General features: G+C 37.5%; 51 protein-coding genes (2 of these 51 cut by a window edge). 24 read left to right on the forward strand and 27 right to left on the reverse strand.

Annotated features, from left to right (window positions below; genetic code table 11):
- The 3 genes from JEM65_RS01625 to JEM65_RS01635 all read left to right on the forward strand — a co-directional run.
- On the forward strand, positions 1–849 hold the 3' portion of the coding sequence (locus tag JEM65_RS01625; RefSeq protein ID WP_199596798.1) for a CCA tRNA nucleotidyltransferase. 573 nt of this gene lie to the left of the window's left edge; 849 of the gene's 1,422 nt are visible here — the last part of the coding sequence; its start codon lies beyond the left edge, outside the window; the stop codon is at positions 847–849.
- Positions 850–938: 89 nt separating this feature from the next.
- Positions 939–1,958: a COX15/CtaA family protein gene (locus JEM65_RS01630; protein WP_199596799.1), complete on the forward strand. Its 1,020-nt coding sequence runs from the start codon at positions 939–941 to the stop codon at positions 1,956–1,958.
- Positions 1,959–1,995: 37 nt separating this feature from the next.
- The gene (locus JEM65_RS01635) at positions 1,996–2,514 is read left to right on the forward strand and encodes an IS1096 element passenger TnpR family protein (protein WP_199596800.1); all 519 of its coding nucleotides are present in this window, start codon (positions 1,996–1,998) and stop codon (positions 2,512–2,514) included.
- Between the two features lie 1,442 nt (positions 2,515–3,956).
- Here the strand turns inward: JEM65_RS01635 and JEM65_RS01640 are convergent.
- On the reverse strand, positions 3,957–5,015 hold the full coding sequence (locus JEM65_RS01640; protein ID WP_199596801.1) for a hypothetical protein: 1,059 nt from the start codon (positions 5,013–5,015) through the stop codon (positions 3,957–3,959).
- Between the two features lie 97 nt (positions 5,016–5,112).
- On the opposite strand from JEM65_RS01640, the gene JEM65_RS01645 reads away from it, so the two are divergent.
- The 4 genes from JEM65_RS01645 to JEM65_RS01660 all read left to right on the forward strand — a co-directional run bounded on the left by JEM65_RS01645 (position 5,113) and on the right by JEM65_RS01660 (position 13,905).
- On the forward strand, positions 5,113–6,009 hold the full coding sequence (locus tag JEM65_RS01645; protein ID WP_199596802.1) for an ABC transporter ATP-binding protein: 897 nt from the start codon (positions 5,113–5,115) through the stop codon (positions 6,007–6,009).
- Between the two features lie 18 nt (positions 6,010–6,027).
- Positions 6,028–6,852: an ABC transporter permease gene (locus JEM65_RS01650; protein ID WP_199596803.1), complete on the forward strand. Its 825-nt coding sequence runs from the start codon at positions 6,028–6,030 to the stop codon at positions 6,850–6,852.
- Between the two features lie 38 nt (positions 6,853–6,890).
- Complete coding sequence (locus tag JEM65_RS01655; protein WP_199596804.1) at positions 6,891–9,323, forward strand: T9SS type B sorting domain-containing protein; 2,433 nt, start codon at positions 6,891–6,893, stop codon at positions 9,321–9,323.
- A gap of 331 nt (positions 9,324–9,654) precedes the next feature.
- On the forward strand, positions 9,655–13,905 hold the full coding sequence (locus JEM65_RS01660; RefSeq protein WP_199596805.1) for a T9SS type B sorting domain-containing protein: 4,251 nt from the start codon (positions 9,655–9,657) through the stop codon (positions 13,903–13,905).
- A gap of 224 nt (positions 13,906–14,129) precedes the next feature.
- Here JEM65_RS01660 and JEM65_RS01665 read toward each other — a convergent pair whose 3' ends face one another.
- Entirely contained in the window at positions 14,130–14,660 is a 531-nt protein-coding gene (locus tag JEM65_RS01665) for a YSC84-related protein (protein ID WP_199596806.1), read from the reverse strand.
- Between the two features lie 222 nt (positions 14,661–14,882).
- Between JEM65_RS01665 and uvrB the strand changes: the two genes are divergently transcribed.
- On the forward strand, positions 14,883–16,886 hold the full coding sequence (uvrB, locus tag JEM65_RS01670; RefSeq protein WP_199596807.1) for an excinuclease ABC subunit UvrB: 2,004 nt from the start codon (positions 14,883–14,885) through the stop codon (positions 16,884–16,886).
- 397 nt (positions 16,887–17,283) lie between these two features.
- Here the strand turns inward: uvrB and JEM65_RS01675 are convergent, their stop codons facing one another.
- Positions 17,284–17,685: a TerB family tellurite resistance protein gene (locus tag JEM65_RS01675; protein WP_199596808.1), complete on the reverse strand. Its 402-nt coding sequence runs from the start codon at positions 17,683–17,685 to the stop codon at positions 17,284–17,286.
- 266 nt (positions 17,686–17,951) lie between these two features.
- On the opposite strand from JEM65_RS01675, the gene JEM65_RS01680 reads away from it, so the two are divergent.
- Positions 17,952–18,764, forward strand: coding sequence for an alpha/beta hydrolase (locus JEM65_RS01680; RefSeq protein WP_199596809.1), 813 nt, complete (start codon positions 17,952–17,954; stop codon positions 18,762–18,764).
- Positions 18,765–18,835: 71 nt separating this feature from the next.
- Positions 18,836–19,093 carry a DUF1456 family protein gene (locus JEM65_RS01685; protein ID WP_199596810.1) on the forward strand — a complete coding sequence of 86 codons (258 nt, stop codon included), beginning with the start codon at positions 18,836–18,838 and terminating at the stop codon, positions 19,091–19,093.
- Positions 19,094–19,249: 156 nt separating this feature from the next.
- Here the strand turns inward: JEM65_RS01685 and sucC are convergent, their stop codons facing one another.
- On the reverse strand, positions 19,250–20,440 hold the full coding sequence (sucC, locus tag JEM65_RS01690; RefSeq protein ID WP_199596811.1) for an ADP-forming succinate--CoA ligase subunit beta: 1,191 nt from the start codon (positions 20,438–20,440) through the stop codon (positions 19,250–19,252).
- 237 nt (positions 20,441–20,677) lie between these two features.
- Here sucC and lysA point away from each other — a divergent pair, with 237 nt between their 5' ends.
- Together lysA and JEM65_RS01700 are read left to right on the forward strand one after the other, a co-directional pair.
- Positions 20,678–21,889, forward strand: a complete 1,212-nt coding sequence (gene lysA / locus JEM65_RS01695; protein WP_199596812.1) for a diaminopimelate decarboxylase — start codon at positions 20,678–20,680, stop codon at positions 21,887–21,889.
- 102 nt (positions 21,890–21,991) lie between these two features.
- Complete coding sequence (locus tag JEM65_RS01700; protein ID WP_199596813.1) at positions 21,992–23,029, forward strand: AI-2E family transporter; 1,038 nt, start codon at positions 21,992–21,994, stop codon at positions 23,027–23,029.
- Positions 23,030–23,118: 89 nt separating this feature from the next.
- Here JEM65_RS01700 and JEM65_RS01705 read toward each other — a convergent pair whose 3' ends face one another.
- Entirely contained in the window at positions 23,119–24,234 is a 1,116-nt protein-coding gene (locus JEM65_RS01705) for a M23 family metallopeptidase (RefSeq protein WP_199596814.1), read from the reverse strand.
- Positions 24,235–24,809: 575 nt separating this feature from the next.
- On the opposite strand from JEM65_RS01705, the gene JEM65_RS01710 reads away from it, so the two are divergent.
- Positions 24,810–25,583 carry a DUF1206 domain-containing protein gene (locus tag JEM65_RS01710; protein WP_199596815.1) on the forward strand — a complete coding sequence of 258 codons (774 nt, stop codon included), beginning with the start codon at positions 24,810–24,812 and terminating at the stop codon, positions 25,581–25,583.
- Between the two features lie 88 nt (positions 25,584–25,671).
- On the opposite strand, the gene JEM65_RS01715 is transcribed toward JEM65_RS01710, so the two are convergent.
- From JEM65_RS01715 to JEM65_RS01760, 10 genes are all read right to left on the reverse strand, one after another.
- Positions 25,672–27,075 carry a M20/M25/M40 family metallo-hydrolase gene (locus tag JEM65_RS01715; RefSeq protein ID WP_199596816.1) on the reverse strand — a complete coding sequence of 468 codons (1,404 nt, stop codon included), beginning with the start codon at positions 27,073–27,075 and terminating at the stop codon, positions 25,672–25,674.
- 105 nt (positions 27,076–27,180) lie between these two features.
- Positions 27,181–28,059 carry a PPK2 family polyphosphate kinase gene (locus tag JEM65_RS01720; protein ID WP_199596817.1) on the reverse strand — a complete coding sequence of 293 codons (879 nt, stop codon included), beginning with the start codon at positions 28,057–28,059 and terminating at the stop codon, positions 27,181–27,183.
- A 42-nt stretch (positions 28,060–28,101) separates the two neighbouring features.
- The gene (locus tag JEM65_RS01725; protein ID WP_199596818.1) at positions 28,102–28,653 is read right to left on the reverse strand and encodes a hypothetical protein; all 552 of its coding nucleotides are present in this window, start codon (positions 28,651–28,653) and stop codon (positions 28,102–28,104) included.
- Positions 28,654–28,659: 6 nt separating this feature from the next.
- Complete coding sequence (locus JEM65_RS01730; RefSeq protein WP_199596819.1) at positions 28,660–29,823, reverse strand: sigma-54-dependent transcriptional regulator; 1,164 nt, start codon at positions 29,821–29,823, stop codon at positions 28,660–28,662.
- A 2-nt stretch (positions 29,824–29,825) separates the two neighbouring features.
- On the reverse strand, positions 29,826–30,626 hold the full coding sequence (locus tag JEM65_RS01735) for a hypothetical protein (protein WP_233530484.1): 801 nt from the start codon (positions 30,624–30,626) through the stop codon (positions 29,826–29,828).
- Between the two features lie 89 nt (positions 30,627–30,715).
- Positions 30,716–31,558 carry a mechanosensitive ion channel family protein gene (locus JEM65_RS01740; RefSeq protein ID WP_199596820.1) on the reverse strand — a complete coding sequence of 281 codons (843 nt, stop codon included), beginning with the start codon at positions 31,556–31,558 and terminating at the stop codon, positions 30,716–30,718.
- Positions 31,559–31,564: 6 nt separating this feature from the next.
- Positions 31,565–32,878: an ABC transporter permease gene (locus JEM65_RS01745; protein ID WP_199596821.1), complete on the reverse strand. Its 1,314-nt coding sequence runs from the start codon at positions 32,876–32,878 to the stop codon at positions 31,565–31,567.
- A 2-nt stretch (positions 32,879–32,880) separates the two neighbouring features.
- Complete coding sequence (locus JEM65_RS01750) at positions 32,881–33,807, reverse strand: ABC transporter ATP-binding protein (RefSeq protein ID WP_199596822.1); 927 nt, start codon at positions 33,805–33,807, stop codon at positions 32,881–32,883.
- Positions 33,808–34,062: 255 nt separating this feature from the next.
- Positions 34,063–35,190 carry a molecular chaperone DnaJ gene (gene dnaJ, locus JEM65_RS01755; RefSeq protein WP_199596823.1) on the reverse strand — a complete coding sequence of 376 codons (1,128 nt, stop codon included), beginning with the start codon at positions 35,188–35,190 and terminating at the stop codon, positions 34,063–34,065.
- Positions 35,191–35,234: 44 nt separating this feature from the next.
- A complete protein-coding gene (locus JEM65_RS01760) occupies positions 35,235–35,765 on the reverse strand; it encodes a nucleotide exchange factor GrpE (RefSeq protein ID WP_199596824.1) in 531 nt (176 codons plus the stop codon).
- Between the two features lie 349 nt (positions 35,766–36,114).
- On the opposite strand from JEM65_RS01760, the gene JEM65_RS01765 reads away from it, so the two are divergent.
- A complete protein-coding gene (locus JEM65_RS01765; RefSeq protein WP_199596825.1) occupies positions 36,115–36,705 on the forward strand; it encodes a hypothetical protein in 591 nt (196 codons plus the stop codon).
- A 92-nt stretch (positions 36,706–36,797) separates the two neighbouring features.
- On the opposite strand, the gene JEM65_RS01770 is transcribed toward JEM65_RS01765, so the two are convergent.
- From JEM65_RS01770 to JEM65_RS01780, 3 genes are all read right to left on the reverse strand, one after another.
- Complete coding sequence (locus JEM65_RS01770) at positions 36,798–37,712, reverse strand: TIGR01777 family oxidoreductase (protein ID WP_199596826.1); 915 nt, start codon at positions 37,710–37,712, stop codon at positions 36,798–36,800.
- A 168-nt stretch (positions 37,713–37,880) separates the two neighbouring features.
- Positions 37,881–38,615: a tRNA (5-methylaminomethyl-2-thiouridine)(34)-methyltransferase MnmD gene (mnmD, locus tag JEM65_RS01775; RefSeq protein WP_199596827.1), complete on the reverse strand. Its 735-nt coding sequence runs from the start codon at positions 38,613–38,615 to the stop codon at positions 37,881–37,883.
- A 3-nt stretch (positions 38,616–38,618) separates the two neighbouring features.
- Entirely contained in the window at positions 38,619–39,125 is a 507-nt protein-coding gene (locus JEM65_RS01780; protein ID WP_199596828.1) for a DUF4920 domain-containing protein, read from the reverse strand.
- A gap of 113 nt (positions 39,126–39,238) precedes the next feature.
- Between JEM65_RS01780 and JEM65_RS01785 the strand changes: the two genes are divergently transcribed.
- Positions 39,239–40,312 carry a branched-chain amino acid aminotransferase gene (locus JEM65_RS01785; protein WP_199596829.1) on the forward strand — a complete coding sequence of 358 codons (1,074 nt, stop codon included), beginning with the start codon at positions 39,239–39,241 and terminating at the stop codon, positions 40,310–40,312.
- A 65-nt stretch (positions 40,313–40,377) separates the two neighbouring features.
- Here JEM65_RS01785 and JEM65_RS01790 read toward each other — a convergent pair whose 3' ends face one another.
- Entirely contained in the window at positions 40,378–40,764 is a 387-nt protein-coding gene (locus JEM65_RS01790; RefSeq protein ID WP_199596830.1) for a nucleoside triphosphate pyrophosphohydrolase family protein, read from the reverse strand.
- 377 nt (positions 40,765–41,141) lie between these two features.
- Here JEM65_RS01790 and JEM65_RS01795 point away from each other — a divergent pair, with 377 nt between their 5' ends.
- The gene (locus JEM65_RS01795) at positions 41,142–41,327 is read left to right on the forward strand and encodes a hypothetical protein (RefSeq protein ID WP_199596831.1); all 186 of its coding nucleotides are present in this window, start codon (positions 41,142–41,144) and stop codon (positions 41,325–41,327) included.
- A 128-nt stretch (positions 41,328–41,455) separates the two neighbouring features.
- On the opposite strand, the gene JEM65_RS01800 is transcribed toward JEM65_RS01795, so the two are convergent.
- Complete coding sequence (locus tag JEM65_RS01800; RefSeq protein ID WP_199596832.1) at positions 41,456–43,507, reverse strand: dipeptidyl-peptidase 3 family protein; 2,052 nt, start codon at positions 43,505–43,507, stop codon at positions 41,456–41,458.
- A gap of 92 nt (positions 43,508–43,599) precedes the next feature.
- Between JEM65_RS01800 and JEM65_RS01805 the strand changes: the two genes are divergently transcribed.
- The gene (locus JEM65_RS01805; RefSeq protein ID WP_199596833.1) at positions 43,600–44,556 is read left to right on the forward strand and encodes a GyrI-like domain-containing protein; all 957 of its coding nucleotides are present in this window, start codon (positions 43,600–43,602) and stop codon (positions 44,554–44,556) included.
- Positions 44,553–44,921, forward strand: a complete 369-nt coding sequence (gene crcB, locus JEM65_RS01810) for a fluoride efflux transporter CrcB (protein WP_199596834.1) — start codon at positions 44,553–44,555, stop codon at positions 44,919–44,921. Before JEM65_RS01805 ends, crcB begins: the two co-directional genes overlap by 4 nt.
- A 106-nt stretch (positions 44,922–45,027) precedes the next feature.
- Here crcB and JEM65_RS01815 read toward each other — a convergent pair whose 3' ends face one another.
- Positions 45,028–45,639 (reverse strand): DUF1684 domain-containing protein, encoded by a 612-nt coding sequence (locus JEM65_RS01815; protein WP_199596835.1) that lies wholly within the window; start codon positions 45,637–45,639, stop codon positions 45,028–45,030.
- A 428-nt stretch (positions 45,640–46,067) separates the two neighbouring features.
- On the opposite strand from JEM65_RS01815, the gene JEM65_RS01820 reads away from it, so the two are divergent.
- Together JEM65_RS01820 and JEM65_RS01825 are read left to right on the forward strand one after the other, a co-directional pair.
- Complete coding sequence (locus JEM65_RS01820; protein WP_199596836.1) at positions 46,068–47,300, forward strand: MFS transporter; 1,233 nt, start codon at positions 46,068–46,070, stop codon at positions 47,298–47,300.
- Position 47,301: 1 nt separating this feature from the next.
- Complete coding sequence (locus JEM65_RS01825; protein ID WP_199596837.1) at positions 47,302–48,273, forward strand: YpdA family putative bacillithiol disulfide reductase; 972 nt, start codon at positions 47,302–47,304, stop codon at positions 48,271–48,273.
- A gap of 19 nt (positions 48,274–48,292) precedes the next feature.
- On the opposite strand, the gene JEM65_RS01830 is transcribed toward JEM65_RS01825, so the two are convergent.
- Positions 48,293–48,736, reverse strand: a complete 444-nt coding sequence (locus JEM65_RS01830; RefSeq protein WP_199596838.1) for an Lrp/AsnC family transcriptional regulator — start codon at positions 48,734–48,736, stop codon at positions 48,293–48,295.
- Positions 48,737–48,855: 119 nt separating this feature from the next.
- Here JEM65_RS01830 and JEM65_RS01835 point away from each other — a divergent pair, with 119 nt between their 5' ends.
- On the forward strand, positions 48,856–49,251 hold the full coding sequence (locus JEM65_RS01835; RefSeq protein ID WP_199596839.1) for a hypothetical protein: 396 nt from the start codon (positions 48,856–48,858) through the stop codon (positions 49,249–49,251).
- Between the two features lie 48 nt (positions 49,252–49,299).
- Here JEM65_RS01835 and JEM65_RS01840 read toward each other — a convergent pair whose 3' ends face one another.
- Both JEM65_RS01840 and JEM65_RS01845 read right to left on the reverse strand, forming a co-directional pair.
- Positions 49,300–49,839 (reverse strand): sigma-70 family RNA polymerase sigma factor, encoded by a 540-nt coding sequence (locus JEM65_RS01840; protein WP_199596840.1) that lies wholly within the window; start codon positions 49,837–49,839, stop codon positions 49,300–49,302.
- A 541-nt stretch (positions 49,840–50,380) separates the two neighbouring features.
- On the reverse strand, positions 50,381–53,803 hold the full coding sequence (locus JEM65_RS01845; protein ID WP_199596841.1) for a methylmalonyl-CoA mutase family protein: 3,423 nt from the start codon (positions 53,801–53,803) through the stop codon (positions 50,381–50,383).
- Positions 53,804–54,069: 266 nt separating this feature from the next.
- Between JEM65_RS01845 and JEM65_RS01850 the strand changes: the two genes are divergently transcribed.
- The 3 genes from JEM65_RS01850 (at position 54,070) to JEM65_RS01860 (ending at position 55,513) form a co-directional block, all read left to right on the forward strand.
- A complete protein-coding gene (locus tag JEM65_RS01850) occupies positions 54,070–54,774 on the forward strand; it encodes a DUF4197 domain-containing protein (RefSeq protein ID WP_199596842.1) in 705 nt (234 codons plus the stop codon).
- Between the two features lie 229 nt (positions 54,775–55,003).
- Positions 55,004–55,204: a Lacal_2735 family protein gene (locus JEM65_RS01855; protein WP_199596843.1), complete on the forward strand. Its 201-nt coding sequence runs from the start codon at positions 55,004–55,006 to the stop codon at positions 55,202–55,204.
- Positions 55,205–55,285: 81 nt separating this feature from the next.
- On the forward strand, positions 55,286–55,513 hold the full coding sequence (locus JEM65_RS01860; protein ID WP_199596844.1) for a hypothetical protein: 228 nt from the start codon (positions 55,286–55,288) through the stop codon (positions 55,511–55,513).
- Here JEM65_RS01860 and JEM65_RS01865 read toward each other — a convergent pair.
- The 3 genes in view from JEM65_RS01865 to prfA are tightly spaced (at most 36 nt apart) and all read right to left on the reverse strand, a layout consistent with a single transcriptional unit that may run on beyond the window.
- On the reverse strand, positions 55,482–56,258 hold the full coding sequence (locus JEM65_RS01865) for an ABC transporter substrate-binding protein (RefSeq protein WP_199596845.1): 777 nt from the start codon (positions 56,256–56,258) through the stop codon (positions 55,482–55,484). The two genes, JEM65_RS01860 and JEM65_RS01865, sit on opposite strands and share 32 nt — an antisense overlap.
- A 36-nt stretch (positions 56,259–56,294) precedes the next feature.
- A complete protein-coding gene (pyrF, locus tag JEM65_RS01870) occupies positions 56,295–57,110 on the reverse strand; it encodes an orotidine-5'-phosphate decarboxylase (RefSeq protein ID WP_199596846.1) in 816 nt (271 codons plus the stop codon).
- Positions 57,111–57,143: 33 nt separating this feature from the next.
- Positions 57,144–57,671: the end of a peptide chain release factor 1 gene (gene prfA, locus JEM65_RS01875; RefSeq protein WP_199596847.1), read on the reverse strand. The gene runs 549 nt beyond the window's last position; the window shows 528 of its 1,077 coding nt (coding positions 550–1,077); the start codon falls outside the window, past its right edge — the gene reads right to left on this strand; the stop codon is at positions 57,144–57,146.

A 57,671-nucleotide genomic window follows, 5' to 3' on the forward strand; every position in this document is an offset into this window, starting at 1 on the left:
GCGATTTTAAAAAATAAAGAACGGATCAACATCATTACCAAAGAACGGATTGTTGTAGAACTTCATAAAATTCTTGAAAGCGACGTCCCTTCCGTGGGGTTTATATTGTTAGAACAAACTGGTTTGTTAGAGTATATTCTTCCAGAATTGACAGCCTTGAAAGGCATTGATGAAAAAGAAGGACAACGCCACAAAGATAATTTCTATCACACCTTGGAAGTGGTTGACAATATAGCACAAAACACTAACGATTTATGGTTGCGTTGGGCTGCCCTATTGCACGATATAGGAAAAGCGCCAACCAAGAAATTCAGCAAAAAAGTAGGTTGGACCTTCCACGCCCATGAGCTGGAAGGCTCAAAAATGGTCTATCGGTTATTTAAGCGTTTAAAAATGCCTTTAAATGACAAGATGAAGTTTGTGCAAAAAATGGTGTTTATGAGTTCCAGACCTATAGCTTTGGCACAAGATGTGACCGATTCTGCCGTAAGACGTTTGGTATTTGATGCCGGCGAATATGTGGATGATTTGATGGTGCTGTGTGAAGCAGACATTACGACCAAAAATCCTAAGAAATTTAAAAAATACCATAACAATTTTAAGCTTGTTAGGGATAAGATTGTTGAAGTGGAAGAGCGTGATCAAATTCGCAATTTTCAACCACCGGTTTCTGGCGAGGAAATCATGGAAGCTTTTGGTTTAAAACCGTCCCGAGAAATTGGAACCATCAAAGAGACCATTAAAGAAGCCATCTTGGAAGGGAAAATACCCAATGAGCACCAAGCTGCCTACGACTTGATGTTAGAAGAGGGGAAGCGATTGGGATTGACGGCAATAGGTAGTAGGTAGTAGGTAGTAGGTAGTAGGGATGAGTTAAAAAATAATTTGAAATTGAACTTGAAGTTGAATTTCAACTTCAATTTCAAATACATGTTTCAATGGCAAAACAAAAAGATAATAAGACCGTCATTTATTGGCTGCTAACAGGTTGTGTACTCCTCTTTATTATGGTCTTGGTTGGCGGTATTACGCGGCTAACAGATTCTGGACTATCCATGTCTGAATACAAATTGATTACAGGTACCATCCCCCCGTTAAATGAAGCAGAATGGCTGGAAGCCTTTGCCGTTTACCAACAGTATCCGGAATTTCAAAAACTACATTCGCATTTCACTTTATCCGATTTTAAATCGATTTATTTCTGGGAGTGGTTGCATCGCGTTATTGGTAGAGTGATTGGATTGGTTTTCGTCCTTCCGTTTATCTATTTTATTGCCACAAAACAACTCACTGCCAAAACCATAAAAAAATCATTGGTATTACTTTTTCTGGGTGGATTTCAAGGCTTTTTAGGTTGGTATATGGTAAAAAGCGGTTTGGTGGATATGCCAGACGTAAGCCATTACCGATTAGCGGCACATCTAACCACAGCCTTTTTAACGTTTGCCGCTACACTTTGGGTGGCCTTAGATTTAATTTATCCGAAAGAGAAACCCATCGACAAAACTTTTAGAAACCTGATTGGTGCGGGCTACGTGATCCTCATCTTACAAATTATTTACGGCGGATTCGTAGCGGGGTTGAAAGCTGGGTTATTACACAACCATTGGCCATTTATGAATGAGGGTAAATTTATCCATGAATCTGCCTATGTCATTGAACCGTTCTATTTAAACCTCATTGAAAACCCGAGTGGTATTCAATTTGTCCACCGCACCTTTGCTTACGTGGTGGTAATTTTCGTTGCGATTATCTGGTATCGCGCTAAACAAATGACATTGACTAACATACAATCTAATGGGGTCAACAGCCTTTTGATATTGGTTGGGGTTCAATTCTTGCTTGGCGTTTTGACCATCATTTACGGCGTACCATTGTGGCTTGGCGTAGCACATCAAATAGGGGCATTTTTCTTACTCTCAGCAATGACATTTACCCTGCATCGTTTTAGCAAATAATAGAAAAAGCTTTATCTTTGCCAATTAAATTTTACTCATGGTTTACAGATTCAGAATTATTCTTGACAACGACACCGACGATGATGTTTTTAGAGATATAGAAATCCGAGAAACAGACACTCTTGAAGACCTGCACAACAGTATTACGCAAGCTTTTGGGTTTGATGGTATTGAAATGGCCTCTTTTTATGTCAGTGACGACGACTGGAATCAAGGTGAGGAAATTTCAATGTTTGACACTAGTGAAGGTTATGATGAAATTAGACTTATGGCAGACACCACGATCAATGCCGTGGTTGATGAAATGCAAACCAAATTGATTTATGTGTATGATTTTTTTAGCATGTGGACCTTTCTTGTAGAGTTGGCAGAAATAGTTGAAGAAGCTGAAGGTACTGATTATCCAAATTTAATGTTCGTGCATGGTCAAATCCCTACCGAAGCACCACAAAAAACCTTTGAAGCTGACAATGAATTTGATGACTATAATGAGTTTGATGATGATTTGGATGTGGATGACTATGAGGACTTAGATTTTGATGAAAACTGGAATTAACCACCCTTATTTCTCTATTCTCTATTCTCTTTTCTTTATTCTCTATTCAACATTCGTTATCCAATAACAATCAAGATAAAAACCACCTCGTCTTCAGCTTCTCTTCGGAAGCAGAATCCACTCCTCCTTTACCAGGAGGAGAATTTAAGATTGTTATAAAATATTAAAATATAACAAACAAAATAATGGCCAATGTGACCCTGCTCCACTATTCAACCTTTGGTATTGGTGAATCAGGATTCAGGACTTGTTGTTGGATATTCGAGATTTTTCTCTACTCTCTACTCTCTTTTCTTTTTTCTTTTTTCTTTTTTCTCCATTCAACATTCGTTATCCAATAATAATCAAGATAAAAACCACCTCGTCTTCAGCTTCTCTTCGGAAGCAGAATCCACTCCTCCTTTACCAGGAGGAGAATTTAAGATTGTGATATAATATTAAAATATAGCAAACAAAATAATGGCCAATGTGACCCTGCTGCACTATTCAACCTTTGGTATTGGTGAATCAGGATTCGGGATTTGTTGTTGGACGTACAAGTTTCTCTACTCTCTACTCTCTTTTCTCTTTTCTCTACTCTCTATTCTCCATTCAACATTCGTTATCCAATAATAATCAGATAAAAACCACCTCGTCTTCAGCTTCTCTTCGGAAGCAGAATCCACTCCTCCTTTACGAGGAGGAGAATTTAAGATTGTGATAAACTATTAAAATATAGCAAACAAAATAATGGCCAATGTGACCCTGCTCCACTATTCAACCTTTGGTATTGGTGAATCAGGATTCGGGATTTGTTGTTGGACGTACAAGTTTCTCTACTCTCTACTCTCTTTTCTTTTTTCTCTACTCTCTATTCTCCATTCAACATTCATTACCCAATAATAATCAGATAAAAACCACCTCGTCTTCTACTTCTCTTCGGAAGCAGAATCCACTCCTCCTTTACCAGGAGGAGAATTTAAGATTGTGATATAATATTAAAATATAGCAAACAAAATAATGGCCAATGTGACCCTGCTCCACTATTCAACCTTTGGTATTGGTGAATCAGGATTCAGGATTTGTTGTTGGATATTCGAGATTTTTCTCTACTCTCTACTCTCTATTCTCTTTTCTTTTTTCTTTATTCAACATTCGTTACCCAATAATAATCAGATAAAAACCACCTCGTCTTCAGCTTCTCTTCGGAAGCAGAATCCACTCCTCCTTTACCAGGAGGAGAATTTAAGATTGTGATATAATATTAAAATATAGCAAACAAAATAATGGCCAATGTGACCCTGCTGCACTATTCAACCTTTGGTATTGGTGAATCAGGATTCGGGATTTGTTGTTGGACGTACAAGTTTCTCTACTCTCTACTCTCTTTTCTCTTTTCTCTACTCTCTACTCTCTACTCTCTATTCTCTTTTCTCCAGTCTAGTTTCTCTAGTCTCAAACACTCACAACATTCTAGTATTCACATTCTCGTAATTGCGCTGCACAAAATCTAGCGCGTTTTTGACGATCTCTCCCATATTCTTGCTGCGTTTAAATTTCAAATCTTGTGTATAATCAAAGATTTTCATCTTTAGGAGCTTAATGTGCTCTGGCGTGGACAGGGTATCATTAATCATACAGTCCAGAAGTTCCTTAATTCGTTCATGATAACTGATTAAACGTTTAGCAACAATAGAGCGCTCTTCCAATTTATATTGGTCAATGGATTCCTGCTGAAATTTTTCCTGAACCAATTCTACCATCGCTAAATTCTCCTTAAAAAATTGTGGTCGGTACACATTAAACTTGCCTTCATAACTTTGCTGATCAAAATCTATGGGTCTAATTTTATAAACTACATGATCAAAGTCGTGCGTAGGCACAATGACATAATTATAGGAACGCATATCTCCCAAAAGACGGATCATACAACGCTCATTAAACTTTACGAACTCTTTGGCAATCTGCGATCTTTCTGAAGGAGTACATTTTGGCAACATGTTTTTGATAAATTCATCTCCAGGTACACCAGCAATATGCTCTTCTATCAACGTATTCTCAAACACCAAAAAATTAAGATTATATGGCGAAAGCATGTGCTCCAATTCCAAGCCATAAATCCGCGAAGCATCGGCTTTTTTTATATAAAAATAGGTGTAATTATCATTCAGGATATTTCTGACTTTGATTCGGAATGGTTTTGAATTACCAAAAGTGCAGTAATCAATAGCATCCACATTTAAAAATGGAATAGTGCGTTCATTACCATCAGAATGCAATATGGTATAGACTTTTTTTAAACTCAAATCTATTTCCTGCCGTTCAAATTCGTTAAAATACACGCGAACCCAAAGCGTATCTACATCATCTTTATCATACAAAACTACAGCCCCTTGAAAGCGTAGCAAATCGTCATAAAAAATTGGCAACCTAATATTTCTGTTGTATTCAGAAAGATAGTTATGCAACCTTTCAGTAATGGGGTATGAAGGTTTACGTAATGATATTTTAAGATCTTGCATTGCTATTAAGTTATCTCAAATGTAAGTTTTTATATTTACAGATGTAACAAATGTAACCATCACTCGTCATACGTGTAACTAATCAATCAGAAATATTTTGGAAACCATTCTCACCATCACCAATCTCACCAAAAAATTTGGCTATCTCACTGCCGTTAAAGATTTATCATTTACGATCCATAAAGGGAATGTGTATGGCATTTTGGGTCCCAACGGTAGTGGTAAATCGACCACTCTAGGCATAGTTCTCAACGTGGTCAACAAAACTTCAGGAGATTTTAGCTGGTTTGAAGGACAAACAACCACCCATGACGCTCTTAAAAAAGTAGGTGCCATTATAGAAAACCCGAATTTCTATCCGTATATGACGGCTTATGAAAATTTAAAGTTGGTCTGTAAAATTAAAGGTGTAGACTATAGTAAGATTGATGAGAAATTAGAAATTGTCGGACTTTTAGATAGAAAGAACAGCAAGTTCAACAACTTTTCTTTGGGAATGAAACAGCGTCTGGCTATTGCCTCTGCTCTTTTAAATGATCCCGAAATATTGATTCTAGATGAACCTACCAACGGCTTGGACCCGCAAGGCATTCATCAGATCAGAAGCTTGATCAAACAGATTGCCAGCGAAGGCACCACTATTTTATTGGCGTCCCATCTTTTAGACGAAGTCGAAAAAGTATGTTCCCATGTTGTGGTGCTTCGTAAAGGGGAAAAACTTTACTCAGGACGTGTAGATGAAATGATTTCCAGTCACGGATTTTTTGAGTTGAAATCTATACAGCACGACACTTTGTTGTCTTACCTCCAAAACAACCCTGATTTTTTAAGTGTTAAAGTAGAAGGCGAACTCATCACCGCTTTTCTAAACCAGCCCATGGATGCTTCTACATTCAACACCTTAATGTTCGAAAAAGATATTACGCTCTCCCATCTAGTGAAACGCAAGGAAAGTTTAGAAGAACAATTCCTGAAATTAACTGACAACAACTAAGCAATCAAAACCAACATTATGTTACGACTAGTCAATTTAGAATTACAAAAATTATTGCTAAATAGAACGAGTAAAATATTGATATTTATCTCCTTTATTCTGCCTTTTACGGTTTTGATTCTCTCTTCCATAAAAATAAATTTCTTCGGATTTTTCACCTTAGAATTGGGTGAACTTGGTATTTTCAATTTCCCGATCATTTGGCATATCACTACATTTTTCGCTTCCTATTTTAAACTCTTTTTCGCTATTGTAGTGGTCAGCATGATCGGTAACGAATATAGCAACAAGACCATTAAACAAAATTTAATTGATGGACTGAGCAAGAAAGAATTTATACTCTCTAAGTTTTATACCATTGTTCTCTTCTCATTATTTGCAACGGTTTTAATAGGGGTGGCGTCCTTTTTAATTGGTCTGTATTACTCGAGTTATACGGAAGCCTCCATCATTTTCAGGGAAACAGAATTTTTGCTGGCGTATTTTGTAAAACTTGTTGGCTTTTTTAGTTTGTGTTTGTTCTTCGGGATGTTGGTAAAGCGTTCGGCATTTGCGCTCGCCTTCCTGTTTTTACTGTATATATTTGAATGGATTGTTTTTGGAGTTGCTACTAAAACGTTCAATTTGGAAACGGCATGGAAAATTAAAAACTTTCTACCCTTAGAGTCTATGTACAATTTGATCAACCAACCTTTTCAACGTGTTGTGATGACCAAATATCCTGAAAATATTGATATAGCCTATGATTACGGAGTGTATTGGTATGAACTACTAATTGTTTTAGGTTGGACGGCCATCTTTATCTTTTTATCGTATAGATTATTAAAACAGCGCGATTTATAATATATTTGAGAGCATCTGCCATCTCAAAATAACATCTGTTGAAAAGACTTCTTGAAATCCATCTGGTCAGCTTCCTGCTGTTCATCACCTCAAGTGTCTATGCTCAATACCCAACGGACTGTGTGGACTCTGTTATTATTTGCGGAAACGCAAGCAGCAATTTAAATGTGAGTGGTGTTGGAATTCAAGAACTTAATAATTCTAACAGTTGTAGTAGTCAAGAAAACAATAGTATTTGGCTTAAGGTGAGTCTTGTTACTAACGGAACTCTGGGGTTTACGTTAAAGCCCAACAGCAGGGCCATCCAAGAAGATTATGATTTTTTTGTATTTGGCCCAAATGTGCCATGTAATGCCCTCGGACAAGCCATTAGGTGCTCAACCACCAATCCTGCCGCCGCTGGACAGAGCAACAACCATACAGGAATGCATTCTAACTCCACCGACACCTCTGAAGGCCCTGGACCTGATGGTGATAGCTTTGTGAAATCACTAAGCGTTTCTGCCGGGGACTCCTATTTTATAGTAATTGATAGACCAATTGGCAATAGTGGTTTTACATTGGAATGGACTGGAACTGCAGAATTTTCATCGCCTCCTGTCAATGCAGCCAATCCTGTAACAACCCCTCTTGATTTGGATAAATGTGATACTGATTTTACAAGTTTTGACTTAGACGTCAATACCAAAAGAATTAAGGGAACGCAAGATGTTAAGGTTACTTATCACCTCAATGAGACTGATGCTACCAGCGCTATAAATCCACTTTCAAGTCCTTACACCAATATCTCCAATCCACAAAAAATTGTCGCCCGAATTACCAACCCCATTACAGGCTGCTTTGAATTGGCAGATTTTTCTTTAAACGTTAATTTAGGCCCTAATTTTCAAACTCCTAGCCCCTTATCGGAATGTGATACCAATGCTGATGGCAATAGTAAGAATGGGCGCACATATTTTAATTTAGAATCCAAAAATTCAGAAATTCTCAACGGCCAAGACCCTTTGTCCATTACTATAAGCTATCATGAATCTATGGCTTCCGCCACTAATGATTCAGATGCGGGCCTGAACCAGATTTCATATTACAATGCGGTTCCTAATCAACAGAAACTCTTTGTCAGGATAGAAGACGCCTCAAATAAAAACTGTAAAACCATCACTACTCTAGATCTAGTGGTCAACGCCCTTCCAGAGGCTTACAATACTAGTCTTAAGCAATGTGACGAAGATGGCTTAAAGGACGGTCTTACCATTTTCAACTTAAACCAGATCACAGAAACTATTGCTGGAAACATACCTGAAAGAAGCGTCTCGTATTATTTAACTGAACCCGAGGCACAATCTGGTAATGTGAGCACTATAGATGATGGTACCTTTGAAAACACTAAAAATCCTCAGTTGCTATACGCTAAAGTCACCAATGATGTAACCGGATGTTACAGCATTGCGGAATTGCGCTTGGAGGTCAGTACTACCGCAGCCTATGATGCACAATTAAACCATTGTGATGACGATGGTCAAGAAGACGGTTATTATGCCTTTACGCTTACTGACGCTGATGTTGATGTTTTAAACGGTTTGCCTAATGGCTTGGAACTCTTTTATTATGAAACCTACACTGATGCGCTCTTGGAAACGAACCCGCTCCCTAGCCTATTTAAAAATACAACCGCCTTTTCTCAGATCATATACGCAAGGGTTGAAAATAGCAATGCTTGTTATGGTATCAGTGAAGTGACGCTTAACGTATGGGAGTTACCCAACGTTGAAATAGCAAGTGAAGAAATTTACTGTCTTAATTCCTTTCCTGAAACGATAACACTTTATGCGGATGCTATGGGTACTCCTGTAGAAATTTATAATTACAGCTGGTCTACAGGAGAAACAACTTCTGAAATCAGTGTAAACGCATCGGGTATCTATACCGTTAGAATAACTAATGGTAATGGTTGTTTTAAAGACAGAACAATTCATGTATTGCCATCAAACAGTGCCACTATTACTGACATTATAATTACTGATGCTTCTCAAAACAACACGGTAACCGTAATCGTTACTGGAGAAGGCTCCTACGAATATGCACTAAACACCCCCCAAGGATCCTATCAGACAGATACAACATTCGAGAATGTGGCCCCGGGATTCTACACGGTTTATATCAAAGACACAAATGGTTGTGGCATTACTAGCAGACAAATTTCCGTTGTGGGCTTTCCAAAATATTTTACACCAAATAATGATGGTATCAATGACTATTGGCAGGTAACGGGTATTAGCGCACAATTTCAGTCCAAAACTACCATTTACATTTTTAATAGAATGGGCAAACTGCTAAAGCAATTGAATCCGCTAAGCAGTGGATGGGACGGCACTTATATCGGACAGCCACTGGCACCCGACGATTATTGGTATTCAATTAGGTTACAAGACGGTAGGACTTATAAAGGTCATTTCACGTTAAAACGCTAGACCATTAATTTTAGCTTGGTGCACGTTACCCTTAATAAACTCGTTTTTCAAGGTGCTTCATCGCCGTTATACAAGGTGTTATAAATTCAGTTTGGCTTGAATTCTTAATCTCCTCATAGGCCTCTTGTTAACACTATAAGTCTTACGCTTGATATACCTATTGTTTAGGTGCAATCCAATAATATCCTTAACAGTTAAATTTTAATGTATTTCGTCGTATTATTTTGCATTTCGTCTAATAATTAACTACTTTTCCACTTTAATTGATTAATCGCAGCACACTCATCTTCTTTGCATTGGGTGTCTTCAGACTAAATGTAACCAAAAAAGAATGAAATCGTTCCAAATTTCCCTCCTTGTTCTGACATGTATTTTGTGTAGCAGAGGATTCAGTCAGCAAATAAAGGTAGACGGTTCAACAACACCTAAAGACCTGATTGAAAACCATTTAATTCAAGGTTGTGTAGAAACTTCTAGTATCTCATCGCCCATAAATGGAACCAAAAATGGATTTTCAAGTTTTGGATATTTTGAACGTGGAAGTTCTAATTTTCCTTTTGAAAACGGGATTGTGTTGACCACAGGAAAAGCAACTGCCGGTGGAAATGTTGTTAATTCAGACCAATTAAGTGATGGCAATGAGAGTTGGGGATCAGATCCTGATCTTGAAACGGCTTTAGGAATCACCAATACACTGAATGCCACCGCTATAGAATTTGAATTTGCATCAACATCAAACCTAATTCAATTCAATTATATCTTAGCCTCCGAAGAATATTACGGAAATAATCCGTGTAACTATTCTGACGGTTTTGCATTTCTTATTAAACGCGCAGACAGCAATGAGCCCTATAAAAACATTGCGTTAATTCCAGGGACTAATACACCGGTAAATACCCAAACCATTCGCAACGGGGTTGCAGGCAAGTGTGGCCCATCTAATGCTCAATATTTTGATGGCTATAACCTAGGAGACACCAATTATAATGGTAGGACAAAAGTGATGACCGCTACAGCTGGTATCTCACCAAATGTAAAATACCTCATAAAAATGGTCATTGCTGACCAAACTGATGCAACATATGACTCGGCTGTTTTTATTGAGGGGAATAGCTTCAATGCGACAGTCAATTTAGGAGAAGACATCACAACATGCGCTAGTAGTCTAACTTTAAATGGTAATATTCAAAATCCACAGGCGACGTATTCCTGGTATTTTAATAATGCCCCAATTGCAGATCAAACACAATCAACTTTGGTAGTTGACCAGACAGGAACTTACACCATTAAAGTGGAAATTCCGCTATCAGATTCCTTTTGTACTATTGAAGACAGTATTGATATCCAATTGAGTTCCACACAAACAGCCGAGCCCATAACTGATTTTGAACTTTGTGATGATACTTCTGCCAATGGCACTGAACAATTCAACTTGCGTTTAAAGGATCCTGAAATTTTAAAAGGGGTTCCTAACGGCTCTTACAGCATTTCTTATCATCACACTCAAGAGGAGGCATTTTCAAATAACAATGCCATCACATCTCCAATTCCCGGCACCACCAATCCCAAAGCAATATTTGTAAGAATTGAAGATACAGTTAACGGGTGTTTAGCCTATTCATCTTTCAATATTGTTGTAAATGCTTCACCTGTATTACCACCAATGGTTACTGTTTGTAACGACAATAGCAAGGATGGATTTACAACAATAGACTTACAAACAGATCTTGACATTACTAAAGGTGATCCTGATTTGGCCGTGTTCTATTTTCACAACCAATCTGAGGCCGTCTCTAATGATAATGCCATACTTGAACCCTACAGGATTTCTAAAACAGCACAATTATATGTGCGTGTGGAAAACCTTATAACGGGCTGTATCAACGAGGGCAATCTAACTATCACGGTGTTGGAAAGCCCAGTTATCAATACTGAAGATCGTCATTATATTGATGCCTGTGACACTGATCACGATGGTTTTGCCACTTTCGATTTAACCAGCGTGGTTGATAATGTCTTAAATGGATCTACTGGTATGACCACCCGGTTTTTTGAAATGGATGATGAGGGCGTTGAAGGAAATGAAATTTTGAACCCAAGCAATTATAGCAACACCAAGGCTAACCAGCAAGATGTCTATATAAAAGTAACCAATGCCACAGGATGTTCTTCAAAAGCAATTATAGAACTGCATACGAATGCGCTGTTAACGGGTACAAAAATTCAAGAATTTTCAATTTGTGATGATCAGAATGGAGAGAAGTCTTTTGATCTCTTCAATATAGAACAGACGATCGCCAATGAATTACTTAACATTTCTGTACATTTTTATGAATCAACTGATGATCGAAGTAACAACAATTCTATAGACAAAACCTTACCATATACACCACCATCATTTCCTCATAAGTTATATATTACCATAGACAATACTGTTTGTAAAGAAATTGCAGAAATTGACCTGATCCTTAATCCTATTGTCGATTTCCCATCCATAGGCGATGCTACCTATTGTGACACGGATCAAGATGGTATTACTCCTATTGATTTTAGCGTATTCGATAATGCTGTTACAAGCGGTCAAACGGGGTATTCAGTGAAGTATTATTTAACTGAAGAAGATTTAAAATCAAATAATCCACTTTCCAATTTAGACAGCAATACGAGTAATCCGCAAATAATCTACACAAAAACGACTTCAGACAAAACAGGTTGTTCCGATATTAAAAGTTTCACACTAACCATTTTACCCGCTCCAGAGACCAATAAAGCTTCAGATATTATTATATGTGACGATGGTGAAACTGAGTTTGTCATTAATCTCAATGACAAAATAGACGAAATTGTTGAAGACATGTCCGATAGAGCCATCACATTTTATAAAACGGAAGAAAATGCGATAAGTAAAATGGATTCCATTTCCAACCCTAGCAATTTTGATAAAAAAACCCAAACGGTTTATGCCCGTGTTGACAACACCATTACAGGATGTCACACTATAGAACCTATAAATATAATCGTTAACACCTTACCCGTTATTCCTGCCATAAGTGTTTATAAATATTGCGAGGACGACAGTGACGGTATGGGGCTATTTACCTTCTCTACAAAAGATGCCGAAATTTTAAATGGTCAAAGTGGAAAGCGCGTATTCTACTATTTGGATCCAATAGATGCGGAACAACGAAATAACAAGAAAGCTATTGACAAAAAGAAACCACAATCCCTCACTTCCCGAACAATATATGTTAGAGTAGAAAATATAACGGATGTTACGTGTTATGCTACAGGTTCTTTCTTAACTGAAGTAGGATCAAACCCTAAATTCAACATCCCTAGTGATAAGTTTCCTTGTGATTTTAATAATGATGGTGTTGAAAGTTTCGATCTTAATGAAATAATCCTCGAAATTAAGAAAGGCTTTTCTGACGATTTACAAGTGTCATTCTATAAGGATTTAAGCGATGCTGAGAGGGGCTGGAATCCATTGCCGTTAAACGAAAATCTTTCCAACCCAAAGGGTAATACACAACTCATTTATGCTCGCATCACTAATAATAGTCTTTGCACACCAGTTGTTAGCTTTAACATTGGAATAATTAAACCTCCGCAAATCAAAGCCCCAGCCCAGCCCTTAATAAAATGTGACACCTATGATAATGCTCTTGGTGTTAAGGTTGATGGTATTGTTGAATTCAACTTACAAGACGCAAAAGTGGATATCATTGATAATAGAAATGTAGTATTAAACTATTATGAGGATGAATACGGACAACTCCCTATTCTAAAACCAACTGCATATGCCTCAGGATCAAAAACGGTCTATCTTTGGATCACAAATACCGATACGGGTTGTCATTTGGAGGTCCCAATTGAATTGATAGTGAGTTTACCAGAAACTAAAAGTTACGAAACGGCATTGTGTAAAAATATGGGATCGATTATTATTGGTCCAGAAACGAATAATGAGGACGATAGTTATGTTTGGTCTACTGCTCAAACCACGAGACAAATCGAAATTGATAAAATAGGCATTTATTCGTTGCGCGTGACTACTACATCTGGTTGTAGCACAACCCACGTCTATAATGTGATAGAATCAGAACCTGCAACCATTGACTTTACCGATCATGTAGATTTTTCTGACCCAAATAATATTACGGTGACCATTAGTGGTATTGGTAATTATATGTACCAATTAAACAACAAGGAACCTCAAGAGTCTAATGTTTTTGAGAATGTACCTATTGGAGCAAATTTGGTGACGGTTATCGATTTAAATGGCTGTGGCACAACAACCAAAGAAATTATTGTACTGGACACTCCTAAATTTATGACACCAAATGATGACGGGTACTTTGATACTTGGCACATTACCGGAGTAAAAACCCTACCAGGTACAATTGTGCTGATCTACGACCGCTATGGCAAACAATTAGCACAACTCACCTCCACATCGCCAGGTTGGGATGGTACTTTTAATGGTCATAAAATGCCCTCTACTGATTATTGGTTTGTGGCTGATGTGAAGAAAGACGGTACTACTTTTCAACTTACAGGTCACTTTGCCTTAAAGCGATAGTATAATAAACCAAAAAAAAATAAAGCGTTTCCTTAAATTATAGCAACATTAAAAATCCTCAATTTCGAGGATTTTTTTTTGAGAAATTTGTCAGAATGCTTATTGCAACAGTTTAATATTTCTAGAGAACGGTTACTTTTCGTCTAAACAAAAAACGTCCATGATAAAACTTATCACGGACGTTGTTTGAAAAAGGATCTCTTGAAGATCGCAAAAGAGTCTTATTAAAATGATTTAAAGCTAAACTTTTGCCCTCCCACAGAGGCATCTGCCATGAGTCCTGCTTTTGGTAAGGCAAAGGTCACAACTCCGTTGTTATAATCTGCACTTACAGCAACACCAGATTCTACAGCAACTGCTGAAGCTTCCGCAGAAAACTCAAAATTACCTTCTTTAAAATCGGCTAAATCTGCTTCGGTTTCAAAAAATATAACTTCAATGATTGCTTGACCTCCGGCTTGCAAGCCGATATCTAATTTTTTAAGATTAGCCATTCCAATAGCAACGCCATTTTCATAAACCACGCCGTTACCAGATGCGCCGCCTATTATAAAGCCACCTTCACCAACGTTGGGAAACAAAACGTACCCCGCAGCGTCCTCAAAGTAATCGTTTAGGGTTTCGTCTGCCTCAATAAGTTGCATTTTAGCATGCTCGGCATCAGACATGATCTTATGATCTTTGTCATTTTGGGCTACTGCGCCAAGAGTAATTAGCATACAGATAGCAAAAGTAAATTTTTTTAAAGTTTTCATACGTTCTATCAATTTAAGATTTGTTAATGTTCATCTCAATATCAATAGTTCAGTTAGAGAAATAAGTAAGGTCTCGTAAAAATAATCAGATTATAAAATCTACATTAACCTTAATACGTAATTTATTAATCCAAAAGAATCTCAAATCGGAGCTCAATCTCTTGGTAACATGTAATTTGAAATAGCTTTTATTCTTCAATAAACTTTGGTTAAATTTGCAAAATGAAATTCAAAATCAAATCAGAATTTAAACCTACTGGAGATCAGCCTCAGGCCATAAAACAGCTTTCCAATGGTATTGAGAATAAGGATAAATACCAAACCCTATTAGGCGTAACGGGATCTGGTAAAACTTTTACCGTGGCCAATGTTATTGAAGAGGTCCAACGGCCAACTTTAGTTTTAGCCCATAACAAAACCTTAGCCGCGCAATTATATTCTGAATTCAAGCAATTCTTCCCAGATAATGCTGTAGAATATTTTGTTTCCTATTACGATTACTATCAACCTGAGGCCTACATTCCTGCTTCTGGTGTTTATATAGAAAAGGATCTCTCCATCAACGAAGAAATTGAGAAGATGCGACTGAGCACTACTTCTTCCCTACTCTCTGCCAGACGGGATGTTATTGTAGTGGCATCTGTATCGTGTTTATATGGTATTGGAAATCCTGTGGAATTTCAAAAGAATGTCATCACGATTAAAAGAGATGAAGTGATTTCTCGAACAAAACTGCTTCATAAATTGGTGCAAAGCCTCTATTCTCGGACGGAAGCCGATTTTAATCATGGGAATTTCAGAATTAAAGGCGACACGGTGGATATTTTTCCAGGATATGCGGATTATGGCGTGCGTGTTCACTTTTTTGGTGATGAAATTGAAGAAATCGAAGCTTTTAATATCCAAACCAATACCGTCATTGAAACCTATGACCGGATTAATATTTTTCCTGCAAACATGTTTGTAACCTCTCCGGAAGTCCTTCAAGGTGCCATTAAAGAAATTCAGGATGACTTGGTAAAACAACATGATTACTTTCAAAATATTGGCAAGCATTTAGAAGCAAAACGACTGAAAGAACGTACGGAGTTTGATCTTGAAATGATTCGTGAATTGGGCTATTGCTCTGGCATCGAGAATTATTCGCGGTATTTGGACGGTCGTTTGCCAGGCACACGCCCATTTTGTTTGCTGGACTATTTTCCTGATGATTATTTGATGGTGGTTGATGAAAGTCACGTAACCATCTCCCAAGTGCACGCGATGTACGGCGGCGATAGAAGTCGTAAAGAAAACTTGGTAGATTATGGTTTCAGACTTCCTGCAGCTATGGACAACCGACCATTGAAGTTTGAAGAATTTGAAGCCCTACAAAATCAAGTGATTTATGTGAGTGCTACCCCCGCCGATTATGAGCTTGAAAAAAGTGACGGTATATTCGTGGAACAATTGATTCGTCCAACGGGATTATTGGATCCAGTTATTGAAGTGCGACCAAGTTTGAATCAAATTGACGATTTGATCGAAGAAATCCATCAACGGGTAGAAAAGGATGAACGTATTTTGGTTACCACATTAACCAAACGTATGGCGGAAGAATTGACCAAATATCTGGATAGAATTCAGATCAGGGTGCGTTATATACATAGTGACGTTGATACATTAGAGCGTGTAGAGATTATGCAAGATTTACGTAAAGGCCTGTTTGATGTTTTGGTAGGGGTCAACTTACTGCGTGAAGGCTTGGATTTACCAGAAGTATCTTTAGTAGCCATTTTGGATGCTGACAAAGAAGGCTTTTTAAGGTCTAACAGATCGTTAACACAGACCGTAGGAAGAGCTGCAAGACATTTAAATGGAAAGGCCATCATGTATGCGGATAAAATTACCAATAGCATGAGGCAGACCATTGACGATACTAATTACCGTCGTGAAAAACAAATTGCCTATAATACCAAGCATGGTCAAATACCAACCGCACTAAATAAAAGCTTGGATAATATATTGGCCAAAAACTCAGTGAGTACGTATAGTTACGAAATTGAGGCCGCAAAAGCTGCCGAACCTGAAAGTCAATATTTAACCAAAGATCAGTTGGAAAAAAGAATTCGGGAGAAACGAAAACTCATGGAGCAAGCTGCAAAAGCTTTGGACTTTATCATTGCTGCACAGCTAAGAGATGATATCAAAGCGTATCAGGGTAAATTGGAAGAATTGAAGGCGTAAGAGAGTTGAGGACTGAGGTTTGAGGTTTGAGGTATGAGGTGTGAGGTGTGAGGTTTGAGAAAATTTAGGTATAAAGTGAGAGAAACTCAAATTGCTTAAACATTTTCCAATCAAAAGCCGAACTATCAGCTAAAGACTGCCAACTAAAGAAGTTATTACACAGAGTTTCACAGAGGAGCACAAAGTTCCACAGAGAAAAGCAAGCTAATTGTATCTGACAGTTTTAAACTTAAATCGTACGCTCTGGATACTGACAACTGAAGATTGACAACAGACAACAGACAACTGACAACTGACAACAGACAACAGACAACTGACAACAGACAACAGACAACAGACAACAGACAACAGACAACAGACAACAGACAACAGACAACTGCCAACTGCCAACTGCCCTCTAATTATACTGCACCTTAAAGATATCAATCAAGAAATCAGGGGGGACGATTTTATTAGGGAAACTTTCCATGAGATCTAATACGCGATTAATGGATTCATGGCCTAACCCCATCCGTAATCCAAAATTGTGCAGTTTAACCAATTCCTTAGTGGAGATGTCCTGATCGAGATTCATGAGCAAAACTAGCCTATGAAATTGAACTATACGTTCACTGTGCGATTTTAAATGGACATAATTTACGGGACACTCGAACAAATAGTCAAAGTCGTCTTGGGAAATTTCCAACTGTTTTGCAACACCTAAAAGAAATTTATATTCTATGGATTTGATGGACGCGTCAATTTGCGCAAATGCAATCATCTCTGACAGGAGACTCAATTTTTCTATACGGTTTATCATAACAGAGGGAATCTAATTTTACCTCTATAAAGTTAGCGAGAATTATATTTTGTTAATCGTTGATAGTTAGTAACTTATCGAATAATTTAGAGCGATTCATCGTTATTTTATTGATTTCATAACGTTATCTGACACAATTAATTGACAATCAAATAGTTACATGTTGATGGCTTTTTACCGTGTTTTGCACTGCCTAATCGTCAATTTTAAGCTTCGTAATGACTGTTTATTCTTAAATTTGTATTCTAATATTCTTGGCGCTATTAATGAAATTTAGACATCTTCTATTTACATTTATACTTAGTTTTGGATGTACCGCTTTGGGTCATACACAATCTACAGCCTCTGCGCAAGTCTCTACTTTTTCTATAGAAGCGCCACAACTGCAAACCATCAAGACGATTTGGGTCTATCTGCCAAAAACGTATTCAGACAGTACAAATAGCTATCCTGTCTTTTATATGCATGACGCCCAGAATCTATTTGATACAGCGTCTTCATTTGCCGGCGAATGGCAGATAGATGAGTATCTTGACTCAATTGCTGAGAGCCATTCGATTATCATAGGTATAGAACATGGAAACGACCAACGCATGCACGAATTAACACCTTATTCAAATGAAAAATATGGTGGAGGGAACGCAGATGCATACTTGGATTTTATCATCAAAACCTTAAAACCACATATCGACACAACATATAGAACTCTTAAAGATTCAAAATATACAACTATTTTTGGCTCGTCCTTAGGTGGTCTTTTATCTTTCTATGCCGTGATAAAACATCCTGAGACTTTCAATAATGCAGGTGTTTTTTCACCTTCGTTCTGGTTCAGTAAGGACATCTTTGATTTGGTTTCTGGATCTCATGTTTCGGCAGATTCAAGATTCTATTTTCTTGCAGGTTCTCAAGAAAGCGAAACGATGGTTCCGGATCAACAAAAAATGGTGGCTCTATTGTTGAAAAAAGGAGTTTCCAGAGATCAGCTCCAAAACATTATTATTGAAGGAGGTCAACACAATGAAGCCCTGTGGCGTGAAAATTCCCCAAAAGCCTATCAATGGTTGCATAAGAATTGAGAAAATTAAAGATTCAGGCCTAACCAAATCACCGAGAAGACTTAAATTTGCACTAACAAAATACCATTATAATGACTAATAACGATATTTTTAAAAAACTACGCGTCGCACTTCAACTGAGGGACGACGAAATTGTTAAAATTCTAGAGCTGGTAGATTTCAGAATCACAAGAAGCGAATTAGGTGCCTTTTTCAGAAAAGAAGACCATCCTAATTATGTGGAGTGTGGCGATCAGATTTTGCGCAATTTTTTAAATGGGTTGGTGATTCATTTACGCGGACCGAAGCCAGAAAAAGGCGCAAAAACAATTCCTAAAAAGAAAGCGTAGCACACCACTCTGTTTTTTCTAAAATCTCCCAACGCGCTGCATTGGTTCTTTCCAACTAGTTTATAAAGCGCATATCATTCAAACAACTTCAATAAAAAAAGACCTCACCAGTTCTAACAACTGTGAGGTCTAAAATTATATAGGGTTAGGGCTTGATTAAGCTAAAACCGACTGTACTTTATCAGCAGCTTCCTGAAATTCAGTAGCACTCATAACATCCAGTCCTGAATCGTCAATTAATTTCTTAGCGATATCAGCGTTTGTTCCTTGTAGACGTACAATGATTGGCACATCAATATTACCCATGTTTTTATAGGCATCGATCACACCTTGCGCAACTCTGTCACAACGGACAATACCACCAAAAATATTGATCAAGATAGCTTTAACAGCTGGATCTTTTAAAATAATTCTGAATGCTGCTTCAACACGGGCCGCATCTGCAGTACCACCAACGTCTAAAAAGTTTGCCGGCTCACCACCTGCTTGCTTAATCAAATCCATAGTAGCCATTGCCAGTCCAGCACCGTTAACCATACAGCCAACGTTACCTTCCAAATCCACATAGTTTAAACCTAAGGCACCTGCTTCAACTTCAATAGCACTTTCTTCGCGTAAATCACGTAAATCTAAATAATCTTTATGTCTGAACAATGAGTTGTCATCAATAGTTACCTTTGCGTCAACCGCCATAATCTTGTCATCACTTGTTTTCAATACAGGATTGATTTCAAATAAAGACGCATCAGATTTTACATAAGCCGTATAAAGATTGGTCACAAATTTGGTCATTTCCTTAAAGGCAGTGCCTTCTAAACCTAAATTAAAAGCAATACGTCGTGCCTGGAAAGGCAAAATACCTGTAGCAGGATCAATTTCTTCAGTAAAGATTAAATGTGGAGTTTCTTCAGCAACTGTTTCAATGTCCATCCCACCTTCAGTAGAATACATGATCATGTTACGACCTGTACCTCTATTTAAAAGTACAGACACATAAAATTCTTTGGTCTCACTTGCACCAGGATAGTACACATCTTCAGCTACCAATACTTGATGTACTTTTTTCCCTTCTGCAGAAGTTTGAGGTGTAATCAATTGCATCCCGATAATCTGTCCTGCAATTTCTTCAACTTCCTTAAGGTTTTTAGCCAACTTAACACCGCCACCTTTACCACGTCCACCTGCATGAACTTGTGCCTTGATCACATGCCATCCGGTTCCGGTTTCAGCGGTCAACTGTTTTGCTGCAGCAACAGCTTCATTAGCATTTTTTGCGACATAACCACGCTGGATACGTACTCCAAAACTGCTTAAAATATCTTTTCCTTGATACTCGTGTAAATTCATATTGATCAGTATATAATTGTTCCGTTATAAGTTTCTGAAAAAGCTTCAGGCAAAGCGGAAATCTCTATTTTTATGCAGCACAAAAGTAATCAACATAAATGTTTTAACCAATAATTTTAAGTATTGTTTGCTATGTTCAAAGACATTATATAAAAGATGTACTATTTTTAGGATTTTCTTTATGCTTGAATAAAAAAAAGGATTTAGATTTACCGCTATTAAAATTCAACTTTAAAAATGGAAAACAAAACCTTACTTCAAATCGCTAAAGACTTCGAAAGTCCAGTTTATGTCTATGATTCAGAAAAAATTGGCGCACAATACAAACGCTTAACATCCGCATTTAGTAAGGTTAAGACCTTAAAAATCAACTATGCTGTAAAGGCCCTGTCCAATATTTCGGTACTAAAATTATTTAAAACCCTTGGTTCTGGGTTAGATACCGTGTCTATTCAGGAAGTTAAATTAGGCTTGAAGGCAGGGTTTCCTCCAGAGCAAATTATATACACCCCCAACGGCGTATCTCTTGAAGAAATTGAGATGGCCGCTAAGCTAGGCGTTCAAATTAACATTGACAATCTTTCAATCTTAGAACAATTTGGTACGCGCCACCCTAAAACCCCCGTGTGTATCAGAATCAATCCGCATGTCATGGCAGGTGGGAATACCAATATTTCTGTAGGACATATTGATAGTAAATTTGGGATATCTATTCACCAAATCCCTCACTTACTCCGTATTATTGAAAACACCAAAATGAACATTAACGGTATCCACATGCATACTGGTAGTGACATTCTTGATATTGATGTGTTTTTGTACGCCAGTGAAATTTTGTTTGATACCGCATTACATTTTAAAGATTTAGAATTCATCGATTTTGGATCTGGTTTTAAAGTACCTTATAAAGAAGGCGACATCGAAACCAATATTGAAGAGTTAGGCGAAAAGCTTACTTTACGATTCAATAATTTTTGTAAAAAATACGGGCGAGAATTGACCTTGGCTTTTGAGCCTGGAAAATTTTTGGTGAGTGAAGCTGGAGTTTTTCTAACTAAAGTAAATGTTATTAAACAAACAACCTCTACGGTTTTTGCTCAGATTGATTCTGGATTTAACCATTTGATCAGACCTATGTTTTATGGGTCGCAGCACGAGATTATAAACATCTCCAATCCTAAGGGTCGGGAGCGTTTTTATTCTGTAGTAGGATATATTTGTGAAACAGATACCTTCGCTAACAATAGACGTATTAATGAAATCAGTGAAGGTGACATCTTGTGTTTCCAAAATGCTGGTGCCTATTGTTTCAGTATGGCCAGCAATTACAACTCGCGTTTTAGACCTGCTGAAGTATTATGGCATAATAAAAAAGCGCATTTAATTAGAAAACGTGAGACTTTTGATGACATCATCCAAAACCAAGTTGAAATTGATTTGGGTGCATAATAATTTATATGCGTTATTTTTATAATATAAAATTCAAGAAACTTACAGTACCTTTAATTTTTAAAAATGAAGTTTTCAATAATGAAATCATAACATTTCTTGATGAATCAGATATCACCTAAATTAATACGGCAAATCTTCGTCATCCTTCTTATATTGTTTATGGGAAGTTTAATATTTAAAGAATTGCTTCCATACCTCACTGGTGTTCTTGGTGCAATAACCATTTATATCCTATTTAGAAAATGGATGGCAACCTTGGTCAAAAAGAAAAAATGGAATCCTTCTTTAGCGGCATTATTAATCATGCTCATTTCCTTTGTTGGCATTCTCATTCCACTTGCTGGAATTGTATGGATGCTAAGCAATAAAATAGGAAGAGCAGTTAATAATAGTGAACAAGTAGTAACTGCCTTTAAGGGCCAATTGAGTAGTGTACAACACTATTTAGGGTTTGACATAGGCTCTAATATTGATACTGGAGCCATTACAGGATGGGTTTCAGAGAACTTACAGAATCTTGTAGGAGGTACATTTAACGCTTTTATAGCGATAGGTCTGATGTACTTTATGCTGTACTATATGCTCACAAACCGTAGAGAGTTACGGGAGTCCTTAACCGAATACATTCCCATTGATGGTGATAATTTAGAAGAGATAGGTTTGGAAGTGCAAGCCATGGTCCGTTCTAATGCCATAGGCATCCCTTTGGTAGCCGTAGCCCAAGGGATTATAGCACTTATTGGATTTTTGATTTTTGGCATTGACGAACCTTTCTTTTGGTTTGTAATTGTAACTATTGGTTCTATGATTCCCTTTGTAGGCACCCTTATTGGAATTTTACCGGTGTTTTTAATAAGTCTGTCATCTGGAGATGCGTTTCAAGCCTGGGGCATTTTAATCTACGGTTTTGTGGTAGTCGGATCTACAGATAATATTATTCGTCTTTATGTACTAAAAAAACTAGATGATGTACACCCCCTCATCACCTTAATAGGTGTTATAGTGGGCGTCCCTATTTTTGGATTTATCGGATTGATTTTTGGACCTTTGTTGATCAGCCTTTTTCTAGCCTTGGTGAATATTTATAAAAACGAATATGGAAAACAGGAATCTACTACCGGAAAGGAAGTTCTTTAATTTTCCATTAATCAGCAAACTACATTTTGACCCCGAAAGTCTGGAATCACAACGACACAATTACAAGCTAATTGTACGCCCACGAGCGCTCATTTTTGCAGCAGCGATTGGTTTATAAAACCTTCCAAAGAATCTGCCACCCTTACATGGTACCATTGGTGCGTCTTTCCTAAAACTGCAACTTCCTGATGTCTTGGCAAATTAGTCAACTCCATGTATCTGATATCTGGCCCAGTACGCAATTGGTTACTTTTAAGTTTGGTAAGTGCTTTATCAAAAGACACCTTATGTTTGGAAACAGGCACATCCTGTTTTTCCACAAATGGTAGAGGATTAATGGCACCCAAACGGGTGTAGATTCCGAAATGCAAATGAGGACGCGTGGTTCTCGCATTGCCCGTGTTGCCCACCAAGCCCAAAGTATCACCTTTCTTTACCCGTGCACCTTTTGATACAATAATACTATCCAAATGAGCATAATATAGAGATTGTCCCCAAAGCCCGTTTTTAAGCCACACCTGTTTTCCTCCAAGTCCCTTGTTTCCTGTAAATGAAATAAATCCATCAGTTGCTGCTATGGCAGGACTCCCTCGCTTTGCAAAGATATCGATACCTTCATGAGACCTTTTCCCGCCGTCTCTTGCCATACCCCAAAAACTACCAATAGCAGCATTCCCTTTACCACTTACCGGAAATGTAAATGAGGGTTGGGTGTACATTTTAGCGGTGAACATTAAAGAATCTCTCAACTCTGGTTGGATAACCACTTTATAAGCTCCAGAACGTTCTACAGTATAGCTTATGGAATCTGTTTTCCAATCATTTGAAACTAAGGGCTTTTTTAAAAGTGTTGAATCTGTATCCAATTCAAAGAAATCAATAAAGACTAAGCCAGAATCAATGTTTTTCTCCACAATCAATTTAAATATTGATCCTTTTTCCAAGGTAATATTATAGGCTAAGGCTATCGCTTTATCCTTAAAGGATTGCGATGCAATCACAAAAGGGATGGGAACTTGTAACTGGTTAGCTTTTGCATCCTGAAATGCATCATTCCAAAGCGTTTCGGAAACACCAGCCGTGTCCAAGGTTCGCGTATAAAGTTCTCTTGCCGACGGTTTTGTTATAAAATCTGTTGCGCGTTGCACTTGTGAGCATCCATATAAACAAATTCCTATAGTAAACAGAAAGAAGTAATTTTTCATCAGCTTAGATGTGACAGAAACCGTACCAAAAGACACCATTTTGCTAGGCTTTAAACAAATTTTAACTTTATGGAATGCTGCATAAACTATCTCAGGGTATTTTTAAAGATAGAATTCGTAAATTTCACCATATTCGTCCACTACAAACAGTCTTATAATGAACAACCTCGACCCAAGGGTACGAGGTATCAAGTAGAAGTTCCTTTTTTATTTCGACGCAGAGCGTCGGGGAATAAAACCCAAGGATCCCGCTAAAAAGCGGGATTAGTTCAACTAACAATTTTTAATTCATTGCTTCGCAANNGCAACTTTTAAAAATTGAGTTTCACTAATTTACATTTTTGATAATCCGGAACACATCATATTAATTTAGATTGATTGATTACAATAACATGTTTATTTGATCAAAAAAAAATATTTATTTTTGATCAGCGTAGATCTTCGAGATCAGCGGGATAATTTTTTCATACGCTTATTTTTTTTCTGCTGATTACGGAGATGTTCGCGGGTTTTTACTAGTATGACAAAAACAGATATAATTACATTTTCTTGAAAATTATACTAAACAATTTTTGATGAATTTCAATAAAGAAAATATTGCGCGTTTTGGACTAGGCGCCATGGGTTTTGTTTATATTGTAGTTGGTTTTTTAACTGCCATGGCAGCTTTTAATTGGGGTGGACAAAAAACTGGTACCAAAGGCGCTATTGGCTTTATAAACAATCAATATTTAGGAAAACTTCTTTTAATAGTCATTGCATTGGGATTGTTCAGCTACGTATTTTGGCGCCTGTACCAAACACTATTTGATTCTCGACGTTTAGGGACAGACTTAAATGGTCTATTTGTAAGAGCTGGTTATTTTTCTGGAGCATTATTTTACGGATCTTTAGGTGTTATAGCCATAAAGTTATTTTTTGGAGGAGGATATGATGAAAACCAAGAATTTATAATCAAACTTTTAAATTCAGAATATGGCAGTGCAGTGTCTGTGATTTTAGGACTAATTTTAGGAGGTAAATGTGTATTTGAAATTTTCTTTATCTTCTCAAATCAATTTAAAAAAAATGTAAAATCTTCTGAAATGCCCCCTAAAGCTAAAAGCATTTTGTTGAAATTTGGCGTTATTGGTCACTTAGCACGGGCTGTGGTTTTTGGAATCATGGCATTTTTAACCATAAGGACAGGGGTTACCTTTAGAAATGAAGAATTAAGCACCGTGGCCGATGCGTTCCAATTCTTAAACTATCAGTTTGGAGCTTTGGTACTTAGTTTGGTGGCTTTTGGCCTCATATGTTATGGCTTGTACATGTTTGTAAAAGCACGCTATTTATATATTAATATGTAAAATATCCTCTAAGGATTAATTTTGGAGGAGCGATTGCTTTCCGAATCAAATTTGTAGTCTTTTTCCACTCGAAAACCACAATTTTATTCTAATTTTTAGGGGTTCCATTAGGAGTTTCAGCTGATGTGCCATAGGTATCAAAAAGATATACTAAAGATGCCATAGTCGCTGCCCCCAGTTCAAGCTCTCTTTTGTTAACTGCATCAAAGGTATCACTTGCGGCGTGATGGTAATCAAAATAACGCTGAGAATCTGGTCTTAATCCTGCCAAAACAATACTATCAGATTTTAACGGGCCAATATCAGCACCGCTGCCCCCTTGTTCAAAATAGTGGATCAAATAAGGTTTAAACAGATCTTTCCAACCTAAAACCATATTAAACACAGCATCATTACAGTCAAAAGAAAAGCCTCTTGGTGTAAAGCCACCTGAATCGCTCTCCAAAGCAAAAATGTGATTTTCGCCTTTAGATTTAGCAACCTCAGCGTATTTTTTGCCCCCTCTAAGTCCGTTTTCTTCATTCATAAACAAGACCACTCGAATGCTTCGTTTGGGCTTGATACCGCTTTCTTTCAATAAACGTAAGACGTCCATGGATTGTACCACTCCGGCACCATCATCGTGAGAACCATCGCCCAAATCCCATGAATCTAAATGCCCACCCACAACAATATATTCATCAGGAAATTCAGATCCTTTAATTTCTCCAATAACGTTGTAGGATTGCACATCTTCCAACTGTTTACAATTCTGCTTAAAAAAGAAATTTATTGAAGAATCTAGCGACAACATGGTACTTAATAATTCCGCATCATTAGTGCTAATTGCGGCAGAAGGAATACGTTGTGATACAGGCAAATCCCCATAAGTCATACTACCCGTATGCGGAAAATCGTCCAACCTCAAATTCAAGGACCGTACAATAACGCCAACGGCTCCTAACTTTCCAGCTTCATAAGCTCCAGAATATCGCTGGTCTGCACATCCACCGTAGGCTTCAAAAGTGTCTATCAAATGCGCTTGCATGGGCCGATTAAAAAATACAATTTTGCCCTTCACCTTGTCTTTTCCTAGCGCTTTCAACTCTTCTATCCCCTTCACTTCAACAAGTTGTGCACGTACGCCTCCTTTGGGCGTTTCTACAGACCCGCCCAGCGCACAAATATTGACATGTGTTGTTTGTCCAGGTAAGGTTTCAATGTAGGCAAATTCAGGTAAACCTCTCACCCATTTTGGCACCATAACAGGTTGCAACCACTCCTTATCCAATCCCAGTTTTTCAAGTTCTAACTTTGTATAGGCTACGGCTTGTTCTGCACCAAACGACCCTGAAAGTCGCGAGCCAATGTTGTTTGATAAATGGCGTAACCATTCATAACTTTTTCCGTTGGTCAACGCGTTGCTGTATATGCTTTTAAGATTCTCCGCATCAGATTGTGCGGAGACCTGAAAAGAAAAGAGCAAAACTAGTAATGTGCTAAAATATTTCATAAAAACTGGAGGTTAGAGTGGGATTTATATACCTATAAGATAAACAGATTTCCACATGTGCTAAAAATATAAAAAACTTTAGGCTGAAACCCTGAAAGGTTGAGCTTATTCGTTTTTCAATTGCTCTTTGTACAATTCCAAATTAGCCATAATAGCATCATCCAATTCTGGCTCTTTAATATCTTTATATGTTTTTAATGTATCATACAACACTTTGGCCACTAAATACCGTGATGTTTTTTTGTCATCGCAAGGGATGACATACCACGGCGCATGAGATTTTGAAGTTCTGTTGAGAAGCTCTTCATAACAAGCCATATAATCATTCCAAAGTTTGCGTTCTTCTAAATCTCCAGGAGAAAATTTCCAATTTTTATCTTCACGATCCAAACGTCTCAACAATCTGTTTTTTTGTTCCTTTTTGGAGAGGTTTAAGAAAAACTTAAACACTAACGTACCATTCTCTGCAATGTGCTTCTCAAAATTATTGATAGCTTCATAGCGTTTGTTCCATAAGGCATCGTTAACATCGTCAACGCTATCAATGCCAGGAATGTTTTCATTTAAAATATAGGAAGGATGCACTTGGGTTACCAACACATTTTCGTAGTGGGTACGATTAAAGATACCGAATTTACCACGCGCGGGGAGTGCGATATAATGGCGCCATAAAAAATCATGCTTTAACTCTAAACTGGTGGGCACTTTAAAACTGTGGACCACCACACCCCGCGAATTGAAATCTTTGAAGACTTCACGGATTAGACTGTCCTTCCCTGCTGTATCCATACCCTGCAAACACACTAAAACCGCATATTTACCATGGGCATACATCTTATCCTGAATTTCACCCAAACCTTTGCGGATCTCTTTCAGGCCATCTTTAATCTCACCTTTTGAAGCCTCCAAATTGAAAGTGGTTTCAAGATCTTCTATATTAACAGTGTCCTTAATTTTGAAATCATCAATATTAATATCTTTCATAAAATTTAAGTTATTTGATTTTATTATATAGTACTCAAATGTTTATTGATCTTGATGTTCTTTCTCTTCTTCATCTTCCTGAATCATTAAAGGATGATCTTTAACTTCCAGACCTATAATTTTAATCATACTGCTTACAGCATTAAAGAGCATTAAAACCACACTTATCAATCCTCCACTCAGAACAGATGACAGTCCTAAACTGATGTAATAAATTGAAGTATACCAAGAACTTGGAACATTATCAGCTTCAGTAATTGGAATGTTTAAAAACTGAAAAAATATAATTGCAAATATAAAAACTGTGGTATCTATTTTTGCAATGAGCAATATATGTGTATAATGTTCTTTGGTGAGCTTCGATTTTGTGCTGGAACTCACACTCAGCAGGGTGAGCAAAAGTGCCAAAATAGTGGCAGAAGCCAAGGCTATAGTATTGCATAATGTGTTAATTCCAGGCAGCGATGATTTAATTAACACCTTAGCTTCATAACCACTAATGTGACCCATAAAGTATGCTCCAAGCCCCATTATAAGGGTAGAGATGATCCCTCCATAAAGCGCTCTTCTGTTATACTGGGTCAGTTTGATCATCTCAGATTATTTTGATGCAAATAGATTCACATCATTTTCACTTACTTCCGTTTCACCAAGAATTATAAGACGTTCAACAACATTTCGCAATTCTCTAATGTTTCCGGTCCAATCATATTCTTGTAATTGTTGAATGGCTTTGTCAGTGAATCTTTTTGCCGCAGTACCATTTTCACTGGCTATTTTATTCGAAAAATAGTCTATCAATAGTGGAATATCTTCCCTTCTATCGTTTAAAGACGGGACTTGGATAAGGATTACTGCCAACCTATGGTATAGATCTTCTCTGAATCTTCCTTCTTCTATTTCTTTAGTCAAGTTTTTATTGGTTGCAGCAACAACACGCACATCAACTTTAATATCCTTGTCACTACCCACACGTTGTACACGACTCTCCTGCAGAGCTCTCAACACTTTGGCTTGCGCGGAAAGACTCATATCTCCAATTTCATCTAAAAAAAGCGTACCCCCATTGGCTGCTTCAAACTTTCCAGCTCTATCTTTTACAGCACTGGTAAAAGCCCCTTTAACATGACCGAACAATTCACTCTCAATCAATTCTGAAGGGATGGCTGCACAGTTGACTTCTATTAAGGGACCCTTTGAACGGTCGCTTTTTTGATGAAGCCAATGCGCTACAAGCTCTTTACCTGTACCATTTGGACCCGTAATCAAGACGCGTGCTTCTGTAGCGGCAACTTTTTCTATCATGTCTTTGATGTGGGAAATAGCTTTACTTTCTCCTATCATCTCATAATTCTTGCCCACCTTTTTCTTGAGCATTTTGTTTTCAACCACCAGTTCTTTCCGATCTAGAGCTATTCTTACGGTATTGAGTAATCGGTTTAAATCTGGTGGTTTTGAAATATAATCAAAGGCACCAAGTCTCATGGTATTGACCGCGGTATCCAAATCGCCATGACCTGAAATCATAACCATCGTTGTTTCTGGTTTTATTTTTTTGACCGCTTCTAAAACTTCAACACCGTCCATTTTTGGCATTTTAATATCGCATAGCACCAAATCATAGTCTTCGTTTTTTATTTTTTCAATTCCTGCTAGGCCGTCTTCGGCTTCTTCTACTTTATAGCTATCATTTTCTTCAGAAAGAATTTTAACTAAGACCCTTCTGATGCTTGCTTCGTCTTCTATTACTAATATTTTTGGCATTTTTAGTATTTAAATTTTATTCCTGTTCTAAAATAGAGTGTATTTTTATCATCTATGGTATAAATATCATCTCTTTTGTTATTTCTCAACCTGTAATCATTGGAAATACTGTAAGCGGCATACCCGTAGTACAAAAGATGTTCCGCAAAATAATACTCATAACCCAATCCGCCTAAAATTATAGTTTGGGAAATATTTTCAGCGTGCTTTCCATTAACGGTCTTATTGCCTTGAATGTTGGCGAAAAAATTGTCTAAGGTTACAAAAGCCTGTACATGATTTTTGTTGTTAAACTTGTACCGCAAATTGGTCTTTGGAACGCCCAAAGTATAGGTCCAATTGGGATGAAACTCTCTATAATAATTCAGAATTGGCAAAGGATAATTGCGTCCTGGAGTAGTTGAATAGTCCAAACCCAATATCAACCTATTTGGTTTGTCTGCCGCACCTTCTTTTGTCCGGTCCCGAATGGCATAAGCGGCAACAAGATACAAATAATCGTCAGATATTAACTTAGACTCAAAATTAGACGCTAAACGCATCCCCACTTTGAAACCGTAAAACCAGTCACTTTCTTTAAGCTTAACTAAATATCCGATAGCGCCTTCAATGGTTTGAATGGATTGAAGATCATGCGTCTCAAAAGGAACATTTTCCAATTTTAAATCGAGGTAACGATATTCGCCTCCAATCACCAAATAATTCCCTTCTTTTATCTTTAAAGGCAATTGGAAAAGTCCTCTAAATCTGTTTACCGAATTTTTGGTGCTGCTGTTAGGAAGGTTTAAATACTCTATGCGCATCAAATCTGAGGTTTGCGATGTAAGCCTGAAGCTGATAAGCATTATACATAGGGACAAGATTTTAGTCTTTTGTTTTGGGGACATAAAATTTATACTTTACTTGAAGATGGGTTGCCAATAATGTGTATGTCTCTTTGTGGAAAAGGAATGCTTATGTTGTGCTCTCTGAACAAGCGATCAATTTCAAAGCGCATATCACTTTGTGGGAAGCGCACGTTAAAACTGTCATTTAATGTAAATGCGACTTTAAAATTTAATGAACTTTCACCAAAATCCGTAAATAAAACTGAAGGTTCCGGAGTATCCAATACGGCTGGATGATTTTTAGCTACTTCTAAAAGAATTTTTTTGACGAGTTGCACATCGCTCCCATAAGCTACCCCTATACTAACGCTTTCCCTGGTTGTGGTCCCATTTTGGGTCCAATTATAAAGACTATTGGTAAGGTAGAAATGGTTAGGAATAATCAGGACCTTATTATCTACTGTGGTCGCTCTGGTAGTCCGCAATTTTATTTCATCTACACGTCCTATTTTACCATCCAATTCAATAATATCACCTACATGGACGGTTTGATCTACCAAAATAAAGACCCCTGAAATGATATCCTGAAACAAGGTTTGAAGTGCCAATCCAATCCCTAACAACAAGGCCGCTGATGCTGCAAAAACTCCAGTAACAGGTACACCGAACGAATGCAGCATGATGAATAAAATGATCATATAAACCAAGTACCGAAAATATGAAAACACCGTATTGACCTTTCTTTTATTTGGCAATGGAAGGTTGCGTGTTATTATCTTATTGACGATTCGAAGAATTATCGTCGCCACGAACAGCACAACCGCCAATATCAAAATATCTCTCACACTTATAACGATCTCATCGCTCAAGTGGATTGATAAATTTAGAAATTCCTTAATTTCTTTCATGACTTTTTAATACTTCAACCATTTAAATAGTTCCTTATATGTGGGTTTCTTTCCGTACATCAAAATTCCAACCCTATAAATTTTGGCCGCAAACCATACGGTAAATACAAAGGTACATACGAGTATAGCAAACGATAATAACTGTTGCCATATTGGAACACCAAACGGAATTCTCATTAACATAACTACCGGTGAAGTGAACGGTATAAATGAAAACACGGTAGATACAGTGCCATGTGGATCTTCAATAACCGTAAACACACCTACATACACTGCCAACACAAGCGGCATGATAATGGGCATCATAAATTGCTGGGTATCTGTTTCATTATCTACAGCAGCCCCAATAGCGGCATATAGAGAGCTGTATAATAGATAACCACCAATAAAGAAAAACAAAAAGGCGACACACAGATTCAAAATTGGCAGATTAATAAAACCAGTGATTAGCTCTTGCGCCATATTTTGGGCGTCTGAAGCGGTCATGGCTTGATTGATCATCTCTTGCTGTGGCGATTGAATTTGCATTAAATCAACTCCAAAAATTGCAGATACAACTGATAAAAGCACCCCTCCAAGGATGATCCATATAACAAACTGTGTCACGCCTGCCAATGAGGTGCCAATAATTTTACCCATCATCAATTGGATGGGTTTTACAGAAGAAATGATGATCTCAATAATTCTACTCGTCTTTTCTTCAATAACACTTCGCATGATCATATTACCATAAATAATGATAAACATGAATAATAAATAGCCTGCGGCGCCTCCAAATGCTAATTTTAAATAACTGTCAATTTTAGATGTTTTCTCTCCCTCAAACGTTTCTTGTGCGATATTAACTCTAGTTTTAGACGCCCTAATTTGTTCTATATCGACGCCTTCATTCTGAAGTTTAACGTCAGATAGACGTTTTTCTATGTGGCGTTCCAAACCTGATATGATGGACAGAGATGGCGATTCATCAGAATAAAAATTAATCCTTTCTACCAACTTGGTCGTGTCTGCGCTTTTTTTAATGTACAACAATCCAAAATTATTGTTGCCCTTTACAAGTTCTTTTGCAGCATCAAAGGGTAGGTTATCGAGAAGCGTGTAGGTTGTGTATTCTGAACTTTCAAAAACATCACCTACCAACCCCGTTTCATCTACAATGGAAATGGTGCGCTGTTTATCATTACTCATTTGAGACAGATAAGCTACGACAGCAATCAGGGCAATCATAATTATCGGACTTAAGAACGTCATGACAATGAAAGACTTGTTGCGCACTTTATTCAAATACTCCCTTTTGATGATCAGCGGTAAATGATTCATTATTAGTTATTTTTTACAGTTTGGATAAAGATGTCGTTGGCACTGGGAATAACTTCAACAAAATGATGAATTTCAGCCTTTGAAGTTAAAAAGCTTAACAAATCATTAGGAGAGGTGTTTTGAGGCAGTTTGATATTCATTTTAACATCGTCACTCAAATTTCTAAACGTTGCCGGGAACACCTCAAATTGCTCCTTAATCAGTCGGGTCACTTCTTCCGGATTTGAAGATTGTAAACCCACTTCAAAGGTATTGGTTTTAAATTGACGCTTCACATCGGTCAACTTTCCGTCTAGCACTTTATTGGATTTATGGATGAGTGCAATATGATCACATAATTCTTCTACAGATTCCATACGGTGAGTGGAAAAAATTACGGTGGCGCCTTCATCCCTCAACTGTAAGATTTCATCTTTAATAAGCGAAGCATTTATAGGGTCGAACCCAGAAAAAGGTTCGTCAAAAATCAACAATTTTGGTCGGTGAAGTACCGTGACTATAAATTGTATTTTTTGAGCCTGTCCTTTACTGAGCTCCTGAATCTTTTTATTCCACCAATCCCCAATATCCAATTTATCAAACCAGTATTTAAGACGGTCTTTTGCTTCTTGTTTGGTAAGTCCTTTTAATTGTGCCAAATAGATGGCCTGCTCCCCTACTTTCATGCTCTTATATAACCCACGTTCTTCAGGCAGATAACCAATATCTCTGATATTATGCGGTTTTAACGGAGCACCATCCAACAGAATTTCGCCAGCATCTGGCATTGTAATTTGATTGATGATTCTGATAAGCGTTGTTTTACCTGCTCCATTGGGACCAAGGAGTCCGAAAATGCTGCCTTTTGCAACTTCTATAGAGACATTATTTAGTGCTTTAAAGTCTCCAAAACTCTTGGAAACAGAATTAGCAACCAATAAGTTGTTCATAAATGAGGGTTTGAATAGTTCAGTTAAAAGATTTGTAAATATATTAAATGTTAGAGTTCAGGACTGGTTATACACTTTAATTTTTGATTAAAACCGCATATTATTTTCACTATTTACAAAATCAAAACGGTCTAAAAAACAAAACCCACCCTTAAAAAATTAAGGATGGGAAAAAATTGCTATGAAAAAGAAAAATTATCACTAAATATAGTAGTGATATCCAAATATAGTCATTTTTATCAAAATACGCCGTGGTTATGAAAACATATCTTTGACTTTTTCAAAAAACGATTTATCAGAACTTTCCGGTTTAGGCTGGAAATGCTCATCATTCCTCATACTCTCGAAGAAATCTTTTTGCTCTTTATTCAAGGTTTTTGGCGTCCACACATTAATGTGCACCAATAGATCACCTTTTCCGTAGCCATTGATACTAGGGATTCCTTTACCTCTTAAACGCAGTATTTTACCAGATTGAACGCCTGGCTCAATCTTGATTCTTACTTTGCCCGTAACGGTGTCTATTTCTTGACTGTTACCTAAAACTGCATCTGGTAAACTCACATACAAATCATAATGCAAGTTGTCTCCTTCGCGTTTTAACGTGCTGTGCTCTTCTTCTTGAATGGCAACCAGTAAATCTCCAGAAATCCCATTTCCTGGTGCCTCATTCCCTTTTCCTGTTACTTTTAACTGCATACCATCCACAACACCGGCTGGAATCTTAACAGAAACCGTTTCTTCTTGTAGTACCAAGCCTTGTGCATCTGCATCAGCTGGCTTTTTATCAATCATCTCTCCCGCACCACCACATGTAGGACATGGCGAAGATGTTTGCATACGCCCCAATATGGTATTGGTGACTCGCATCACCTGTCCAGAACCATTACAACTTGTACAGGTTTTATAAGTTGTGCCTGAAGCCTGAACTTTACGCTTCACTTTTAATTTCTTCTCAACGCCGTTGGCTATTTCTTCTAAGGTTAAGGTAATTCTAATTCGTAAATTACTGCCCTTAACACGTCTTTGCTGACCGCCAAAGCCACCACCAAAACCTGAAAATCCGCCACCGCCGCCAAAGCCGCCACCAAAAATATCACCAAACTGACTAAAGATGTCGTCCATATTCATGCCGCCACCGTTAAAACCACCCGCACCCCCTTGGAATGCTTGATGACCAAATTGGTCATAACGAGCCTTCTTTTCAGGATTGCTCAGCACTTCATAAGCTTCAGCAGCTTTTTTGAACATGTCTTCTGCCGCCTTATCGTCTGGATTTTTGTCTGGATGATACTTTATAGCCTTCTTTCTATACGCTTTTTTAATGTCGCTAGCCGAAGCACTTTTGTCTATTTTCAGTATGTCGTAATAATCTTCCTTCATTGTATAGTATTTCTAATCTATTCCTAAATAATCACTCGCTTGGTTTAAGACCCTGTAATTACCTTAGGAAAACGAATCACTTTATCGCCCATTTTATAGCCTTTTTCAATAACATCTATAATCTTACCCTTCAAATCATCAGAAGGCGCCGGAATTTGGGTAATGGCCTCGTGCAAATCTGCATTAAAAACGTCTCCCTTTTCTACAGCTACCTCTTCAAGACCTTTAATTTCTAGAGTATTCTTAAATTTGTTGCGTATCAATTCCACCCCTTTTAAGAGTTCATTTTCATCTGACTTTGAAATCTCATTAAGAGCTCTATCAAAATCGTCCAATACCGGTAAAAGTGACACTATTACATCTTGACCTGCCGTTTTGAATAAATCCATTCGTTCTTTGGTCGTGCGTTTTTTATAATTTTCAAATTCTGCAAACAGCCGTAAAAACTTATCTTTTTCTTTACCTAAGTCTTCTTGCAACTGCTCTTCAACACTTAACTCTTCAGTTTGTGGAGTCTCATGTATAGGATCCTCAACGTTTGTTTCAACGTCTTCTACTTTATCTTTTTTGCTCATAATTTTGAACTTCATTTTAAATCTTCATTTTTCAATTGGCAAAAGTACTGCCATTATTCATAAAATGTCAAAATGTCATAGATTAATTTATCATTTGTTAACTTATAAGGTTCTACAAAAGTTTCAACTCAAGGCAATTCATAAACTTTGGTAAGTTTATCTGAATTTTGATGCTGCTGCATTACCGTATTATAAGTCTTTTAAGAGGGTCATATTTTGAATGAGAGACCCAAGGTTGATTTCCTTCACCTTAAAAGTGTGCATTGTGAAAAAATCCAAAATTTTATTTCATATGACGTCATGTGTAAAGGATATTTCCTACTTTTCATTACTAAAAAATCAGACACCTATGAAACATTACAATTTAAGCTTTTTAGCCATTTTATTCACCCTTTCCACAATGGCACAAAAACCCCTTCTCATTGAAGGCCAATGGAAATCTTTGACCTCAATTGAAAAATTTGATCTCGAATTTGACTATTCAGACATTGAAATTCCAGATTTTGACAAGGAAGAAGATTATATCGCAGTAAAGATGAAGGAGAAAGAGGAATCTAATCCTGGAGACGGTCTAATTTGGAAAGAGAAGTATTATTCCGATAGAGACGTGCATTATGAACCTCGATTTGTGGAATCATTTAACAAAAGAGGTGACGAAAAGTCGAGTGAAGATTATAACGATTCTGAGTATGTTTTAAAGGTGCATACTACAAAGCTCTATCATGGTTGGAACGTAGGGGTTATGCGAAAACCAGCGCGTATTGACGCTATTATTTCCATTTACAAACGCGGTGAGGAGACGGCAATTTTTAAAGTAAAATATGAAGATGTTAAAGGTGCCGATGCAATGGGTTATGATTTCTCAATCCATAGCAGAGTGGCTGAGGCCTACGCCAAGTTAGCTAAATCATTTTTGAGAGATTTAAAGAGGAAGGCATAATTGCTTACCACAATTAACATACAGTTTACGAAGCCATCTACATCTAAGATGGTTTCTTTTTACTAAAATTCAAGAAACCGTAAGCCATATCACTATTCCTTTTGAAGCAAATCTTCTAGAGCGGGCTGAAGATTGGAATACGTAAACCCAAAGCCGTTCTCTTCTATTTTTTTTGAACTCACACGCTGACTTTCATAAAGCAGAATGTGCATCTCACCCAAGACCAACTTCATAGCAAATTCAGGTATATTTGGTAAGAATAAGGGTTTATGCAGCGCCTTTGCAACCCCTTTGGTAAGTTCTGTATTAGTAATGGGGTTTGGCGCCACGCCGTTATAAACACCTTCCAGTTCTTGTTGAATGACATAAACAAATATTCTAGAAAGGTCATACACATGAATCCAGGATTGCCATTGATCTCCAGACCCGAAAGCTGCTCCAAACCCTAAGGCGGTAGGTTTTACAATTTGTGGCAGTGCCCCTTCTGTATCATCGAGCACCAATCCTATTCTTACTTTGGAGACCACTAACCCTAATTCTGAAAACTCATCTACTGCGTTTTCCCAGGCTGATACTACCTTACCTAAAAACGTAGGCGATACTCTGCCACAGGACTCTTCATAGTATTTTGTAAAGGAATGTGGATAAAGCCCAATAGCACTTGCGGAAAGGATGTGTTTAACTTGATGACTTTTCACCTCTGACAGCGCCTTTTTAAGACATTGAAGGGTATTGATGCGGCTTTCCATAATGGTTCTTTTATTACTGTCAGTCCATCGCTGCGCTATGTTGGAACCTGCTAGATTAATTATGGCATCAACGTCTTCAAAACATTTGGAATCTATAACCCCTTCTTTCGGATTCCAATAGAACCCTTTATAATTATCCTGAGATTCGATTTTTTCTTTTGATGTGGTCAAGTAATGGACTGAAATATCCTCCTCATGGCAGCGCTTTACAATCTCCTTCCCTATCAAACCTGTCGCTCCCGTAATTAATATGATCATCTATAATTATGCTTTTCATAAAGTTAATAAATGCACCTCTCATTAATGATCAATTTACGGTAGGTTTAACACAATTAACATATAATTAGTCCCGGGAAGCTTCAGCCACTACCAATTACTTTCTTTAAGTTTTATGTACTTCCCATTCTTTTTCTTTGAATGCGTTCTTCAAAAAGGCAGGTCATCGCCTTTCGTGGCTCTTAGCATCTCCCTCTTTCCTGGAGGTCCCGGCAATTTTTCCACACTAAAACCAACATCCTGCATCGCACGGCGCACACTGCCTTTGGCGGCATAGGTTACTAAAACACCTTTTGTTTTTAAAGCATCAAACATGATACGGAATATAGATTCTGTCCATAACTCAGGTTGTACACGGGCTCCAAAAGCATCAAAATAAATCAGATCAAACTGGTTTTTTGCAGTAATATCCTTGAACAACTTTTGCTGTTTCTGAAGTTTAAAATGTGGCGTTAATGGAACGTCATGCTCCCATGCACTAAGGTGCAATTGGTCAAACACATGTTTTCTTTCATTAACCTGAAGTTCTTCAACATAGTTTAGCGCTTCCATTTCTTCAGCAGAAATAGGAAATGCCTCCACGCCACAGTATTGGATATCCACCGTGTGTTTTTCTGCTTCCAATAAAGTCAAAAAACAATTTAAACCGGTACCAAAACCAATTTCTAAAACAGAAAGATTTCGAGAGTTTTCATTTAAAGAATCTTCAGATTTCAAAACAGGTCTAAGACCCGCAAGAATATCAAAGCAAAAAAGCAAACCATGTTTGATATACACGTGGTTTGCTTCTTGTATAGCACCATGAATAGAATGGTACTGTTCATTCCATTCTTCTATCTGAATGGTTTTTGAACCATCTGCGGTAGTAATAATTTTTCGTTGCAAGGATTATTCGGATTTTAACAGTACGCCATCCGCCTCAAAAGAAAATGTTTTCTTAGGCTCAATTATCGCTTCAATTTCCTCAGCAGATTGGCCTGCATCTTCAGCATAATGACGTTGCTCCTCTACCGGCACTTCATTTACATACGCCTTTCCGTTAAGCACCACCTCTTGTCCCGCAATATCTTTAGGCATGAAAAACCCATAATCTTTAAATTTTACCATAACCTGATTCCCATCTTCAAGATTAAGTTTCAACCAACAACCTTTAGACTGGCACACCTCATCTACTGTACCAACCATTTTGGCATTAATAGTGTCTCCAATACGCATTGCTGTGTAAGCATCGGCCATATCTGATGTCGATTTTGCAGCGTCAGCGGTAAAATTTGTTCCTATGGATGTATAATTTCCATTGGTCTGTTCAACGGCTTTTATCGCTGTATTTTTATCCACAGTTTTACAGGCGACTACCGACAATAAAACTCCGAAAACTATAAGCAATTTTCTCATAATAAGTTGATTTCTATAAAAATAATCGTGACAAATATAACTTTTTTTAAAACAATTTTTTGGTTTTTTATACTGCAAGAAATGACTAAATTTGCAGCATCAAACAAAATAAGATGACAAAACTTACTACATACGAAATCGATATCGTAAAATCAGACACTTCGAAAATTAACGCTGTTGATTTTGATAATTTGATATTTGGGAGAATTTTCACCGACCATATGTTTATATGTGACTTTGAAAACAATGCCTGGCAAACGCCAAGGATCATACCTTACCAGGCGATGACCCTAGACCCATCTGCACGCGTATTTCATTACGGACAGGCTGTTTTTGAAGGTATGAAAGCTTATAAGGATGATGACGGCAAGTTGTGGATGTTCAGACCAGAAGACAACTTCAACCGAATCAATAAATCCGCAGCGCGTTTAGCAATGCCGGAATTCCCTAAAGAGTATTTCTTTGAGGGCATCACCAAATTGCTACAAATGGATAGTGAATGGGTAAAACCGGGCAAAGGCAATTCTTTATATCTGAGACCTTTTATTATTGCTACCGATCCTGCTATTTCGGCTTCGCCGTCAAGCAATTACAGATTTATGATTATTTGCTCTCCAGCAAAAGCATACTACAGTGATAAAATTAAGGTATTAGTTGCTGAAAAATTCAGTAGATCAGCTAATGGTGGTGTAGGTTTTGCTAAAGCAGCAGGAAATTATGCCGCTCAATTTTACCCTACAAGTCTTGCACAAAAAAGAGGATTTCAGCAAATTATATGGACCGATGCTGACACTCATGAAAAATTGGAAGAAGCAGGCACCATGAATGTGTTTTTTAGAGTAAATGACGCTCTGATTACTGCTCCGGTAAGCGATCGAATTTTAGATGGTGTGACACGAAAAAGCATCATTCAATTAGCTGAAGACAATGGCATTGATGTAGAAATACGACCAATAACGGTGACGGAACTTAAGAAGGCCTCAAGAAATGGTTCGTTAAAAGAAATTTTCGGAACAGGAACTGCTGCAGTTATCAGTCCTATTTCAGCATTTGAACATGCAGAAGAGCTGTTTGAGCTTCCAAATATTGAAAATTCATACGCTGATACTCTCAAAGATAAAATGCTTAACATTCAGCACAATTTGGCTGAAGATAAGCACGGTTGGAGATACGAGGTAAAATCCTGAAACAGGAACTCAATTTAAAACCCCAATTATAATAGATCAGCTATGGAAATTGGGGTTTTAATGTTTTAAGGATTGAGTATTTTATCAATATTTGGGACAAAATAATTGGGGCCTTTCAGCACTTTTCCGTCTTCGCGATAAATTGGTTCCCCATCTGCGCCTAGTTTGCTCATATTGCTCTTTTGGATCTCGTCAAAGACCTCTTCAATTTTATGTTGTAAACCATGTTCAATGATGGTGCCACATAAAATGTAGAGCATATCTCCTAAAGCATCCGCCACTTCAACCAGATCATTAGCATTGGCAGCGTCCAAATATTCCTCATTTTCCTCTCGCATCAGTTTGTAACGCAGCATATTTTTCTCTATCCCCAAATTGGCTTTTGGCGTTTCTCTATGGCCAATCTTAAAGGCGGTATGAAAAGCTTTAACGGCTTCAATTTTCTTTTTCATAGGGAGATCATTTTTATAATTTATTTCATTATTGTCCGATAAAGAATAAAGATCGCTGCGCTTATAGTCCCGATAACTATCGGGAAAAGAACAGAGATTTGATTATAACTGACTGATAAACAATCGTTATTCTAAATTAAATTTACCCAATCTCTCTAAGTGAAATTGGTTTTAAATAGCAAGGTACCATTTTTAATATCTCTTACCAGGTCTTACTTTAATGGACTTTGTAAACTTTCTACTTATTTTACCGGACACTCATGAATTTATTTTAAAGTGAATAAAAACTAAAAGATATTTATGGCAAATCCACCATTTTTAAGACATCCATGTCTCGGATTACAATAGTTTGAGTAATTTTGCATAAAAATAGCGATATGTTTACAAATGGTCAATTGGTTTTTGGAGGTTTATTTGCAATTGTCTTTGCTGTTGTATTGTTTTACACCTATCGTAAAGACTTAAAACTACACCGAAAATATTACAAAGGAAGTCTCTGGATTCTACTTGCTTTTATTGGATTTATTGTAATGCTTAGTCTGGTGAAGTATGTCATTGTATGATTAACTCATCTTTGACCTCTGTTTGCTAAGCAGCATATTTCTTAATTTTACTCCTTAAGAATGACTTGAAATAAAAAAGCAGGATATTTTAAATATCCTGCTTTTACATTTATCAACTTCTTTAGAAATTAATTATCGCCTTTTAGAAAGCTATACGTTTTACTGTATTCTAACATTTGGATAGGAAAAGATTCTGGTTGGGTTACTTTAATAGCTGTAATCTCACCAGTATCATCCATCTCTGGTACTAATACAGGATTTACAAAACCGCTATAAGGCGCACCGGTAAATTGCTCATTTCTTTTCAAAATTTCTGTATGCAATTTCTGATCGACCTTTACCCCATAATTTTCCACTAAATTCTCCACGGCTTTATAATCTCCTTCTGATTTGATACGTTGTGTTTCACGTAACAATTGTCCGAAAAGCTCATGTAATTGATCATAGTCATTGATGTTGTAATAGGTTTTACCGTCACGCGTTACTTTTTCGATGACGTTATCCTTTTGCCCTTTTTCAAAAACCCAAGCACTCACCCATTGTCTGTTTCTCATATGGGACTCTTCAACATCATCGCCTATATTCAAACGGATCAGCTGTGTCATCAATCCGTTACGGATATAACCATCATAGGCAGCCATTCCCATTTTTTTCCAGTCGTCTACCAATCCTAATTCTTGTAATTTTGGATTGTACAAATAGTAAAGCCCAACCAAATCCGCTCGTCCTTCCTCTAAGGTTGATGCATAGGTTTTAAGGGTTTCTTTAGTCTCGCCAATACCAGGATTTAATTGTCCTGAGGCATGACCAATAACTTCGTGTAAGGCCGTGTGCAACTTGTCGGCTATTTGACCATACTGCTCTTCCAATTGCAATTCTTCATCATCATGAACAAATTCTTTCAATCGGTCTGTGCTCCCCGCATTGTTATAGGCGTTGATAATGTTTCCAAGAGAAACCGATTTACTTCCTACTGCAGCACGGATCCAGTTAGCGTTGGGCAAGTTGACCCCAATAGGCGTGCTAGGAGACGCATCGCCAGCTTCGCCAGCCACATTGACCACTTTATAGGTCACCCCAACTACATTTTTCTTTTTATGCGCATCCATTAAAGGTGAATTATCTTCAAACCACTGTGCGTTATCAGACAAAACCTTCATTTTTTGCGACATGTCAAAATCGTTGATTTGCACAATACTTTCATAAGAACCTGTGTATCCCAATGGGTCATTATAGACTTCAATAAAACTATTGATATAATCTACATTACCAGAAGTTGCAGCGGTCCAAGCTACATTATAGTCGTCCCATGTTTGTAAATCGCCGGTATTATAATAGTCTATCAATAATCCCAAAGCGTCACCTTGCTCTTTGTTTTCAGCAACTCCTTGCGCCAGCTTCAACCATTTAACAATTTCGTCGATTGCTGATCCGTAGAGTCCTCCTGATTTGTACACCAATTCTTTTACCTCACCATTTTCTTTCACCAATTTAGAATTCAGTCCATGAGATAGTGGTTTTTTTTGATTAGGTGATTTTTTATTTTTGTAGAATTTCTCCACATCAGCAGTGGTCACATCTGGACCATAGAAATTAACCGCTGATTGTGCCACATTATCCACACCTTTTGCCTGATTGACTTTCTTAGCATCCTTATCGTTAAAAATAACTTCAAAGGCTTCTCCCTCTAGTGTAGCATTGGTTTCAGCTAACAAAGTTTTCAAAAATTCCTTGGAGAATTCAGGCTTTATTTTATCGTTGGAATAATGGTGATGAATCCCATTCCCGAACCAAACACGTTTTAAATAGGTTTCAAAAGCTTTCCAATCGTCTGACGATTTATCACCGTTGTAATTGGAATAGACTGTTTCTAATGCCGTTCTGATTTTGAGGTTATGACGGTAATTTTGATCCCACATAATGTCGCGACCCACTAATCCTGCCTGCGTTAAATAGTAGACTAATTTTTGTTCTTTTAAGGTCAAGTTCTCCCAGCCTGGAATTTGGTAACGCAGAATTTTAATATCAGCAAACTGCTCCACATTATAATCAAATGACGCTTTGCTGTCTTTGTACGCCACGGTATCCGCTTGTGCGTCAGTATTTGTTTTTGATTCGTTCTTGCAGGAATAAGTCAAGCTCATTGCCAATGCAATTCCGAAAATCATTTTTAAGTTCATCAGTTAAATTTTAAATTATTATACAACAAATGTAATATTTATTAAGATACTATAAAATTGTCTATCTTTGATTAACATTACAAAAACCGCGGATGAAATTTTTAAAATATCTCTTATTTTTACTGTTAATTGCATTTATTGGAATGGCTATTTACGTGGCTGTCCAACCTAATTCCTTTACAATTTCAGAAAGCACGACCATCAATGCTCCAAAAACTGTTGTTTTTAAAGCTGTTGATGATTCCATAAAAAATGATCGGTCTTCATTTTGGAAATCCTCCGAGACATTACAAACAGAAAATACGCATCCTACAGATTCCATCATTCAAACCTATACAAGCGGACGCATTAAACAATCAGATTTGAAGTGGATCTTTCAATCCAACCGCGACGGTTCTACAAATGTAACACGTACCCTTATTGCCGATAGATTATCTTTTATGACCAAAGCCAAATTCGCTCTGTTCGGAGATAATGTAGAAGAACTTACACATCAATTCAAAACCGATCTTGAAAATTTAGATAGCGAGGTTATTGAAAGTATGTCGGTTTATACCATTACTGTAGATGGGCTGACGGATTATGGCGGTGGATTTTATATGTATAAAACCATTTCATCTACTGGCAGTAACAAAAGTGCCTCTATGGTAAAACAATTTAAAGAAATTTCGGCTTTTATGGATCGTCATAATGTAACTGCTAGCGGGATGCCAATGAGTATTTATATTGAAATGAACGCTGAAAATGGCAACGTCATCATGAGTAATGCCATTCCTGTAAGCGAAAATGTTTTGGTTGCCGAAAACAGTAATGTCCTCAGTGGCTATATGGAGCGTACTGGAGCAGTCAAGGTGACCCTAAAAGGAAACTATTCTCATGTCATGGAAGCTTGGGCAGCTGCCAGAAAACATCTACAAGATAAAAATCTGGAAGCTTCAGAAATGAGTCCTTTTGAGGTCTATAAAAATGATCATGCCAGTCTCCCCAACCCTGCCGATTGGATTACTGAAATCTATATTCCAATTAAGGAAAATGCTGAAGCCCTGTGAAACAATTAGTATTAGTTTTTGTGGGCGGTGGCATTGGGAGCGTTCTTAGATTTATAATCGGAAGATACCTCAACAGTCCTACCACAGGCATTCCTTATGGCACTTTTGCCGCTAACATCTTAGGAAGTTTACTTATTGGGATCATTCTTGGTTTAGCCATGAAAAACAATACACTGTCAGAAAATCAAATTTTATTTCTCGCTACAGGATTTTGTGGCGGTTTCACCACATTCTCAACCTTTGCTTATGAAAACCACGTGTTTTTAAAATCGGGCGATTTTATGAGCTTTGCTGTGTATACAATTGCAAGTTTTGTTGTTGGGTTTATGGCTGTTTTTGGAGGCATGTACTTAGTGAAGAGCTGAATGGATAAGATTGTCAGATGCCAGAAGACCGATGGTCTCATTTTGAAGAGTGAAGACAGCTAACTGCATACTGCCAACTGCCAACTAAAGACTCCCCGCTGGAGACTTACTCAACCAATGTCTTATAATCCTTCACCCCTGCCCTAACCTCAGTATCCACATAATTTTCTCGGGGTACAATTGGGCAAGAATATTTTTCGTTATACGCACAATAGGGGTTATAAGCGGTATTAAAATCGATGGTTATCTGATTATCTGCCGGAATTTTCAAATCGATATAACGTCCGGCACCATAACTTTCCTCTCCGTTGGTATCATCCAAAAATGGCAAAAACAAGTAATCTTCAAATTCTTCTTCGTTTAATAAATCCTGATCTTGATACACATTCAATTGAAAATTATCATTATTTAAAGTGAAGCTGACCTCACCATATTTCACGTAGGTAGCTAACCTATCTGTGGTGGTTTTCATTTTGAAAGGCTTTTCATCTTCGGTTCTTTTAAAGCTGGCGCTGACTACATAAGTAGAATCGAATTCGAAAAATTCCAACCCCTTAAAATCCCTTCGATCTTTATCTTTTAAAGGCGATTTGGAAGCATCTTTGAACTCTGCATTAAGTTCTCTTTGAAACTCTGTATCACCCTGAAGTTGTTGTTTTTTTTGAGTACAACTCCAGAGAAATATAAATCCTAATATAACTGATAGTAACGTCTTCATAAAAAAAATAATTGATTTGCAAAAATACAACTTTAACTTATTTTCCCTAGCTTTGAGCGACAATAAAAACAACAATCATGCTTTATAATACCGTCTCCTATTCACAAATTAGGACCTCTTTCAAAAGGCGTTTGACGTATTATATGCTCTGATGTAAACAACCATTTGATCACTATAAAAAAGTCTGACACAACGTCGGACTTTTTACTTTTGTGATGGTAATTTCATTTTTTATTGATCGTAATGAACAACCTCGACCCAAGGATACGAGGTATCAAGTAGAAGTTCCTTTTTTATTTCGACGCAGAGCGTCGGGGAATAAAACCCAAGGATCCCGCTAAAAAGCGGGATTAGTTCAACTAACAATTTTTAATTCATTGCTTCGCAACTTTTAAAAATTGAGTTTCACTAATTTAACCAAACCAACAATGAAAATTTTTAATTTCTTTTATTATTCTGTGGGGCAAGCTTATCTGAACACCTTCAGAGGACTGTCTAAAGAAGTCTGGTGGTTGGCGTTTATAACGCTTGTTAATAGAGCGGGCACCATGGTCATTCCATTTTTATCACTGTACCTCACCACTGACCTTAATTTTTCCTTGGATGATGTGGCTTGGATTATGACCGCCTTCGGTTTTGGCTCCTTAGTAGGGTCATGGATTGGTGGAAAACTAACAGATGTTATTGGATACTACAAGGTCATGGTTCTCAGTTTGGTGCTGAGCGGTGTACTGTTTCTGGGCATGCAATATCTTGAGACTTTTAATATGGTTTGTCTGGGTATTTTCGTCTTAATGGCTGTTGCGGACATGTTTAGACCAGCAATGTTTGTGGCGCTTAACGCGTATAGCAAACCAGAAAATAAAACCCGAAGCATCACATTAATACGGTTGGCCATCAATTTAGGATTTTCTGCAGGACCTGCGGTTGGCGGACTCATTATTACCACCATGAGTTATGGCGCCTTATTCTGGATAGATGGATTTTCGTGTATGATTGCTGGGTTTTTACTCCTGAAAGTTCTACATCCTAAAAAATCAAAAACCTTGGATACGGAGGTCAGTTCCAGTCCGCTATCGGCTTACACCGACAAATCTTTTATTATTTTTCTGGCAGCCATGGTGATCTTCGGAATTGTATTTTTACAATTAATTTCCACCATTCCATATTTTTACAAGGAAGGTGTCGGACTTACGGAATTTGAGATCGGGCTACTCATGGCCATGAATGGACTTTTGATTTTTATCTTTGAAATGCCACTCATTAAATGGTTTGAAAACAAATCATATACTAAAATCGGATTGATGGTTTTTGGACTGATTTTGATTTGCATCAGTTTTCTATTTTTAATTATCGATCCATGGCTTGGTTTTGTTATTATTAGTATGATTTTATTGACCTTTGGCGAAATGATTGTATTTCCGTTCTCAAATTCTTTTGCCTTAGATAGAGCAAAACGAGGATTGAAAGGAGAGTATATGGCATTGTATAGCATTGCCTTTTCAATAGCGCATATATTTGCACATAATGTGGGGTTTCATTTAATAGATGCATTAGGCTTTCATAAAACTTGGATCATCATGAGTGTTTTTGGACTGCTAGGCTTGGGACTTTTAATGTATCTTAAAAAACAAATAATCTCCACAAAACAGATAATTTAACATGACAACAACATATAAAGTATTAATTATTGGCGCAGGACCTATTGGAATTGCCTGTGCCTTAGAGTGTAAAAAACAAAATTGGGACTATGTTGTGCTTGAAAAAGGGGCCTTGACCAATTCTCTTTTTAATTACCCGAAGAACATGACCTTCTTTTCTACATCAGAAAAGCTGGAAATTGACAACGTCCCTTTTATCAGTAACAATCCGAAGCCCAATAGAGATGAAGCGCTGGAATACTACAGACGTGTTGCCACCTCAAATACGCTAAACATTCACTTGTACGAAGAGGTTAAATCTATTAAAAAGGTAGCGCATCAATTTGAAGTTACCTCTTCAAAATCCTCCTATCACGCTGACAAAGTTGTTATTGCCTCAGGCTTTTATGATATTCCGAAACTGTTGGATGTTCCTGGAGAATCGTTGCCAAAAGTGACGCACTATTACAATGAAGCACACCCTTACGCTATGCAAGATGTGGTTGTGGTGGGTGCTAGCAATTCGGCAGTAGATGCAGCGCTTGAGATTTGGAGAAAGGGAGGACAAGTTACGATGGTTATAAGGGGGTCAGAAATTGGAGACCGTGTTAAATATTGGGTAAGACCGGATATTATTAACAGGATTAAGGAAGGAAGTATTACTGCCCATTACAATGCAGAAATTGTCAAAGTTACAGAAAAAGACATCACCATCAACACACCAAAAGGTGAGCTTATCTTTGCCAATAGTTTTGTTGTGGCCTTGACTGGGTATCAACCCAATTTTAAGTTTTTAGTAGATGCAGGCATACACTTATCAGAAGACGAAGCGCAATTACCTCAATACAATCCAGAAACCATGGAAACAAATGTACCAGGGTTATATTTGGCGGGTGTTATTTGTGGAGGTACAGAAACGCATAAGTGGTTTATTGAAAACTCAAGAATTCATGCAAAGTTAATTGCTGCGCATATTAAAAAGACAAACTCCTGAAAACCTGAGTTCTAAAAAATTATTTTATTGGCCGGACTTCATTGTATTTGATCACATGGGATAATACAATCTGAGTTTTTGTTTCGCCATATACAATCAGTTGATCAATAAAGCTTTCTAAATGTTTCTGATTTTTCAGAACCACTTCCATAACGATGTTTTCATTTCCCGTTATGCGATAGCAATTCAAGACTTCATCATAAGTCTTTACTTTTTCCAAAAATGGTTTGAGCATACCCATAAATGCCCTTAGAGTGATAATAGCCTTGAGTTGGTATCCTGCTTCGAACGGCGACACAAAAGCGTGATATCCTTGAATGATACCTGCATCTTCCATTTTTTTAATACGTTCAGAAACTGCAGGTGAACTCACACCTACTTGTCTTCCAATTTCAGCATTGGATTGACGCGCATTATTCTGTAAACACTTTAAAATCTTCCAACTAAGGGCATCTATACTCATTTTAAATAAAATTAACTAAAATGTTTTAATTATTAAAGCAAATATACGGTTTTACTTTAAAACCGATTATAATAGGTCTGAATTTGTCTGTAAATTTGATAAAATTGCTTTTCATAAAAATGGTATACCCAATTCCATCGCATCTATCAGATTTGCCTATTTACAAAAAGGCCATGGATATTATTACCCTTTCCAGAAATATATCTACATATCTAAACCAAGATTTATCTTACTTAAAGCCAGACGGTTCTGAAGATCATCACATTTATTTCTCTGGTGATATCGTACAACAATCCACATCATTGGCTCCAGAAATTGTCAATGCTGAACTAGAACGTCATTCTGATAAAAAATACAAACACATCGCTTCTTTGGAACGTTTGACGACCCTACTTTATAAAAATTGCCGACGTTTAGAGAAAAGTCATAGTAATGGAAGAGATTATCTGCCCATTTTAAGAAGTGAATTGAAAAAATTCCGCCGATTACAGCATACGTGGATGATGACGTTATAAGATTCAAGAAATAAACACCACCTTTCAATATCTTGACTATGGGTTTGCTTAATGGCACACTTTACATTCCTCGCGTTCTTTCAACTCTCCTACCAAATATCCATCATTATTTATTTTAAAATCACAACATTCCACAAAGCCTTGTGAAATTAGTTTTCTACCACGTTGAATTTGAGATTTGACGGTTGGTAACGGCAGTTTTAAACGTTCAGATATTTGTGCTTGTTTGAGTCCTTGAATATCCGCTAGAATTAAAGGATTTCTGTATTTTTTAGGCAGGCTTTTAATAATGCCACGCAAACAGTCTTCCTTAGTATGCTCGGCGGGCGCGTTGTCAGCAGGAATATGGTCTTCTGCTTGACTGCTAATGGACTGATGGTTTCTAAAATAATCCATCACTGTGTGTCGTGCAATAGCAAATACCCAAGGTTTTAACTTAGTCTCATCGTGTAAGGTGTCTAATTTTACATGCACTTTGAGGAATGTTTCTTGGAGTAAATCATCAGTAGCCACATCGTCCTTGACCTTACCTAAAATAAAGTGTTTGATGTCTTCCGAATATAAATTCCATACCGCTTTTGTTTTCATAAGAATGCATTAAAAAAGAGTCTACTTTAGTATAAAATTACTAAAATAGACTCTTATTATTAACATTTTAAACTAAGCTTAACAGTTGCAGTTGTTGCAGGTACAATTTTCACAAGTACAAGCTGCACAATTTCCTTTTTGACAACTGTCGCAATTACATGCGCATTGGTTATTATTCATGATGTTTATTTTTTAGGTTCACCTAATAGACGTGAAAAACTTAAAAAAGATGCATTTTGAATGGGTTTATTTTTTATTTGTGAAATTCTTGAAGATTTCGCTATTTAAATTAAGGTTAGAAATCTTGAGATCCCTTGATGTGGTGCGAGCAACTCACACCAGTTTTGCGGAATTTATATTCGGTTAAATATTTTACTTATCTTTCATGAGATCCTGCTGAAGGGCGGGATAAGCGACTCACACAAGTTTTGCGAAAAGGAAAATGTGGTTAAATGTGTCACTGATCTTTCATGAGATCCCGCTGAAGGGCGGGATAAGCGACTCACACAAGTTTTGCGAAAAGCAAAACTTGGTTCGCTGCTTACATATTTCTCCTATACTGTCCTCCGACTTCAAAAAGCGCCCCTGTTATTTGACCCAATGAACATACTTTACTCACCTCCATTAAGGCTTCAAAAATATTCTCGTTATGGATGGCTTTATGCTGTAATTCTTGGAGTAAGTGGCCCGTATCATTTCCTTTATGCAGATTTTCAAGTGTGGCAATCTGGAATTGCTTCTCCTCCTCCGTTGCTCTAATCACTTCTTTCGGAATGACCGTTGGTGAGCCTTTACTGCTTAAAAATGTATTTACGCCAATAATAGGGAATTCACCATTATGCTTTAAGGTCTCATAATACAGGCTTTCTTCCTGTATTTTACTACGTTGGTACATCGTTTCCATTGCCCCAAGTACACCGCCTCTTTCTGTAATACGATCAAACTCCAATAACACCGCTTCTTCTACCAAATCGGTTAATTCTTCAATGATGAATGAGCCTTGGATTGGGTTTTCGTTCTTCGCCAAGCCTAATTCCTTATTAATAATCAATTGAATGGCCATGGCACGACGCACAGACTCCTCTGTAGGCGTTGTAATGGCTTCATCATAAGCGTTTGTATGTAATGAGTTGCAGTTGTCATAAATAGCGTATAACGCTTGAAGCGTGGTGCGAATATCATTAAAATCAATCTCCTGCGCATGTAAACTACGCCCTGAAGTTTGGATATGGTATTTCAACATCTGCGCTCTCGGATCTGCATTATATTTATTTTTCATTGCTTTTGCCCATATCTTACGGGCAACACGGCCAATAACCGCATATTCTGGATCGATACCATTTGAGAAGAAGAACGATAGATTGGGACCAAATTTATTGATATCCATCCCTCTGCTCAAATAATACTCTACATAGGTAAATCCGTTGGATAAGGTCAATGCCAATTGGGTAATTGGATTCGCGCCTGCCTCGGCAATATGGTAGCCTGAAATAGACACTGAGTAGAAATTACGTACATTATTCTCAATAAAGTATTCCTGAACATCTCCCATCAATCGCAGAGCGAATTCAGTTGAAAAAATACAGGTATTTTGTGCTTGATCTTCTTTTAAAATATCCGCTTGAACCGTACCTCGTACTTGAGCGATCGTTTTGGTTTTGATGTCTTGGTACACGTCGTCTGGCAAAACTTGATCACCAGTAACCCCGAGCAACATCAATCCTAGTCCATCATTGGTTTCTGGCAAGTCGCCTTTATAGGTTGGACGCTCAACACCTTTCTCTTTATAGATTTTGGCAATCTTTGCCTCCACCTCTTTTTCCAGTCCGTTTTCTTTGATATACAACTCACATTGTTGATCTATGGCAGCATTCATAAAGAAGCCTAACAACATTGGTGCAGGACCATTGATGGTCATACTTACCGAGGTCATGGCATGTGACAGATTGAATCCTGAGTACAATTTCTTAGCGTCGTCCAAACAGCAAATGCTGACACCTGCATTTCCTATCTTCCCATAAATATCAGGTCGTAAATCTGGGTCATTCCCATAAAGCGTTACACTGTCAAATGCTGTCGATAAGCGTTTGGCCGGCAAGCCCATGCTCACATAATGGAAACGTCTGTTGGTTCGTTCTGGTCCACCTTCGCCAGCAAACATACGCGCAGGATCTTCACCCGTGCGTTTAAAAGGATACAGTCCTGAGGTAAACGGAAATTCCCCAGGTACATTTTCTTGCAGGATCCATCTTAAAATATCGCCCCAAGCCTGGTATTTGGGCAATGCTACTTTAGGAATCTTAGTATGGGAAAGTGACTCCGTATGGGTTTCAATTTTTATCTCTTTACCTCTGACCTTAAACGAATATATAGGATTTTTATACGTGTTGACCTTTTCATCCCAGCCCGTTATAACCGCCCAATTGTAAGGATCAAGATTTAATTTAACACGATCAAATTCGCCCACCAATAACTTGACAAAATCCTTATGGGCATCGGCAACAGACGCGATTGAATTACTATCTATCCCTGCTTTATCCAATTCTGGCGTTTTGCCAAGTACAGATTCTAATGTTTTATAAATGCCGTAGAGTTTTTGTGCTACTTCTACTTGGTCGTTTGCAGTTTTATCGTAAGCGCGGTTGCTCTCTGCTATTTCAGAAAGGTAACGTGTTCTAGCTGGTGGAATGACGAAAATCTTTTCGCTCATTTCTTTCGAAATGGTAAAGGTCGATTTTAAATCGGCGTTTGTTTTTTCAACAATCCCATCCATGATCGCTTTGTAAAGCGTGTTCATTCCTGGATCATTAAATTGTGAGGCAATCGTTCCAAAAACCGGTAAATCACTCTGATCGACATCCCACAGTTGGTGGTTGCGCATGTATTGTTTTTTAACATCGCGCAAAGCATCCAAAGAACCGCGTTTATCAAATTTGTTAATGGCTACCAAATCGGCAAAATCGAGCATGTCAATTTTTTCCAATTGGGTGGCAGCACCAAATTCTGGTGTCATCACGTAAAGAGAGACATCAGAATGTTCTATAATTTCAGTATCTGACTGACCAATACCTGAAGTTTCTAAAATGATCAAATCGTATTCCGCAGCTTTCAACACCTGAATAGCTTCGTTCACATATTTAGAAAGAGCCAAATTGGACTGACGGGTTGCCAAACTACGCATATAGACCCGCGGACTATTGATGGCATTCATACGAATACGATCGCCAAGTAGTGCTCCACCTGTTTTACGTTTTGAAGGATCCACAGAAATTAAACCGACAGTCTTTTCTGGGAAATCAATCAAAAATCGACGAACCAATTCATCTACTAATGACGATTTACCAGCACCTCCAGTTCCTGTAATTCCGAGTACAGGCGTTTTAGAGTCTTTATTTTTTATGTGAATTTTATCAAGTGTAGCTTTTGCAACCTCTGGAAAGTTTTCTGCGGAAGAAATGATTCTTCCTATAGCTTTGGGATTTTTTTTCTCTAAATCTCCAAACTCATTGTTAAGGACATCTCCAAGCGCATAATCTGAAGTTTCTACTAAATCATTGATCATGCCTTGCAATCCCAATTCCCTTCCATCATCAGGCGCATAAATCCTGGTAATGCCATAATCCATGAGTTCTTTGATTTCCTCAGGAAGAATCACACCGCCACCGCCACCAAAAATCTTGATATGGCCAGCCCCTTTTTCCTGCAACAAATCATACATGTATTTGAAATACTCATTATGACCACCTTGGTAAGATGTTAAAGCAATTGCGTTCGCATCTTCTTGAATGGCTGTATTGACAACCTCTTCTACACTTCTATCGTGCCCCAAGTGAATCACCTCAACGCCTGTGGATTGAATGATGCGTCGCATAATATTTATGGCAGCATCATGACCGTCAAAAAGAGATGCGGCAGTTACGATTCTAACTTTATGTTTGGGTTTATAGGGTGTTACTTGTATCATATGTAAAAATTGAATTTATACCTCTCGCAAATTTACAGATTTTATAAAAGAAGTACACATATATTGTGAATAGTTTAGAGAACGCAAGATTGTCCTAAAGGTATTTTAGTCACGGTCTCAGGATGTTACTTTTGCGCATTTTTAATAATGACAAGTCTCCTCTCCTTTTTTGTATGGTCAACTACCAATGATCTTAAAGGTTTACTAAACCATCGTAATTAAAACTATTTGATTTATTTTTGAATCCACTAAAAAATAAAATTGTTATGAAAAAATCTCTACTAATATTAGTTACCATCTTTACCATGAATTCTTGTGCAGAATTACAAAGCGTGGTAGACTCCTTACCTCAAGGCGGTGTTTTAAGTAATACAGATATTGCGAATGGATTAAGACAGGCGCTCGATTTGGGTATTGAAAAACAAGTGACCAAACTGACACAAACTGACGGTTTTTACAGAAATGAACTTGTAAAAATTCTTCTTCCTGCAGAATTACAAAGAGTTGACAAAGGCTTACGTGATATCGGCTTGAGCAATTTGGCAGATGAAGGCATCAAAGCGTTAAACAGAGCTGCTGAGGATGCAGTTAAGGAAGCCACACCAATTTTTGTAGGTGCGGTTAAGGAAATCACTTTTACTGACGCAAGAAACATCCTCTTAGGAACAGATGATGCCGCAACACAATACCTTTCCACTAAAACCCGAACCTCTTTATACGATAAGTTTCACCCTGTAATCAACGCTTCTTTTGCAAAGGTGGGCGCTGATCAAATTTGGGAAAATTTAATCAATAGATATAATGCCATCCCATTTACTACCAATGTCAACCCTGATTTGACGGATTATGTTACAGAAGAGGCTTTGAAAGGCGTCTATACCATGATTGCGGTTGAAGAAAAAGAAATCAGAACTAAAGTTGGCGCGCGAACAACGGATGTATTGAGAAGAGTTTTTGCACTACAAGATTAAGGGATTCTTAATGTAAAGATTTCCTAATACTGGACATATCTTCAAATACATCAGAACATGCAGTGTTGCCTTAGCTCTTTAAAATACTATGCTTATTTTAATAGGGTCAAAAGGGAGTCAGTTAAAAGCCGGTTAATAAAATAAATCGGCTTTTTTTAAATGTTTTTGGGTTTTTAACATACTGCGTATCACAATTTTAGATATATTTAACTTTCAAACTTTTGTAGTCATGAAAAAGTCATTAGAAATTAAATCCCATCAAATTAAACTACAAACACGTTATAAACAACTTGTTGAACAAGCCTATAACCTGCGTCAAACAGATCATGCCTTAAGCGATATTTCAGAATATAAAGCGATAAAGCTTTTAAATAAATTGAATCGTTTAAATTATTTGAGTCGGGAATCTTCACGTCCCAGGACAATCTGATAATTTACCATAAATTTAACTTTAAACACATATCTTTAAATAGTTACACAAACGTATCTATAGTTTAAAATCTTAACCTATATGAATACACAGTTTTGTAAAGTCGGAAAAATTAAATTTAGCCTCAATGAGGTATTGAATTTAGACGAAGTGGAAAACAATTATTTAAAATTTACGGAAGAAGCCTACAACATGCTGCAAACCGATGCGAGTTTAAGCGATTTTTTATACCACGAAGCCTCCAAATTGAGAAAGATTATTTTGAATTTGAAAAATTCTAATTCAGCGGATGTTGATGCAGCGTTTTAAAATAATCAAAGGCTTTTACTAACCGAGAGCCATACCAAGAGAACATTTCTCCATCCACTATTAAAATGGTTGCGTTGGGAAAGTAAGCTTGCACTTCCGCTTTATGTTCTTCCTTAAACGGAAACGGCTCGCTTGATAACAGAACGAGTTCTGCAGATTCCGGCTGATCTCTGCTCAGATCAACTTCCGGGTCCTCAAAATAATTGAGAAATCCATTGCCTCGCATAATCTCATTGATAAAGGTGTTTTTTGCTGCCACCATCCACGGATGTTTCCAGATAAAATAGGCTGTGGTTTTTTTGGGTTGATCTTTTACAAAGTCAGCAAACTCCTGTCTTTTCTCAGCTATTTCCCTAATCATTGCCCTAGCACGTTCCTCTTTTGAAAAAAGCAGACCGTATTTTTCTATCAACTCTAGAGCATCTTCAACAGTATTAACATCACTGATATGTACTGGCGCTATTTTCTCCAGCTCCTGAATCATCTCCTTAGTATTCTCTTCTTTGTTGCACAGAATAATATCGGGTTGCACCGCTATTATTCTATCGTAATGGACTTGTTTTGTACCACCAACAATGGTTTTGTTTTTGAGGAGATGAATGGGATGGACGCAAAATTTGGTAATGCCCACAAGAGCTTCTTCAAGACCTAAATCAACCAACAGTTCCGTTTGTGACGGCACCAAGGAAACAATCCGTTTTGGAGTGTTTTCTAAATTGATTGGTCTATGCAGTTGATCTCTCATTTTTTGATTGCAGGAAGTATTTGAGATATTCTCTAATTACTGATTTAAGATGAATGCCATTTCTTGTTGCAATTCCTTTGCTTTTTGAGCAGCAGCTTCAGCATAGTGCTCATCACTGGACGCATATATAATGCCTCGTGACGAATTGATCAACAATCCAATAGTACTAGTCATTCCATACTTACACACATCTTGAAGATTACCGCCCTGTGCTCCAACCCCTGGCACCAGCAAGAAGCTGTTTGGAATAATGCTTCTAATGTCTACCAAATATTCTGCTTTAGTCGCCCCCACAACATACATGAGGTTTTCAGAATTTTCCCAAGATTTCGAGGTTTCTAAGACATGCTTATAAACTTCTTTGCCATCAATGTTTTTGGTTTGAAAATCGAAAGCGCCCTGATTGGAAGTCAATGCTAAAAGTATGGTGTGCTTGTCTTTAAAATCTAAAAAAGGCTCCACCGAATCTTTACCCATATAAGGCGCTACCGTAACACTATCAAACCCTAAATCTTCGAGAAATGCTTTCGCGTACATCCGGCTGGTATTACCGATATCGCCGCGTTTTGCATCGGCAATGGTAAACATTTCAGGATGGTGTTGATTGAGGTAATGAATTGTTTTTTCGAGTGCTTTCCATCCTTTTAACCCGTAGGCTTCATAAAAGGCCGTATTCGGTTTATAGGCTACACACAAGTGATGGGTCGCATCAATTATGGCTTTATTGAAGGCGAAAATCGGATCTTCTTCAGATAGCAAATGCGGCGGAATTTTTTCTAAATCGACGTCCAATCCTATACAAAGAAAGGAGTTCTTTTTTCTAATTTGTGTAACGAGGTCTTGTGTTGTCATACCAAAAAAAAGCCTCAAAAAGAGGCTTGTTATTTAAATTACATCAGTGTTTGCTTTTAATTTCTGGGTGTTTTCTGCCAATTGCAGCTCGTCAATGATACGTTGTATATCTCCATTGACAATATTGCCTAAATCGTATAGGGTTAAACCAATTCTATGATCAGTTACCCGTCCTTGAGAATAGTTATAGGTTCTAATCTTGGCACTTCTATCTCCAGACGTGACCATAGAACCACGCTTTTCAGCATCTTCTGCGTTTTTCTTGGCAAGTTCCATATCGTATAAACGTGAACGCAATACTTTAAAGGCTTTCTCTTTATTTTTATGTTGTGATTTTTGATCTTGACACTGGGCTACCAATCCGGTTGGAATATGCGTTAAACGTACCGCAGAATAGGTGGTATTTACAGATTGACCACCTGGACCTGAAGAACAGAAAAAGTCAATACGTACATCTTTTGGATTAATTTCCACATCAAACTCTTCAGCCTCTGGGAACACCATTACCGTTGCGGCACTGGTATGCACACGCCCTTGGGTTTCCGTTTGTGGCACACGTTG

Source organism: Gelidibacter salicanalis (assembly GCF_016469035.1).
Classification (GTDB): domain Bacteria; phylum Bacteroidota; class Bacteroidia; order Flavobacteriales; family Flavobacteriaceae; genus Gelidibacter; species Gelidibacter salicanalis_A.

Bases quoted from the DNA above. Each gene is read 5' to 3' on its own strand.
- JEM65_RS01700 (WP_199596813.1), top strand. From the start codon at position 21,992: ATGAATCAGATATCACCTAAATTAATACGGCAAATCTTCGTCATCCTT.
- JEM65_RS01790 (WP_199596830.1), bottom strand. From the start codon at position 40,764: ATGAAAAAGAAAATTGAAGCCGTTAAAGCTTTTCATACCGCCTTTAAG.
- JEM65_RS01650 (WP_199596803.1), top strand. From the start codon at position 6,028: ATGTTACGACTAGTCAATTTAGAATTACAAAAATTATTGCTAAATAGA.
- JEM65_RS01745 (WP_199596821.1), bottom strand. From the start codon at position 32,878: ATGAATCATTTACCGCTGATCATCAAAAGGGAGTATTTGAATAAAGTG.
- JEM65_RS01760 (WP_199596824.1), bottom strand. From the start codon at position 35,765: ATGAGCAAAAAAGATAAAGTAGAAGACGTTGAAACAAACGTTGAGGAT.
- JEM65_RS01735 (WP_233530484.1), bottom strand. From the start codon at position 30,626: ATGCGCATAGAGTATTTAAACCTTCCTAACAGCAGCACCAAAAATTCG.
- JEM65_RS01765 (WP_199596825.1), top strand. From the start codon at position 36,115: ATGAAACATTACAATTTAAGCTTTTTAGCCATTTTATTCACCCTTTCC.
- JEM65_RS01715 (WP_199596816.1), bottom strand. From the start codon at position 27,075: ATGAAATATTTTAGCACATTACTAGTTTTGCTCTTTTCTTTTCAGGTC.
- JEM65_RS01785 (WP_199596829.1), top strand. From the start codon at position 39,239: ATGACAAAACTTACTACATACGAAATCGATATCGTAAAATCAGACACT.
- JEM65_RS01720 (WP_199596817.1), bottom strand. From the start codon at position 28,059: ATGAAAGATATTAATATTGATGATTTCAAAATTAAGGACACTGTTAAT.
- uvrB (WP_199596807.1), top strand. From the start codon at position 14,883: ATGAAATTCAAAATCAAATCAGAATTTAAACCTACTGGAGATCAGCCT.
- JEM65_RS01805 (WP_199596833.1), top strand. From the start codon at position 43,600: ATGAAATTTTTAAAATATCTCTTATTTTTACTGTTAATTGCATTTATT.
- JEM65_RS01685 (WP_199596810.1), top strand. From the start codon at position 18,836: ATGACTAATAACGATATTTTTAAAAAACTACGCGTCGCACTTCAACTG.
- JEM65_RS01780 (WP_199596828.1), bottom strand. From the start codon at position 39,125: ATGAGAAAATTGCTTATAGTTTTCGGAGTTTTATTGTCGGTAGTCGCC.
- JEM65_RS01795 (WP_199596831.1), top strand. From the start codon at position 41,142: ATGTTTACAAATGGTCAATTGGTTTTTGGAGGTTTATTTGCAATTGTC.
- JEM65_RS01855 (WP_199596843.1), top strand. From the start codon at position 55,004: ATGAAAAAGTCATTAGAAATTAAATCCCATCAAATTAAACTACAAACA.
- JEM65_RS01750 (WP_199596822.1), bottom strand. From the start codon at position 33,807: ATGAACAACTTATTGGTTGCTAATTCTGTTTCCAAGAGTTTTGGAGAC.
- JEM65_RS01825 (WP_199596837.1), top strand. From the start codon at position 47,302: ATGACAACAACATATAAAGTATTAATTATTGGCGCAGGACCTATTGGA.
- JEM65_RS01680 (WP_199596809.1), top strand. From the start codon at position 17,952: ATGAAATTTAGACATCTTCTATTTACATTTATACTTAGTTTTGGATGT.
- JEM65_RS01725 (WP_199596818.1), bottom strand. From the start codon at position 28,653: ATGATCAAACTGACCCAGTATAACAGAAGAGCGCTTTATGGAGGGATC.
- JEM65_RS01640 (WP_199596801.1), bottom strand. From the start codon at position 5,015: ATGCAAGATCTTAAAATATCATTACGTAAACCTTCATACCCCATTACT.
- JEM65_RS01830 (WP_199596838.1), bottom strand. From the start codon at position 48,736: ATGAGTATAGATGCCCTTAGTTGGAAGATTTTAAAGTGTTTACAGAAT.
- JEM65_RS01635 (WP_199596800.1), top strand. From the start codon at position 1,996: ATGGTTTACAGATTCAGAATTATTCTTGACAACGACACCGACGATGAT.
- JEM65_RS01845 (WP_199596841.1), bottom strand. From the start codon at position 53,803: ATGATACAAGTAACACCCTATAAACCCAAACATAAAGTTAGAATCGTA.
- JEM65_RS01660 (WP_199596805.1), top strand. From the start codon at position 9,655: ATGAAATCGTTCCAAATTTCCCTCCTTGTTCTGACATGTATTTTGTGT.
- pyrF (WP_199596846.1), bottom strand. From the start codon at position 57,110: ATGACAACACAAGACCTCGTTACACAAATTAGAAAAAAGAACTCCTTT.
- JEM65_RS01815 (WP_199596835.1), bottom strand. From the start codon at position 45,639: ATGAAGACGTTACTATCAGTTATATTAGGATTTATATTTCTCTGGAGT.
- JEM65_RS01840 (WP_199596840.1), bottom strand. From the start codon at position 49,839: ATGAAAACAAAAGCGGTATGGAATTTATATTCGGAAGACATCAAACAC.
- JEM65_RS01710 (WP_199596815.1), top strand. From the start codon at position 24,810: ATGAATTTCAATAAAGAAAATATTGCGCGTTTTGGACTAGGCGCCATG.
- JEM65_RS01675 (WP_199596808.1), bottom strand. From the start codon at position 17,685: ATGATAAACCGTATAGAAAAATTGAGTCTCCTGTCAGAGATGATTGCA.
- JEM65_RS01740 (WP_199596820.1), bottom strand. From the start codon at position 31,558: ATGAAAGAAATTAAGGAATTTCTAAATTTATCAATCCACTTGAGCGAT.
- dnaJ (WP_199596823.1), bottom strand. From the start codon at position 35,190: ATGAAGGAAGATTATTACGACATACTGAAAATAGACAAAAGTGCTTCG.
- JEM65_RS01835 (WP_199596839.1), top strand. From the start codon at position 48,856: ATGGTATACCCAATTCCATCGCATCTATCAGATTTGCCTATTTACAAA.
- JEM65_RS01630 (WP_199596799.1), top strand. From the start codon at position 939: ATGGCAAAACAAAAAGATAATAAGACCGTCATTTATTGGCTGCTAACA.
- JEM65_RS01800 (WP_199596832.1), bottom strand. From the start codon at position 43,507: ATGAACTTAAAAATGATTTTCGGAATTGCATTGGCAATGAGCTTGACT.
- JEM65_RS01730 (WP_199596819.1), bottom strand. From the start codon at position 29,823: ATGCCAAAAATATTAGTAATAGAAGACGAAGCAAGCATCAGAAGGGTC.
- sucC (WP_199596811.1), bottom strand. From the start codon at position 20,440: ATGAATTTACACGAGTATCAAGGAAAAGATATTTTAAGCAGTTTTGGA.
- JEM65_RS01850 (WP_199596842.1), top strand. From the start codon at position 54,070: ATGAAAAAATCTCTACTAATATTAGTTACCATCTTTACCATGAATTCT.
- JEM65_RS01770 (WP_199596826.1), bottom strand. From the start codon at position 37,712: ATGATCATATTAATTACGGGAGCGACAGGTTTGATAGGGAAGGAGATT.
- JEM65_RS01705 (WP_199596814.1), bottom strand. From the start codon at position 24,234: ATGAAAAATTACTTCTTTCTGTTTACTATAGGAATTTGTTTATATGGA.
- JEM65_RS01860 (WP_199596844.1), top strand. From the start codon at position 55,286: ATGAATACACAGTTTTGTAAAGTCGGAAAAATTAAATTTAGCCTCAAT.
- JEM65_RS01665 (WP_199596806.1), bottom strand. From the start codon at position 14,660: ATGAAAACTTTAAAAAAATTTACTTTTGCTATCTGTATGCTAATTACT.
- JEM65_RS01820 (WP_199596836.1), top strand. From the start codon at position 46,068: ATGAAAATTTTTAATTTCTTTTATTATTCTGTGGGGCAAGCTTATCTG.
- lysA (WP_199596812.1), top strand. From the start codon at position 20,678: ATGGAAAACAAAACCTTACTTCAAATCGCTAAAGACTTCGAAAGTCCA.
- JEM65_RS01865 (WP_199596845.1), bottom strand. From the start codon at position 56,258: ATGAGAGATCAACTGCATAGACCAATCAATTTAGAAAACACTCCAAAA.